General features: G+C 54.3%; 56 protein-coding genes and 2 pseudogenes (2 of these 58 running past the window's edge). 23 read left to right on the top strand and 35 right to left on the bottom strand.

Features of this window, described 5'->3' with window-relative positions; genetic code table 11:
- Positions 1-929, top strand: the 3' portion of a protein-coding gene (locus QLG07_RS13775) for an AAA family ATPase (RefSeq protein ID WP_282469453.1). Its footprint begins 2431 nt before the window's first position; the window shows 929 of its 3360 coding nt (coding positions 2432-3360); its start codon lies beyond the left edge, outside the window; its stop codon occupies positions 927-929.
- A 455-nt stretch (positions 930-1384) separates the two neighbouring features.
- Positions 1385-1986, top strand: a pseudogene (locus QLG07_RS13770) (integrase).
- 312 nt (positions 1987-2298) lie between these two features.
- Here the strand turns inward: QLG07_RS13770 and QLG07_RS13765 are convergent.
- From QLG07_RS13765 to QLG07_RS13730, 8 genes are all read right to left on the bottom strand, one after another.
- Positions 2299-2691, bottom strand: a complete 393-nt coding sequence (locus QLG07_RS13765; protein ID WP_282469452.1) for a hypothetical protein — start codon at positions 2689-2691, stop codon at positions 2299-2301.
- Positions 2688-3323, bottom strand: coding sequence for a hypothetical protein (locus QLG07_RS13760; RefSeq protein WP_282469451.1), 636 nt, complete (start codon positions 3321-3323; stop codon positions 2688-2690). The genes QLG07_RS13765 and QLG07_RS13760 overlap by 4 nt, the downstream gene beginning before the upstream one ends.
- Positions 3320-3796, bottom strand: coding sequence for a hypothetical protein (locus QLG07_RS13755; RefSeq protein ID WP_282469450.1), 477 nt, complete (start codon positions 3794-3796; stop codon positions 3320-3322). Before QLG07_RS13755 ends, QLG07_RS13760 begins: the two co-directional genes overlap by 4 nt.
- Positions 3797-4521: 725 nt before the next feature.
- Entirely contained in the window at positions 4522-4968 is a 447-nt protein-coding gene (locus tag QLG07_RS13750; RefSeq protein ID WP_282469472.1) for a GNAT family N-acetyltransferase, read from the bottom strand.
- 58 nt (positions 4969-5026) lie between these two features.
- A complete protein-coding gene (locus tag QLG07_RS13745; protein ID WP_282469449.1) occupies positions 5027-8104 on the bottom strand; it encodes an efflux RND transporter permease subunit in 3078 nt (1025 codons plus the stop codon).
- Positions 8101-9243: an efflux RND transporter periplasmic adaptor subunit gene (locus QLG07_RS13740; RefSeq protein WP_282469448.1), complete on the bottom strand. Its 1143-nt coding sequence runs from the start codon at positions 9241-9243 to the stop codon at positions 8101-8103. The genes QLG07_RS13745 and QLG07_RS13740 overlap by 4 nt, the downstream gene beginning before the upstream one ends.
- A 111-nt stretch (positions 9244-9354) precedes the next feature.
- A complete protein-coding gene (locus QLG07_RS13735) occupies positions 9355-10518 on the bottom strand; it encodes an ATP-binding protein (protein WP_187498786.1) in 1164 nt (387 codons plus the stop codon).
- Positions 10515-11210 (bottom strand): response regulator, encoded by a 696-nt coding sequence (locus QLG07_RS13730; RefSeq protein ID WP_282469447.1) that lies wholly within the window; start codon positions 11208-11210, stop codon positions 10515-10517. The genes QLG07_RS13735 and QLG07_RS13730 overlap by 4 nt, the downstream gene beginning before the upstream one ends.
- A gap of 124 nt (positions 11211-11334) precedes the next feature.
- On the opposite strand from QLG07_RS13730, the gene QLG07_RS13725 reads away from it, so the two are divergent.
- Positions 11335-12120 (top strand): MipA/OmpV family protein, encoded by a 786-nt coding sequence (locus QLG07_RS13725; RefSeq protein WP_282469446.1) that lies wholly within the window; start codon positions 11335-11337, stop codon positions 12118-12120.
- A gap of 196 nt (positions 12121-12316) precedes the next feature.
- Here QLG07_RS13725 and QLG07_RS13720 read toward each other — a convergent pair whose 3' ends face one another.
- The gene (locus QLG07_RS13720; protein WP_099754788.1) at positions 12317-12895 is read right to left on the bottom strand and encodes an XRE family transcriptional regulator; all 579 of its coding nucleotides are present in this window, start codon (positions 12893-12895) and stop codon (positions 12317-12319) included.
- Between the two features lie 63 nt (positions 12896-12958).
- Between QLG07_RS13720 and QLG07_RS13715 the strand changes: the two genes are divergently transcribed.
- Positions 12959-13468: a GNAT family N-acetyltransferase gene (locus QLG07_RS13715; RefSeq protein ID WP_048918618.1), complete on the top strand. Its 510-nt coding sequence runs from the start codon at positions 12959-12961 to the stop codon at positions 13466-13468.
- Between the two features lie 117 nt (positions 13469-13585).
- On the opposite strand, the gene QLG07_RS13710 is transcribed toward QLG07_RS13715, so the two are convergent.
- Positions 13586-13966 (bottom strand): DMT family transporter, encoded by a 381-nt coding sequence (locus tag QLG07_RS13710; protein ID WP_282469445.1) that lies wholly within the window; start codon positions 13964-13966, stop codon positions 13586-13588.
- A 523-nt stretch (positions 13967-14489) separates the two neighbouring features.
- On the opposite strand from QLG07_RS13710, the gene QLG07_RS13705 reads away from it, so the two are divergent.
- Together QLG07_RS13705 and QLG07_RS13700 are read left to right on the top strand one after the other, a co-directional pair.
- Positions 14490-16289, top strand: coding sequence for an alpha-glucosidase (locus QLG07_RS13705; protein WP_282469444.1), 1800 nt, complete (start codon positions 14490-14492; stop codon positions 16287-16289).
- Positions 16290-16383: 94 nt separating this feature from the next.
- Positions 16384-16611 carry a hypothetical protein gene (locus QLG07_RS13700; protein ID WP_282469443.1) on the top strand — a complete coding sequence of 76 codons (228 nt, stop codon included), beginning with the start codon at positions 16384-16386 and terminating at the stop codon, positions 16609-16611.
- 300 nt (positions 16612-16911) lie between these two features.
- On the opposite strand, the gene QLG07_RS13695 is transcribed toward QLG07_RS13700, so the two are convergent.
- Complete coding sequence (locus tag QLG07_RS13695; RefSeq protein ID WP_099755245.1) at positions 16912-17571, bottom strand: YetF domain-containing protein; 660 nt, start codon at positions 17569-17571, stop codon at positions 16912-16914.
- A gap of 518 nt (positions 17572-18089) precedes the next feature.
- On the opposite strand from QLG07_RS13695, the gene QLG07_RS13690 reads away from it, so the two are divergent.
- Positions 18090-18983: a GGDEF domain-containing protein gene (locus tag QLG07_RS13690; protein WP_282469442.1), complete on the top strand. Its 894-nt coding sequence runs from the start codon at positions 18090-18092 to the stop codon at positions 18981-18983.
- A 424-nt stretch (positions 18984-19407) separates the two neighbouring features.
- Positions 19408-19781, top strand: a pseudogene (locus QLG07_RS13685) (site-specific integrase); the annotation flags it as partial.
- Positions 19782-19842: 61 nt separating this feature from the next.
- On the opposite strand, the gene QLG07_RS13680 reads toward QLG07_RS13685, so the two are convergent.
- The gene (locus tag QLG07_RS13680) at positions 19843-20721 is read right to left on the bottom strand and encodes a LysR family transcriptional regulator (protein WP_282469441.1); all 879 of its coding nucleotides are present in this window, start codon (positions 20719-20721) and stop codon (positions 19843-19845) included.
- A 100-nt stretch (positions 20722-20821) separates the two neighbouring features.
- On the opposite strand from QLG07_RS13680, the gene QLG07_RS13675 reads away from it, so the two are divergent.
- The gene (locus QLG07_RS13675) at positions 20822-21796 is read left to right on the top strand and encodes a nitrilase family protein (RefSeq protein ID WP_282469440.1); all 975 of its coding nucleotides are present in this window, start codon (positions 20822-20824) and stop codon (positions 21794-21796) included.
- Positions 21797-21923: 127 nt separating this feature from the next.
- Here QLG07_RS13675 and QLG07_RS13670 read toward each other — a convergent pair whose 3' ends face one another.
- From QLG07_RS13670 to QLG07_RS13660, 3 genes are read right to left on the bottom strand one after another with little or no spacing between them, the layout of a single operon-like run.
- Positions 21924-22571, bottom strand: coding sequence for a DUF799 domain-containing protein (locus QLG07_RS13670; protein ID WP_187497333.1), 648 nt, complete (start codon positions 22569-22571; stop codon positions 21924-21926).
- Positions 22571-22921, bottom strand: a complete 351-nt coding sequence (locus QLG07_RS13665) for a DUF4810 domain-containing protein (protein WP_282469439.1) — start codon at positions 22919-22921, stop codon at positions 22571-22573. The genes QLG07_RS13670 and QLG07_RS13665 overlap by 1 nt, the downstream gene beginning before the upstream one ends.
- A gap of 16 nt (positions 22922-22937) precedes the next feature.
- The gene (locus tag QLG07_RS13660; protein ID WP_282469438.1) at positions 22938-23612 is read right to left on the bottom strand and encodes a CsgG/HfaB family protein; all 675 of its coding nucleotides are present in this window, start codon (positions 23610-23612) and stop codon (positions 22938-22940) included.
- Between the two features lie 326 nt (positions 23613-23938).
- Here QLG07_RS13660 and QLG07_RS13655 point away from each other — a divergent pair, with 326 nt between their 5' ends.
- Entirely contained in the window at positions 23939-24262 is a 324-nt protein-coding gene (locus QLG07_RS13655; RefSeq protein WP_133624319.1) for a cell envelope integrity TolA C-terminal domain-containing protein, read from the top strand.
- On the opposite strand, the gene QLG07_RS13650 is transcribed toward QLG07_RS13655, so the two are convergent.
- Positions 24259-25326, bottom strand: a complete 1068-nt coding sequence (locus QLG07_RS13650; RefSeq protein ID WP_187497330.1) for an AraC family transcriptional regulator — start codon at positions 25324-25326, stop codon at positions 24259-24261. The two genes, QLG07_RS13655 and QLG07_RS13650, sit on opposite strands and share 4 nt — an antisense overlap.
- Before the next feature lie 163 nt (positions 25327-25489).
- Complete coding sequence (locus QLG07_RS13645) at positions 25490-26494, bottom strand: phosphotransferase (RefSeq protein WP_048916990.1); 1005 nt, start codon at positions 26492-26494, stop codon at positions 25490-25492.
- A 233-nt stretch (positions 26495-26727) separates the two neighbouring features.
- On the opposite strand from QLG07_RS13645, the gene eat reads away from it, so the two are divergent.
- Entirely contained in the window at positions 26728-28092 is a 1365-nt protein-coding gene (gene eat / locus QLG07_RS13640) for an ethanolamine permease (protein ID WP_062818376.1), read from the top strand.
- Positions 28093-28175: 83 nt separating this feature from the next.
- On the opposite strand, the gene mak is transcribed toward eat, so the two are convergent.
- On the bottom strand, positions 28176-29081 hold the full coding sequence (mak, locus tag QLG07_RS13635) for a fructokinase (RefSeq protein WP_048916992.1): 906 nt from the start codon (positions 29079-29081) through the stop codon (positions 28176-28178).
- 146 nt (positions 29082-29227) lie between these two features.
- Between mak and rdgC the strand changes: the two genes are divergently transcribed.
- A complete protein-coding gene (gene rdgC, locus QLG07_RS13630; RefSeq protein WP_282469437.1) occupies positions 29228-30139 on the top strand; it encodes a recombination-associated protein RdgC in 912 nt (303 codons plus the stop codon).
- Positions 30140-30208: 69 nt separating this feature from the next.
- Here the strand turns inward: rdgC and ppnP are convergent, their stop codons facing one another.
- From ppnP to aroL, 7 genes are all read right to left on the bottom strand, one after another.
- On the bottom strand, positions 30209-30499 hold the full coding sequence (gene ppnP / locus QLG07_RS13625; RefSeq protein ID WP_048916994.1) for a pyrimidine/purine nucleoside phosphorylase: 291 nt from the start codon (positions 30497-30499) through the stop codon (positions 30209-30211).
- A 100-nt stretch (positions 30500-30599) separates the two neighbouring features.
- Positions 30600-31277, bottom strand: a complete 678-nt coding sequence (locus QLG07_RS13620) for an AroM family protein (protein ID WP_048916995.1) — start codon at positions 31275-31277, stop codon at positions 30600-30602.
- Positions 31278-31281: 4 nt separating this feature from the next.
- Positions 31282-32211, bottom strand: coding sequence for a DUF1177 domain-containing protein (locus QLG07_RS13615; protein ID WP_048916996.1), 930 nt, complete (start codon positions 32209-32211; stop codon positions 31282-31284).
- A 13-nt stretch (positions 32212-32224) separates the two neighbouring features.
- Positions 32225-33784 carry an OPT/YSL family transporter gene (locus QLG07_RS13610; RefSeq protein WP_282469436.1) on the bottom strand — a complete coding sequence of 520 codons (1560 nt, stop codon included), beginning with the start codon at positions 33782-33784 and terminating at the stop codon, positions 32225-32227.
- Positions 33785-33987: 203 nt separating this feature from the next.
- Entirely contained in the window at positions 33988-34773 is a 786-nt protein-coding gene (locus QLG07_RS13605; protein ID WP_191150344.1) for an IclR family transcriptional regulator, read from the bottom strand.
- 322 nt (positions 34774-35095) lie between these two features.
- Positions 35096-35287, bottom strand: coding sequence for a YaiA family protein (locus QLG07_RS13600; RefSeq protein ID WP_048916999.1), 192 nt, complete (start codon positions 35285-35287; stop codon positions 35096-35098).
- 134 nt (positions 35288-35421) lie between these two features.
- Positions 35422-35946 carry a shikimate kinase AroL gene (aroL, locus tag QLG07_RS13595; RefSeq protein WP_282469435.1) on the bottom strand — a complete coding sequence of 175 codons (525 nt, stop codon included), beginning with the start codon at positions 35944-35946 and terminating at the stop codon, positions 35422-35424.
- A 302-nt stretch (positions 35947-36248) separates the two neighbouring features.
- Here aroL and QLG07_RS13590 point away from each other — a divergent pair, with 302 nt between their 5' ends.
- Complete coding sequence (locus QLG07_RS13590; RefSeq protein WP_187498934.1) at positions 36249-36941, top strand: DUF2076 domain-containing protein; 693 nt, start codon at positions 36249-36251, stop codon at positions 36939-36941.
- A gap of 42 nt (positions 36942-36983) precedes the next feature.
- Here the strand turns inward: QLG07_RS13590 and QLG07_RS13585 are convergent, their stop codons facing one another.
- Positions 36984-37433 (bottom strand): YaiI/YqxD family protein, encoded by a 450-nt coding sequence (locus QLG07_RS13585; RefSeq protein WP_048917002.1) that lies wholly within the window; start codon positions 37431-37433, stop codon positions 36984-36986.
- A 140-nt stretch (positions 37434-37573) separates the two neighbouring features.
- Here QLG07_RS13585 and proC point away from each other — a divergent pair, with 140 nt between their 5' ends.
- Entirely contained in the window at positions 37574-38383 is an 810-nt protein-coding gene (gene proC, locus QLG07_RS13580) for a pyrroline-5-carboxylate reductase (RefSeq protein ID WP_282469434.1), read from the top strand.
- Positions 38384-38422: 39 nt separating this feature from the next.
- Here the strand turns inward: proC and QLG07_RS13575 are convergent, their stop codons facing one another.
- The 5 genes from QLG07_RS13575 to QLG07_RS13555 all read right to left on the bottom strand — a co-directional run bounded on the left by QLG07_RS13575 (position 38423) and on the right by QLG07_RS13555 (position 42352).
- Positions 38423-39955, bottom strand: a complete 1533-nt coding sequence (locus QLG07_RS13575; protein WP_253538516.1) for an FAD-dependent oxidoreductase — start codon at positions 39953-39955, stop codon at positions 38423-38425.
- Between the two features lie 161 nt (positions 39956-40116).
- Positions 40117-41028, bottom strand: coding sequence for a lipid A hydroxylase LpxO (gene lpxO / locus QLG07_RS13570; protein ID WP_048917005.1), 912 nt, complete (start codon positions 41026-41028; stop codon positions 40117-40119).
- A 219-nt stretch (positions 41029-41247) separates the two neighbouring features.
- Positions 41248-41553, bottom strand: a complete 306-nt coding sequence (locus QLG07_RS13565; protein ID WP_282469433.1) for a PsiF family protein — start codon at positions 41551-41553, stop codon at positions 41248-41250.
- A 170-nt stretch (positions 41554-41723) separates the two neighbouring features.
- Entirely contained in the window at positions 41724-41987 is a 264-nt protein-coding gene (gene iraP, locus QLG07_RS13560) for an anti-adapter protein IraP (RefSeq protein ID WP_099753604.1), read from the bottom strand.
- Between the two features lie 206 nt (positions 41988-42193).
- On the bottom strand, positions 42194-42352 hold the full coding sequence (locus QLG07_RS13555; RefSeq protein ID WP_282469432.1) for a hypothetical protein: 159 nt from the start codon (positions 42350-42352) through the stop codon (positions 42194-42196).
- 284 nt (positions 42353-42636) lie between these two features.
- Between QLG07_RS13555 and QLG07_RS13550 the strand changes: the two genes are divergently transcribed.
- Entirely contained in the window at positions 42637-45720 is a 3084-nt protein-coding gene (locus tag QLG07_RS13550; protein ID WP_282469431.1) for a beta-galactosidase, read from the top strand.
- On the opposite strand, the gene QLG07_RS13545 is transcribed toward QLG07_RS13550, so the two are convergent.
- Positions 45717-46934 (bottom strand): multidrug efflux MFS transporter, encoded by a 1218-nt coding sequence (locus tag QLG07_RS13545; RefSeq protein ID WP_048917008.1) that lies wholly within the window; start codon positions 46932-46934, stop codon positions 45717-45719. The two genes, QLG07_RS13550 and QLG07_RS13545, sit on opposite strands and share 4 nt — an antisense overlap.
- 210 nt (positions 46935-47144) lie before the next feature.
- A complete protein-coding gene (locus QLG07_RS13540; protein ID WP_048917009.1) occupies positions 47145-47351 on the bottom strand; it encodes a cold-shock protein in 207 nt (68 codons plus the stop codon).
- A 431-nt stretch (positions 47352-47782) separates the two neighbouring features.
- On the opposite strand from QLG07_RS13540, the gene QLG07_RS13535 reads away from it, so the two are divergent.
- From QLG07_RS13535 to QLG07_RS13525, 3 genes are all read left to right on the top strand, one after another.
- Complete coding sequence (locus tag QLG07_RS13535) at positions 47783-48454, top strand: MarC family NAAT transporter (RefSeq protein ID WP_048917010.1); 672 nt, start codon at positions 47783-47785, stop codon at positions 48452-48454.
- Between the two features lie 206 nt (positions 48455-48660).
- Complete coding sequence (locus QLG07_RS13530; RefSeq protein ID WP_048917011.1) at positions 48661-48906, top strand: biofilm development regulator YmgB/AriR family protein; 246 nt, start codon at positions 48661-48663, stop codon at positions 48904-48906.
- 92 nt (positions 48907-48998) lie between these two features.
- Entirely contained in the window at positions 48999-49532 is a 534-nt protein-coding gene (locus tag QLG07_RS13525; protein WP_099753606.1) for a protein disulfide oxidoreductase, read from the top strand.
- A gap of 56 nt (positions 49533-49588) precedes the next feature.
- Here the strand turns inward: QLG07_RS13525 and QLG07_RS13520 are convergent, their stop codons facing one another.
- Entirely contained in the window at positions 49589-49888 is a 300-nt protein-coding gene (locus QLG07_RS13520; protein ID WP_048917012.1) for an I78 family peptidase inhibitor, read from the bottom strand.
- Between the two features lie 290 nt (positions 49889-50178).
- Positions 50179-52764, bottom strand: coding sequence for an EAL domain-containing protein (locus tag QLG07_RS13515; RefSeq protein WP_282469430.1), 2586 nt, complete (start codon positions 52762-52764; stop codon positions 50179-50181).
- A 231-nt stretch (positions 52765-52995) separates the two neighbouring features.
- Between QLG07_RS13515 and QLG07_RS13510 the strand changes: the two genes are divergently transcribed.
- From QLG07_RS13510 to QLG07_RS13490, 5 genes are all read left to right on the top strand, one after another.
- Positions 52996-53652 carry a CPBP family intramembrane glutamic endopeptidase gene (locus QLG07_RS13510; RefSeq protein WP_282469429.1) on the top strand — a complete coding sequence of 219 codons (657 nt, stop codon included), beginning with the start codon at positions 52996-52998 and terminating at the stop codon, positions 53650-53652.
- A gap of 129 nt (positions 53653-53781) precedes the next feature.
- On the top strand, positions 53782-55350 hold the full coding sequence (locus tag QLG07_RS13505; protein ID WP_282469428.1) for an ABC transporter substrate-binding protein: 1569 nt from the start codon (positions 53782-53784) through the stop codon (positions 55348-55350).
- On the top strand, positions 55350-56405 hold the full coding sequence (locus QLG07_RS13500; RefSeq protein ID WP_048917016.1) for an ABC transporter permease: 1056 nt from the start codon (positions 55350-55352) through the stop codon (positions 56403-56405). The genes QLG07_RS13505 and QLG07_RS13500 overlap by 1 nt, the downstream gene beginning before the upstream one ends.
- Entirely contained in the window at positions 56402-57262 is an 861-nt protein-coding gene (locus tag QLG07_RS13495) for an ABC transporter permease (protein WP_133624331.1), read from the top strand. Before QLG07_RS13500 ends, QLG07_RS13495 begins: the two co-directional genes overlap by 4 nt.
- Positions 57252-57671: the 5' portion of an ABC transporter ATP-binding protein gene (locus tag QLG07_RS13490; protein WP_099753608.1), read on the top strand. It continues 429 nt past the right edge of the window; 420 of the gene's 849 nt are visible here — the first part of the coding sequence; it begins with the start codon at positions 57252-57254; the stop codon falls past the right edge of the window. Before QLG07_RS13495 ends, QLG07_RS13490 begins: the two co-directional genes overlap by 11 nt.

Below are 57671 nucleotides of genomic sequence, written 5' to 3'. Positions count from 1 at the left end.
CGCTAAGCGAACAGCAGCAGCTGCGCCAGGCGCTGTTCGGCGAGCGCCAGGTTGCCGCCGTGCAGCAGCAGTTACGCGCAGAGGCAGAACAGCATCTGCAGGCGGTACGTGAAGTTCAACAAAAGTGGCAACAGCAGCAGGACCGGATAAATACTCTGACCGGACAGCATAAATCACTAAGTGAGCAGTTGATTAATCTGCAGTCGCGTTTAGATGAAGCCTTAGCCAAATACGGCCATGACGACGACCTGCCCGCGCAGCGTGCGCTGCTGGAGAGCCAGCTCGGCGCGCTCAACCAGCAGCTGCGCGAGCTGGCCAGTCAGCAGGGGCAGCTGCGCCAGCAGTTAGATCACGACAGCCGCCAGCGCAGCCAGCAGCAAACGCTGCTGGCGCAGATAACCGCCGGAGAGCAGCAGCTGGAAGACTGGGGCTACCTCAATCAGCTGATTGGCTCTAAAGAGGGTGATAAATTCCGCCGCTTTGCCCAGGGGCTGACGCTCGATCACCTGGTATGGCTGGCAAACAACCAGCTCAACCGCCTGCACGGCCGCTATCTGCTGCAGCGTAAATCACAGGAGGCGCTGGAGCTGGAAGTGGTCGATACCTGGCAGGCCGATGCGCGGCGCGATACGCGCACGCTATCGGGCGGCGAAAGCTTCCTCGTCAGCCTGGCGCTGGCGCTGGCACTTTCCGACCTGGTGAGCCATAAAACGCGCATCGAATCGCTGTTCCTTGATGAAGGCTTCGGCACGCTCGACGCCGAAACCCTCGACAGCGCGCTGGACGCGCTCGATGCGCTGAATGCCAGCGGCAAAACCATCGGGGTGATCAGCCACGTTGAGGCGATGAAGGAGCGCATCCCGGTGCAGATCAAGGTGCGGAAGATTAACGGGCTGGGCTACAGCAGGCTGGATCTCCCGACGGGGTAACCTTAAGTGACAGATTTGGCGAGATTTATACCGCAAGTGGCTGCCCGAGGGCGTTAAGCCCGGGTGCAGAGGGGTTGTCCATGGGCTGGGCCACTTTTAGCTAGTTCGAACAGCTGTCTGAAACTCAATTCGCAGTTTAAGGAGGTGACTAGCCCTCCTTTAATTGAACCATCGTGATGTGGGGATTCGGTTCGCCAGTTGCTAGGACAATGGCAATCTACGGCTCTTCGCTGATAGCAGCTTTCCAGCCCAATTGGTTTGTCCGCTTTGCCCCATAAGCGGACGCTATTAATATCATGCTAAACTAAGTGAAGGGTTACAGCTCACTGAAGCTGTAAAAGCATGGTATTAGTAATTGGAAACCGAAGGGTAGTTTCGATAAATTTACGAACTTCCGCTCTTCGCTCATAAAAGCCAACCATATTCAAGTCTCCCGCATAGCAGGAGGTAAGAGTATGAATAAGTCATCTTGGAAAAAAGGCTGTATTATCGGCCAAAAAAGACCACTTCAGATATCTTATATCTAGGGGATCCGAATCCGCCTTAAACTTGAAGGTAAAACACGCAATTAGCCCTGTTCAGTATGTGGTTGGACAGTAAACTTCGGGGCTATGCTCTGGTAATAACTTAAAGTATCAGATGTTGTATATGGCAGTTCTGATTTCAGCAGAAAAACTGCGTTACAACAGAAAACCGGCAGTCCTGTCCAATTTGAAATAACCAAAAGAAGAAGAGAGACGCTGTTGCTGTATTGATCAAGCTTGGTAATTACCTCGATAGATATTTTTTTTAGCCTCGGTTCGGGACTAACCAACATGCATCAACCCGGCAATACAACGGAATTTTTCTTGGGTAGGTGGAAAATCCCATGCTCGAAAATCCGCTTCACAGCACACATGTCATGAGAAGAAAAAAAATCTACAAGATCTACATGAAAACCAAGAATCTCAAAATGAGCCAATTTCTTTGAGACCATAAGACACTGGAAAACACAGTCCTTTATTTGGATATTGAAGTCGGTGATGCGTTAGAGATCTCTGAATCGATAGAAGCCTAAGGTTTTCAGGGCTAAAACTGCAATAATGTGCAAGTAGCGGACGTTAATAACTTATAGCAGTGTCAATAAAACTTAAGTTTTTTGAGCGGAGAGCAACATAATGATTAACACTCTGACAACAGGGGTACCTAGAGTAGCATTATGTTAGATAACCCACAGCATTTACTTACGAAACCAAGCGCATTATATAATAGCTTAGGAGCTAAAATAAGCTATTGATTTTCGTAATGTACGCCATAAAGTGTCATAGGAATAAAAACACACTCACATTGTTGATTATCCCTATGCCAACTTGAAATAAATTACATTTAACTACGTTAAACTATTTTTTATAGAAATTAACGAACGATATGCATATCTTGGATTTTTAATTCTTTTAATAGCCTCAATTAAAATACCACAACATAATACATAACTGTCATGCTCAACTATCAATTTTTCTTTCGATATTGCGATAACTTGCGAATCTTCCCTTAATATCACTGGTGCCACAAGACTATAAGTTAAAAATGGGAACATTTTGTGAATAGAGTCATGAAAAACACCTACTGCATGAGTAGGTACTATTTTATAGGGAATCTCAATCCGATAAGCCCATCGTCGGTACTGTCCCATATGAAACTCTGCGATGATGGGAGAAACGTGGGAGGGGAAAACATCCAGTTTATAATCTTCGTATGCTCCTACAACATAAAACAATGTCATCGATACGCTCTCCCTTCAATCCCATATTTAGGATTGTATTTCACCACTTTACCTCTGAGTAATTCACTCAACTTTCTTATTGTAGGGTTAGAAAGATAAGTATTGGGAATAAATAGCTTCCTAATATGTTTTTCTTTAATAGCGTATCCTGCACCCAAACAAAATTCAAAAATCCAAGCATGAGGACTACCTGAGCCATACATAAAATCTATCACTGTTTCTGGAAAGTACTTAGTCAGAACTGGCTTTAATGTCGGGCAAGCAGTGTGTTCATTTATACTATTTAGCGACGCTTCTGGGAGATTAAAAAGATCTGATGTTAAAGAATAGAATCTATCATAATCGCATAACGCCATTTTAAGGAAAAGCTCGCTGTCATAGTTAGGCTTAAGAAAGCCAAATTTAATACTACCAGTATCGACTGGGCTTCCCATGTTAAAGAAATCAATATTATCAGTAAGGAAATCCACATTTAGCTCAATAACTATAGATCCCCGTAGAAGAGGAGGACTACCCACCGGATAACCAACATTGTAATAATCAGACTTTAAACTCCCACTATCTAAATTGCCAATTATATTTTCAATGATATGTAGTTTGTTAAGCGTAAGTACTTTAGAGAAAAAATTCATTTCTCTGCACCTTTCGAATTCTGAATATGATTTTGCCACTGTCCATTAGCCGTATTCAGAATATTTTGATATTGCTCTTGGTATTTCACCACATCTTTGAGTGTGATCTCACTATTAACATCATCTTCTTCCATCCTTTTAGCCATAGTAATGACATGCCGCAACTCATAAAGGGAACAAATTGTAGCAATATTCATAGCCATTCTTTCCTGGTACATGAATTTATTCAGCAACTGCCCTGCAATCCCTGCCCCCATACTCGCAAGAAGAGTTATTATTGTCAGAGATAATTCATGGATTTCCGCATTAATGGCTATAAAAAGAGTGGTAACAGCAGTTAAGACAATTTGAGAGATAGATAGAAACTTATTATACTTCTGATTACATCTCCGCTTTACCTCAAACTCTGAAATACGATTGGCAATCTGAGATTCTAGTTCTGTCAAACTTTTTAGGCTATGTAAAGTCTTCACGATACACCATACGGGGGTTGATCACAGGATGGAAATATTAAAGAATTTTATGGTTGTGTCAATAAGAAAAATCATTTCATCTCAAGATCAAAAACTTTATTTAATCCATGCAATGACTGTATCCTATTCTTTCAAGTGATATATATATCACTTGCCTTAACAAAAACAAAAGTATAAAAACCTGACCATCAAGAATTACTAGGGATTTTCCCATCTAAATACTGTAACAAAAAACCATAACTAATCAATAATAACCAATAATATCAAAGAGTTGATGAGGTTTTTTAATCATAAACTTAGCGTGCATTTTGAAAAAGAATCTTAGATCGCACATTCCGGCAAGAATTTTCCACATAAAATCATGTACAGACCAGTTAACAAACGATTTCGTTTAATAAAACAGCAGTTTCAACACCGTTTAGGAGATGCGAATCTCCTGATCTGATAAATTATAACTCAACATTTTCGTCATAACCTACGAACTAATCCGGATAGAGCACGTCGCCAGTAGAACTTCTGCCCGTCGCTCAAAGACGCCCCACAAGAATCAGCACAACCTTAACCCTGCCTTCTGCAGTCACGCCCTATTGGCTATTACCGGTCCCGCCGTGAAAGGTTTCACGCGCGATCGGTCCTGGCGGCATATCGCTACTTCCAGTCATCTGAAACGATGCTACTCACATTAATTTCGTTCAATCATTAAGCAGCCTGGCATCGAATGAATATTATATATTTTTAAGATAAAGACGGTGAGTAATGAAATCGGTGCCTGCTAACGGAATAAAACCAGCACGTTCATAGAAGGAGAATGCTGATTGAGGTGCGTTAGTGTTGATAAAATCAAACCAACGGCCAGCATCCGCCAGAACTTCTCTGAGCAGAAAGATGCCAACCTGCATCCTTCTCCATTTCACTCCCACATAGAGATGTCGGAGTCTCCCAGCATTAACTGAAGGCATGTAGGGATCCTGGTTTAATCCACATACGCCAATAAGTAATTCGTCGATATAAAAACCTAACAAATTCTCACCCGGCTTATCAAAGCGATTCTGCCCGTCCAACCAATTTTCTTCCAGTCTACGTAGCATATTTAATCCGGCAGCCATACTCTCTTCTTTTAACGCCATAAAACCTTTATCGCCCGGAGTAATGTTCGTGATAATAAAATTCATGAGTTCTCCACTTTTATTCACCCTACATAATGCAGAAATACCCCCTCTCTGACCACGCTCACCGGCCTGTTCTGCCGCCATCACGCCCCTGCTCGAACTGCATAACAAGACTCAGTGCAGCAGGTAATACCGTAAGCGTGACGAAGGTGGCCACGAGAAGTCCGCCGATAATCGCGTAGGCCATGGGCCCCCAGAATACCTGCTCAGCAATCGGGATCATCCCCAGTATGGCAGCGCAGGCCGTGAGCAAGATAGGCCGGGCCCGGTGTTTTGCCGCAGCTTTGATCGCCTCATCGCACTCAAGCCCCTGCCTGACGTTGCTGTCGACTTCCGCGATCAGGATCACCGCGTTGCGGATAATCATGCCGGCTAAGGCGATGATCCCGAGCAAGGCAACAAACCCCATCGGCGTCCCCGTCGGCAACATCGCCAGCACAATGCCAATAAGGCCAAACGGCGCCATAAACAGGGCGATAAGCATGCGCGAGAATCGCTGCAGCTGCACCATCAGCAGGATAAGCATGATAACCAGGGTGACCGGCAGCACGGCAAATACCGAACTGTTGCCTTTGTCCGACTCTGCCACCTCGCCCCCCTCCTCTATCGCATACTCCGCAGGTAAGGTGGACCTGATGCGGGCAATTAAGGGAGCAAGCCGTTGTGAAACGGCCTCAGCCCGTAATCCAGCGGCAAGATCGGTCTGCACGGTGATAAACGGCAGGCGCTGCCGGCGCCAGATAACCGGGTCATCCACTCCCCAGACGGGGGTCGCCACCTGGCTTAAGGGGATTTTTTTGCCTTCTGCTGTCGCGATATTCAGCCCGGAAAGCGTGGTTAAATCCTGACTCTCACGCCGGTTAGCGCGCAGCACCACATCAATCAGCCGGTTTTTGTCCCTGATGGTGGTCACCACGCTGCCAGACCAGACCGTGTTGAGTAAGGTTGCCAGACTTTCGGAGGAGACGCCCGCCGCGCGTGCCGCGGTCTGATTGACCTGCAAAGCGATCGCTCTTTCAGGTTCACCGGCGGTCAGGTTAACCTCCCGGGTTGCCGGACTGTTGCCGAGCACGCTGGCAAGATGCTGCGCAATCTGCCTGACTTTGCGGTAGTTGGGCCCGCTGACGCGATATTTTATTGGCCAGCCTACCGGCGGGCCCAGCTCAAGCGGTGAGACGCGCGTAGTGATATCACTGAAATCCCGGGCTAAAATAGTTTGCAGCTGCGCGCGCAGTTTATCCCTCTCCTTCAGGCCCCTGGCGACCACCACCAGCTGCGCCGTGTTCTCATCATCCAGTAATACGTCCATCGGCAGATAAAAGCGCACAGCCCCTGACCCCACATAGGTGGAAAAATGGTCGATATTCGGATTACCCTTTAAGGCCTGCTCCAGACGCCCGGCTTGCCGCGCCGTGTCGCGCTGGGATGCGTTGCCGGGAAGCGTCAGGCTGACCAGCAGTTCCGGGCGATCGGACGCGGGGAAGAACTCGCCCTGCATCAACGTGGTGGCATAAGCGGCTAAGGCTAATAACAGGCAGGCAAGGCAAAGGGTGGCAGCCCGTCTCTGAAGAACCAGATTGAGCAGGCGCTGATAGACGCGCATCAGCCTTCCCTGCTTTTCAGCGTGTGAGGCCAGCGTCTCAGGTAACAGCCAGGTTCCGACCAGCGGAGAAAAAAGAATCGCCACTACCCATGAACAGAGCAGCGCGATCAGCACCACGGCGAACAGCGAATAGCAGTACTCACCTGCGCTGGAGGCGGCAAATCCCACCGGAATAAAGCCCGCTATCATAACCAGGGTGCCGGTCAGCATCGGGAAGGCGGTGGTCTCGAAGGCATAAGTCGCGGCGCGCCATTTGGTATCACCGGCCTCAATACGCGACACCATCGCTTCAACGGTTATCATCGCATCGTCTACCAGCAGCCCCAGCGCGATGATTAATGCGCCCAGCGAGATACGCTGTAACCCAATGCCGGCAAGCATCATGCCGATAAAGGTCATTGCCAGCACGATGGGAATAGCCGCGGCCACCACCAGCCCGGCACGGGTCCCCAACGAGACGAAGGAGACCGCCAGAACAATCACCACGGCCTCAATCAGTACCCGGATAAATCCGCTCACGGCCTGCGCCACCACGGCAGACTGGTCCGCCACCCTGACCATTTCAATGCCGTGCGGAAGATGGGCACTAATCACCGCCATCCGCGCTTTCAGCGCCTGGCCGAAAGTGAGCATGTTGCCCGTGGCGGCCATGGAGATGGCAAGACCAATGGCTGGCTGGCCGTTGACCCGAAACGCGGGTGACGGGGGCTCTGCATCCTCACGGCTGATGGTCGCAATATCCGTCAGGGGGATGTAGCGCGAGGCAATATGCAGCGTCACGGCGCGTAAACTTTGCTCAGAGGTCAGTGCCCCGCTAACGCGCAGCGCAATGTTCTCACGGTCGCTGCGCAGGATCCCTGAAGGCTCCACCGCGTTCTGCGCCTTGAGCGCATCGGTTATCTGCTGTAAATCCAGCCCCATTCCGGCCAGCTGCGCCGGTGAAAAGGCGAGCACAATATTCTCCTCCTGCACGCCCAGCAGGCTGATTTTGCCCATATCCGGCAGTGACATCAGGCTACGGCTGATATCATCAACCCTGTCACGAAGCTCACGCGCCGTGAAACCCTCTGCAGTAAAGCCATAAAGGGTGCCGAAGGTGTCATCAAATTCGTCATTGACCGACGGGCCCTGCACGCCGGCAGGCAGCGATGGCGCGATATCCTGCATCTTTTTACGCACCTGATACCATATGCCCGCCACTTTTGAGGGCGGCGTGTCATCGCGAAGATTGACAAAAATCACCGATTTCCCGGCATGGGTTTCGCTCTGCACGAAGTCGAGATAGGGCGTTTCCTGCAGCTTTTTCTCCAGCGCATCGGTGACCAGATTAACCGTATCCGTCATGCTGGCACCCGGCCAGCCTGCCGATACCACGGCCGTTTTTATGGTAAACGCCGGGTCTTCATTACGGGGGAGTTGCTGATAGCTGACGATCCCCGCCGCCATTAACAGCAGCATAAAAAAGGTGACCAGCGACTGATGGTTCAGCGCCCAGGCGGAAAGGTTGAAGGACCCGGCAGCGGATGACGGTTTCATTCGCTCTCCTCCCCGGGCTGCACTTTTTCACCTTCCCGCAGTTTACTGACCCCCGCCACGACCACCTTTTCGCCAGGGCGTATACCGTCGCAGATAAATATTTCGGAGGTACTGTAGCGCCCCAGGACAACCGGCCGTAAGTGCAGCGACTGCGTCTTTTCGTCAACGACAAAAATGGCCGGCTGTTCGCCGACACGGGTCAGCGCAGAGGCTGGCAGGGCCGTCATTCGCGGGCCTGAGGCGTTGAGTGCCAGCTGAACCGTGGCACCGAGAGCCATAGCCGCAGGCGGGTTATCCAGCGTGATGCGCACGCGCCAGGTGCGGGTTTGCGGGTCGGCCTGCGGGCTGACGTCGCGGAAATGCCCCACCGCCACCGCAGAAGGGGCTGATAGTAACGAGACGCTAAACGGCCCGTCAGCGTGTTGAGCAACAGACTGGGGGTCCGCCACATTAAATACCGCATCGCGCCCGCTGCCGCTGGCCAGGGTGAAGACGCTCTGTCCCGCACTGACTACCTGTCCTGCCGACGCGCTGACTTGAGTGATCACTCCGTCAGCCGGGGCCGTGAGGTTCGCCCACGAGAGGTTTTCCTGCGCATTTCTCAGGGCATCTTCGCTGCTCTGCCGCTTGGCCCTTGCGCTCTGCCAGTCCGCCCTGGCGCTGTCCAGCTGCGCGCGGGCAATAGCCCCACCGGGCATCAGTCGCTGCATCCGTCTGAGGTTAAGAGCGGCCACCTGCTCTGCCGCGCGGGCGCTCTCCAGGTCGGCCTGCGCGCTGCTGAGCTGATTATGGCTGGTCACGCTTTCCTGCGTGGCCAGAACCTGCCCGGCAGTCACCCGGTCCCCCACCTCAGCGTGGCGCGTCAGAATACGTCCATCCAGCCGGAACCCGAGCGAAACCTCCTCATAGGCACGAATCTCTCCGGTCTGGATGCGGGGATCAGAGGCAACAGCTAGCGGTGCAGAGACAGTACGCACCGGCCTGATGACTGGGGGTTCCTTATGGTTTTTATCACCACACCCTGTCAGCACAATGACAATAACAAGCACACAGACGGCGGGGATCAACGGGAGTAGCCGGCCTGCAGCGTGTAAATGACGAACGCCGTGGCGCGCAAAGTCGGTGAAGGTAACAGCCATGACAGTTATCCTGAATTGAGATATCGCTATTCAATACAATCACTGTCCAGATTCCGGCAATAAACCATCAAGAAACCGTCAAGATAAGCACTTTTTTTCATTACCGGCCGTTCAGGTAAGGCTGAGGGTGATAATCAGCCCTCCCTGCGCTTTCTGTTCCGCCCTGATGCTTCCGCCGTGCGCTTCGCACACCGCGCGGGCAATAGACAGCCCTAAACCACTGCCGCCGGAATGGCGCGCGCGCGAGGCTTCTTCCCGGGTAAAGCGTTCAAACATCAGCGGTAAAAATTCGCTGCCCACACCTGGGCCAAAATCTTCAAAGATGACGTCGTAACCCTCGTGTCGCTTAACCAGATTAATCTCCAGGCGCTGGCCTTCTGCGGCATAGCGCAAAGCATTTTCCATCAGGATGGTGAACACCTGTCCAAGACGGAAGGGATCGCCGGTGTAGCTGCAGACACTCGACTGCCCAAGGCGGATATCAAATCCGATCGGGGTCGTCTGAGGGCTGAGCCAGGCTGCACGCTCACGCAACAGTTCGGTTAGATCGACCGGGGTTTTATCAAGATTAAGCTGCCCGGCATCCGCCAGTGAAAGCAGGTGAAGCTCATCTATCAACCGGTTTAAGTGCAACAGCTGTTTCATGACCATTTGCAGCTGTCGCGGCTCGGGCTGAAACACCTCGTCCAGCATACCCTGCAGCCTTCCCACCGCCGCGGTCAGAGGTGACCGTAATTCATGAGCCATGGCCACGTGTGACGCCCGCAGTTCCCGCTCATAGCGCGACAGCTGCAGCATCATGGCATTAAAGTCATCCGTAAACTGAACCAGTTCAGACGGGGCATACTTAACGGCTCTGGCCCGCGTGCTGAAATCCCCCCGGGCCACGGCCTTCGCCACCTGTGCCAGTTCGCTGAACTGCGAGGAGAGCGGGCGTGCCGCTTTTAAGCCGAAAAAGACAATAAAAGGAATGACCACCACCACCAGGATGCCGACCATCATCCAGTCAGCGCTGGCGATCGACGGATCGGAGTAGCGCGCTCCCCAGCCTGCATCAACAATCTGATGAAAGCGCGCCAGATTAAGTTCCGGATTATCACGCAGCACGTAAAATTCGGCCCTGAGCGCAGGAGACATATGGTGTAGCACCCAGAGGTTTTCAATGGCAAAACGCAGCCACATACAAAACGCAATAACGATAACGCTGCCAATGGCCAGCGCCAGAATACGGATACAAATCCAGCGCCAAAGTGACGGATAGTGTTTTGAATTCATGGCTGTCTGAACCGGTAACCGACGCCGCGCACATTAACCAGTACGTTAACAATACCCGCCGCTTCGAGCTTTTTACGTAAGTTATAGATATGCGTGTCCACCACCCGCTCAAGCGCCTCGCTTTCCGGCAGGCAACTTTCCAGCAGGTGCTGACGGGAAAACGGGCGGGTCGGCGTGCGCATCAGCGTGGTGAGCACGGAAAACTCCGTCGGCGTCAGTTCGAGCCAGGCAAGCCCGCCAGCGGGGGTCCTGACGCCAGCAGTGAGGGCCTCAGCATTCACTTCAAGCTCCTGCCACCGGAGGACCGGAGCGGATTTTTCAGCTGACGACATGCGGCGCATCACCGCCTGCACCCGTGCCACAACTTCGGCAGGATTATAAGGTTTAACAATATAATCATCGGCACCGAAACGTAGCGCACCGATTTTATCGGGCATGTCCCCCATTGCCGTGACCATGATAACGGGAACGGTACTTTCCCGGCGCAGGGCGACCAGCACATCCGTTCCCTTCATGCCGGGAAGCATCACATCCAGCAGAATCAGATCCGGCTTCCACACCTGGGCGGCTGCCAGCCCGGCAAGGCCGTCATCCGCAATCTTTACCTCATAGCCTTCACGTTTTAAATAAGCATCGAGCACGTCCGCCGCATCGGCGTCGTCTTCAATAATCAGGATCCGCTTTGTCTGCATTTTTTCGCCTTGACCGTTTCTTCATAAATCCCTGACAGTTTATTGACACTGCCTCTTCATAATTCGGGTTTCAGTCGCGGCTGCAATCCGCTACCAACCATACGTTTGGGTGATGAGGAATGACATGATATCCAGAAAATTACTACTGCACATTACCTGTTTCGGGCTGTCCGCAACAGTGCTTCAGGCGCTGGCTGACGCGGCCTCACCGGCCCCCACGTTGACTATCGGTATGGGCGCACAAAGCGCACCGCGCTACAGCGGTTCGGATCAGCGCCACTGGCTGACGGGCCCGATCGTTCAGGCACGCGACGGGGCACTTTTCTTTGATTCGCTCAAAGGCGTGGGTTACGACCTGCAGGCGGATAACGGCCTGTATCTGGAACATACTCTGGGCTATACCCTTGGCCGCACGGACAAAAACTCCAGCTGGCGCGATGGCTCGAATACCCTCAAAGGCATGGGAAATATCGATGCGACCATCAATACCGCTCTCGCCGTGGGCTGGTCAGCAACGCCGTGGCTGTCGTTTGAGGCCAGGGCTACTCTGCCGCTGACGGATGGACAGGGGGGGCATTATCAGACCTCCGTCACCCTGCTTCCGCTTCAAAACGACAGCGACACCGTTGCACTTCAGTCGGCAGCACTCTTTGGCGACCGGCGCTATATGAACACCTTTTATGGCGTCAGCCGCGAGCAGAGTAACCGCACTGACTTTGCACCCTATCAGTCCGCCGGGGGTTTCTATGGCATGGACAGCAGCCTCACCTGGAGCCACCAGTTCACGCAACACTGGGGCGGCGTGGTCAGTGCCGATTACACCTGGCTCGACGACAAGGCCAGTAACAGCCCAATTGTGATTAAGCACGGTGGCCTGACATACAATCTGGGCGTGCTGTATACCTTCTGATGGGCTGAATGACCCTTCGTGACAAGTCGTCTGCAAAGACGACTTGTCTTGTGCCCGGCAGCAAAACATTTTGCTTTAACAGGTTAAAAAGGCGGTTCAGATGAAAGAAGAGAGCGCAGTGCTGGTTACCATTATCTTGTTTTACTTGAGTGAGCATTCACCAAACCGGCACTATTTTCACTACCTCTCAGTCGTCTCAGGAAGATTTGAGCACAAGCACGGCATAGCGGCATATTTCATCGGTATCATTTCTGAAAACACAATCGGCGGGATCGCCAAGCTCCAGGCAATCACCAGAATGCATCTCGAATGTATGGGCTCCTTCCTCAAATGTCAGACTGCCTTTCAATACCCATATAAGCTGGCGTCGAGAGAGATATGACATGGCCGGCATCGGCACGGCGGTGTTAGCGGGAAGTTCCACGCTGACCAGGTCTACAGGGATTTGTCCCGGTGAAACATGCCGACGAATGTAACCCGTTTCAGGATCCTGCCAGACGGGCTGTTTTTCATATCTGGTAAGCGTACCCGCGCGCACTTCTGTCAGAGCGAGCAACTGCGACATCGACATATCAAATGAGCCTGACAAACGCGCCAAAATGGTCGCTGTGGGGCTACTTTCACCACGTTCGATCTTGTGTATCATCGCCCGCGAAACACCTGAATTTTCAGCGAGATCGGTTAGTGACCATCCCCGTCTTTCTCTTTCCTGACGGACTTTCTGCCCAATACGGGCATTTAGTTTATCTTCTTTACTGGACAATTCATCTAACATATTGGATAACTAGAGTAGTGTACGATTTGTCTACTTTAGTGAATGAGTGATGAGGTGTCTACCATGCATATTCGATCTGCTTCAGAAGGCGATGCTGAAAAGATTGCTGAAATTTACAACGATGCCGTCATTAATACGACGGCGATCTGGAATGAAAAAACAGTCGACGCTCTAAACCGAATTAACTGGATGAAAGACCGTCAGGACGCAGGATTTCCGGTCATCGTGGCCGTAAACGAGACTGACGACGTTCTTGGATACGCCTCTTTTGGCGACTGGCGCCCTTGGGACGGATACCGTCATACCATTGAACACTCTGTGTACGTTCACAAAGATGCGCGCGGAGCCGGAGCCGGTAACGCACTGATGCGGGAATTGATCAGTTTGGCGAAGGAACAGCATAAACATGTCATGGTGGCAGGCATAGAATCTGGAAATGCAGCGTCAATTTCTCTTCATAAAAAGTTAGGGTTTGTTGAGGCAGGCCGAGTGGCGGAGGTCGGCACTAAATATGGCCGCTGGCTTGATCTCACCTTCATGCAATTGCAGTTAGACTCGCGGGAACGCCCCTGATCCTCAAGAGAAGAACCTTCTTTGACAGAGCAACAGAAGAGTTGGCAGGTGAAAAATCCCTACACATGGAAGTGCAGGGATATGAATATGACAAAGAAATAGTGGTATGACATCAAATCAGAATTTACGCGCTGCAACCAGGAATGCACCCGCTACAAGAAGTGCGGCACCGACCAGAGAAGATAAGTTGTTGAGCACACCTTCTGTCCCGCTGCGGTGAATGTCATATCCGAGACCAACGATCAACTGGCTTGCTACCAGTATAGCGATCGTCCGTGATGCCCCTGGATTTTGATATCCAGTTATGCTGGCAAATACAGAGAACGCCCCCAGAATCCCTGGCAGCAAAGCCCATCCCCTTAATAACTGAAGCAGTTCGGTTAATCCGGATAAACCAGATTTTCCGACCAAAAGGCTGATAAGCAAAATCAAGCCTATGGCAGAGTTAAGCGCTAACGCGATAAAAATGGTTGACACTGAATGGGTGATTTTTGACAAGCTGAATGTGCTCTTCACTCCTTACTGCAACACCTGCTCAGGCTGGTAAATAAAGGGAGGCTAGTTTCTCAATAGCAGCCTCAAGTGAGCTTTGTATGATTAAATCATACAAGACATAAATCATAACAATACGTATCTATTTCAGTGAGTTGCCATGATCATCAAACTATAGAACAGACGTTATCATTCCGCACTTGATTATTCACTTATTAGGTTAGACCACTACTGTTATCATATAAATGTTTTTTACCCCCTCAAAATAATAGGTTTTTAAATCGTTCACAGCCCTTTGCTAACACGATTCAGCTAAATATTCTGGAAATGGCATTTTTTGAAAACAATATCACTTAAAAATGTAGAGTTCATTTACCCAACTTTACCAAAACTAAATTCGATAGCATAATTAAAAAAAGGCAGGATTATTATTTTTTAACATCGCATCGGAGGGTTTAAATTCAGCCACATTAAATATACAGGGTTACTAAGGTTACTTGGTTATTTAAACTGATAAGGGTCAAACGAAATGTCACATCAAGGAATGAAAACCGCATTAGCCATATTTCTAACCGCAACATTGTTCGGTTCATGTCATAAATCCTTCGGAGATTCACAGTCTGTACCTCACGAAAATACTTTTGAACACTCAGAAGTCATACCTAAATGGTGGAAGGAGTCTGTTTTTTATCAAATTTATCCGCGTTCATTTAAAGACACCAACGGAGATGGCATCGGTGATATTAACGGAATCATAGAAAAATTAGATTATTTAAAGAGTTTGGGCATAGATGCCATTTGGATTAATCCGCATTATGACTCTCCCAATAAAGATAATGGTTATGATATACGTGACTATAAAAAAATCATGACTGAATATGGCACCATGAATGATTTTGATCGTTTGGTTAATGAATTAAAGAAAAGAAATATGAAACTGATGATTGATGTCGTTATCAATCACACAAGCGACCAAAATGAATGGTTTATTAAAAGTAAAAGCAGCAAGGATAATCCTTACCGTGACTATTACTTCTGGAGAGATCCTAAAGAAGGGGCAGAGCCAAATAACTACCCCTCATTTTTTGGTGGTTCTGCCTGGCAAAAGGATGAAAGCACCAATCAATATTACCTACATTATTTTGCTAAACAGCAGCCAGATTTAAATTGGGACAACCCCAAGGTCCGTCAAGAAATATATACAATGCTACGTTTCTGGCTAGATAAAGGCGTCTCTGGGCTACGCTTTGATACGGTGGCTACTTACTCAAAAAACACAAATTTCCCAGATCTCACTCAACAAGAATTGAAGAATTTCGCTGAGGAGTATACCAAGGGTCCTAACCTTCATCGTTATATCAACGAAATGAATAAGGAGGTGTTATCACAATATGATATTGCCACAGCCGGTGAAATATTCGGTGCCCCTTTAGATAAATTGATAAAATTCATTGATAGACGTCGTAATGAGCTAAACATGGCATTCACCTTTGACTTAATAAGACTGGATAGAGACACAGACGAGAGATGGCGTCGAAAAGATTGGACACTGTCACAATTCCGGCAGGTTATCGATAGGGTTGACCATACTGCTGGTGAATATGGTTGGAATGCCTTTTTCCTGGATAACCACGATAACCCGCGCGCAGTCTCTCACTTCGGTGATGACCGACCACAATGGCGTGAAAAATCAGCTAAAGCACTTGCAACATTGACGCTAACTCAACGAGCAACTCCATTCATTTTTCAAGGTTCAGAGTTGGGGATGACCAACTACCCATTCAAAACCATTGGTGACTTTAATGATATTGAAGTAAAGGGGTTTTGGGATGACTACGTTAAAAAAGGAAAGGTGCAAGCCAACGAGTTCTTGTACAATGTTCGTTTGACTAGCAGAGATAATAGCCGAACACCATTCCAGTGGGATGATAGCAAAAATGCGGGATTCACCATAGGTAAGCCCTGGTTTAATATTAATTCCAACTACAAAGAAATTAATGCAAAAAGTCAAATTGAAGATCCCAACTCTGTACTAAATTACTATCGTAAGCTGATCGAGATACGGCATCAATTTCCAGTTCTTACTTATGGGCAATATAATGATTTAGACCAAGAGAATGAATCTGTTTATGCTTATACGCGTACCTTGGGGTCAGAGAGGTTTTTAATAGTTATTAACTTCAAGGAACAAACAATTGAATATGATTTACCAGGCATCCTTTCTATAGAGAAGGTCATTATCGAGAGCAACAGTAAAAACACTGTTCAAAAGAATGATACAAAGATAAATTTACAACCATGGCAGTCTGGGATATATAAGTTGAATTAATAACTATTTTTATCTTCTATACAGCTAACAATTTGTTCTTAAAAAGCCGTTGCTTCGCATCGGCTTTAATTTCAAATTTCACACTGATATATTTATGGGTAAGAAAACATGTACGCTGGCCCAGCGCAGCGCCACTGCAGCCCGTGAAATTCGCCACCTCATTGAAATAAACTCGGCCAGCGTTAACGCGGGCAATGCGCTGGTTAATCTATCGGTGGTTACTATGGCGGACATCGTGTCATCGGTAGGTCAACTTACAGATACAGTAAATGGCCTTATCGTACGTTTCCGTAGGTTTAGTCTTCAGACCCCTTATGAATAACCAGAGCCATGGTCGCACCGGAAACCGCCTCCTGCAAGCGTCACTGACTGAGATGGCGCTGAGTATCATCCGGGAACACTACTCCGATTTTAGACCGGCGGAACGCCAAAACGTGGTAGATGCGGCGCTTCAAAAAGTCTGACAACGCTGCAACGTAATGCGTTAACGGGTATAACGGCTGATCGCTGATTACGAGAAAAGCGGTGAGCTACCGCCAAACACATCATAAAACCAATACCGGAGGCTCTAATACGGTATTGGTTTTAGTTAACTAAGTTAGTCGATAGCTTTAAAAAAGTTCTATGAGCGCGATTTTAATACCTCCCCATCATTCAGGATAAACGTTAAACGTCCACTCCAAAACTCTGCGATAAAGATATCCTCATAATCAAGTGAGGCTTTTTTCATTTCAACTTCAAGCCACTGTACATTTTTTTCAATTTCACTGAGTGCGTGATCACGGACTTTGCCATCTTTCATAATGATAACAGACGGCATCTCTGAACCCTCGCAGACTGCCGTTATTTGCCCGTTGGGTTCAATCTGAGCGTAATAGATCTCCTGGAAGGAATGAATGCCCTTCGCATGAAGTTGAGATGACACGTTCAAAATATCAATCTTATTCTTGTTATCAGATATATTTTCGACTAAAAACCTGCCTTTCTTAATAATAGGTATCGGTTGGCCTATGGCCATACTTCGAAAAAAATTTACATGCTTGCTTATTGCATTCAGTAATGAAATCAGAAACACCCCAATAAGGAGCACGATCAGATACTGATACAAAGGTATGGAGTCGCTGTAAATGACGCCTCCGATTATTCCACCCAGTACGAAGTTCCCGATAAAATCTATCGGCGTCATCTGCGACAGTTGCGTTTTTCCTGAAAGGTTGAGGTGAGTAATGACGATCACAAACCCAATTATGAACTTGACCAACACAAATCCGTAGTATTCCATATAACGCTACTCCCACACACGGTTTCTTGAAAACGAGGCACGGCATTGTAAGTTTATTGGTAACAATTTTACGATAGCAACTTCGGAAGTGCCAGAAAGAAGCAGTTATTACATATAATATTTTTCATAAAATTATCTGATTGATAATTTCCTTCAACTCTCTGAAAGATGTCGGAAAAGTAGTTTTCACTATTTCTCTTGATATTAAGAACATCAGATTCTGATAACTACATAAGATTTAAGGGTTATAGCTGGGACCCCACTTTCTTTTAATATAAGGATGTTTTGTTTATAGCTTGCTCAGCGATGATTTACAATTATTTATTTGACATTTGATGAGTTATAACTTTCTTCGTTAAATTAAAGAAAACAAAAAAACCAGATGTTATGTAATTGCAATTAATTTGTTTCATGTTGGTTAACTAACGAAATATATTGTACTTATGTTAGTACTTCTAAAATTCTTATCTATCCCTTATGATAAACTTTATGCATTCTCATTAGGGCAAGGTATAAATATGAACTTTTCTGATAAATTAATCCACGAGATTGACAGCGTTAAAGGTCTTCTCTACAGAACCATAATTTTTTATACGGCATTTTCTACCGGATTGGTGTTCTTTCTGGGAGCAGATAAAATCATCTCATCACATATTACTATTTACCTTTTTTTAAATTTATTGACAATAATTATCCTGACATGGTTTATAAGAAAGTCATTCAAAATAGAGATACACGGGAAGAATTTAATTACATTTCGCATCGGGCTTTTTTTACTCTTAAACTCTACTATCGTCACTATGATCGGTGGCTTGAAAATTATTGATAATGATATTACTTCTCTTGTCTCTGCCGTATTGTATGTGCCTGCAATGATGTTTATCATCTACTCTTTCAATAATTTTATCAGTTATGTTAATGGCAGGTATAAATCTGTAGTAGAGCTCTCTTTAACAGATGAACTTACCGGACTTCCCAATAGAAGATATCTAAACCTCAAACTTAGAGACCTGGAGGATAAGTCAGGTGCAATATGCATTATAGATATTGATGACTTTAAGATGATTAACGATAATTATGGTCATGAAATGGGGGACAAAGTGCTTAAAAAATCGGGACTTATACTAAAGAAATTTGCATGTGAAAATATATTAGTGGCCCGTTCAGGTGGAGAGGAATTTGCCATTGTGTTAAAAGAGGGGGCGGCTGTAAACATTCTGGCAGAAAGGTTAAAGAAATCCCTATCTTTAAGCAGCGCTGATGGCATCCCGACTACAGTCAGCATTGGCGTAGCATTGAAAACAGAGAATCAGACATCTTCATCGTGCCTCGCTTCTGCAGACGCAGCACTATATAGATCCAAAAGGAATGGTAAAAACAGAATTACTTATTCCAACGATCATAATGAATAAAAGATCGGTCAGGCGCAGTGTTAATTAACAATATTCCACTTAAAATACAAAAAACCAGCCATGTACTATGCATTTTTATGCATTCGAAGAATCTAAACGTTATGAAAATAAAGTTATCGTCGCATCATAAGACAATTACTTTTTAACAAACCCTGTATTTATTTTTAATAATAGTTGTCAAATTGGAGTTTATGCTAATCTGTTTATACTTTGTTTTTAAAAACCTCAATCTAGCCGAAGAGACAGAACGTTATACAAAAAATTAGTTAAACTTTAATTTAGGATATTGTAACGGTACTCCCCTCAGGCAGAGATCAAATCCCCAGCAGCTCTAGATTAGAAGTACTCCTTCTTCAGGGTATTAATGGATAATATGACACTGAGAATAAAAATCCTCCGCAGAGAATGACAGGAAAAAATCTTAAGCGGCGTGACGTCCTGCTATCTGCTGGCGCCGGAAGTAAGCGCCCTGCTCCACTATATGCCTGACTTCAAACACCATTTTCTTTTCTGCACCCTGTGTAACACCGGTACGCGCATCGGGAAGCCTGCAGCAGGAGTCAATCGTACTAAACGGTCCCCGCCCCTTTGTTCGTATTCTTCGAAGAAGGTCAGAAGCCAACGTAGCCGCCCGTCGAAAGATGCCGTCACCTGGTCCCGCTCACCTATCGCGACTACGTGCATCAGGTTCTGACCTGGTTAGCCACCGAACGTCCGAAGCGGCGAGAGCCGCTATTGTCGGTTACCGATGAGACCCTGCGCGGCTGTCTTAAGGCGACAGTAAGCCGTGCGGCCGCTGGCTTGATCTCACCTTCATGCAATTGCAGTTAGATTCGCGGGAATGCACCCGCAAGGCTGATTACGCGCTTTCGACCGCAATACGCTTTCTAATACTGGCAATAAAATTATCGCGAATGACATTCTCCTTGTCGGCATTCCAGGCAATGCCCACTTTCCAGCTTATTGACTTGCCTGTTAACGGAATAATAACCCGTTCCGGTGGCGCGATATGCAGAACGCTGTAGGGCAAAATGGCAACACCGGTACCCGCGATCACCAACGCGACAATGGTATGTATATCATCAGCCAGCTGGGTGGAGGAGATAAAAAGACCGTTATCATGCAGAAAGCGGTCAATCTGCGCATTTAATCCCTGCCCGCGTTCAGCATGAAGACGCAACAAAGGAGATTTTTTTAGCCAGTCAGCAGCAGACAATGATAACGACGGCGTTGCGGGGGCCATCAGAACCAGCCGATCGGTAAATAATGGCAGGTAATCAAGCGCTATCGGTGGTGGAACCCTGACAAATCCTACCTGAAGCTCATCATTTTGCAGCAGCTCGTACTGGAGGAAGGAGGGAAGATCCGTCAAAGACATCTCTATTCCCGGAAAGTCTCTGCGAAATTCAGCAATACAGCGTGGTGCCAGATAAAAGCTGGAGAGACCAAATCCAACGGCGATATGCCCCTCAATACCGGCCGATACCCGCCCTGCGTGATCCATAAACACCTGGGCTTGCCTGACTACTTTTTCAGCCTCTGGCAATAAGCATCTTCCCCCGGCGGTCAGTGTTGCGCCGTGACGCCCGCGTGAAAAAAGTGGCACCTTCACCGTCGACTCAAGAAGATTGATCTGCTTGGTCAATGCGGGTTGCGAGATAAACAGTGCCCGGGCCGCGTCGGCATAATTTCCTTTTTCGGCCAGTAGCAAAAAGGCCTTTAGTAACCGGATATTCAATTTTTCATTCCAAAAGGTTATCGAAAATGGAAATCATTTGATTATACAGTTATTGCCAATCGTTATGTAATTCAGTTTCGATAACAACTGGAGAAGCATCATGCACGCGCTGACGTCCTTAAAGGCTGCAACCGTACAGTTTCAGCATCAGGCAAATAACAAAAAATATAATCTGCTGATAATGGAGAAGTTTATTGAACAGGCGGCCATCCAGCAGGTTAAGATCCTGACGTTTCCGGAAATGTGTATCACCGGCTATTGGCATGTCCCTAAGCTCACCGCAGCGGAGGTTTCCGCACTTGCAGAACCGATCGCCACCAGCCCTTCCCTGATGTTAATTCGCGCTCTGTCGATAAAATATCAAATGCTTATTGGCGCCGGTCTGATTGAACGCGCCGATGATGGCCGCCTTTATAATGCGTACGTTGCCTGTATGCCAGACGGCTCAATGCAGACGCATCGAAAACTTCATGCCTTTGAGCATCCGGCCATCAGCAGCGGTGACAGGTTTACCGTTTTTGATACTTCCTGGGGAGTAAAAGTAGGGATCTTGATTTGCTGGGACAATAATCTGGTGGAAAATGTGCGCGCTACGGCATTGCTGGGTGCCGATATCCTTCTCGCACCACATCAAACAGGCGGCACCGATTCCCGCAGCCCTTATGCGATGAAACCTATTCCGCTGTCGCTGTGGGCGGAACGGGAAACGCGCAAGGAAGAAATTACTGCTGCATTCAAAGGGGCAAGCGGCCGGGAATGGCTGATGCGATGGTTACCTGCCCGTGCGCACGACAACGGGTTATTTCTTCTCTTTAGTAACGGCGTAGGCGCAGATGATGACGAAGTCCGCACGGGCAATGCCATGATCCTCGATCCTTACGGGAGGATCATTAATGAAACCTGGGCTGCTGAAGATTTTATGGTGAGCGCTGAACTGGATTTAAGCCTGCTTGCCATGAGTACCGGACGTCGCTGGATCCACGGCCGCCGTCCTGATTTATACCAGATTCTGACACAACCGCAGGGTTATGAACGGGATGCGATCAGCGCACGATTTTCAGATGAGATACCGTAATCTGATAGGTGAGTGAAAAGAACACAGGGTCGTTATTGAAGGTAAGGCCGTGACGTTTATAAAGGCGCAGATTTGCATGCCAGACTAGCTTATCAGGGCCGCAGGGGGTTCCCCGCGGCCCTGACCGTTACAGCGCGGACACCGGCAGCGCGCGCGGGCCAGGCAAAATACTGCCGTTAACGCCATCAGCGGTCAGCATCCCGGCAGCGGCCAGAACCGCAACGTCATGGCTTTTGTCGCTCACGCTGCTGGCAATCTGCTTGATGGCCGCACTGATGAGCATGCCGAGTGGACCAGCGTTGTTATTGTCCTGAGCATCGGTGGCATAGCCAGTACCGGACCAGATCTGCTTACCGCTGCGCAGGTCAACCAGGCGTGCAGCCGCTTTGACCTCGGTCACGCTATCCACCAGCATAAATTTGGTGCCGTAGCTGCTGACATCAATGTACAGCGCCGCGTCCGCGTTAAAGATTTCACGCAGTTTGGCGGGGCTGACATTCTGCGCATCGGCGGCGCTGCTCAGGCCGTTCTGCTCAAAGGTTTTATCCACCACCGCCACCGGGAACACGTAGTAACCGGACTCGGCCAGCGGCGCAGTGACGACCGACACCACGCTATGAGCCGCATTCACATCCGGGCTGCTATTCGTCGCGGGCAGAACCACAATGGAAGCCGGCTTACTGGCGCGAAAAGCGCTGTAGTCATAAGGCTTAGGTTTGGCGCAGCCGCTTAACAGCACAGCGCCGGCGACAATCATCAGAGACCAGAGCTTCATTATTTTTGCACCTTATTACGCATCAGGAAATCCATATAGGCCGCAGATTCCGGGAACTGGGTTTTTTCGGCGTTAAACTGCTGGAAAGCCAGGTCAGGACGGCTGGTGTCAACATATAGCAGGCCAAGCTGGGCGTGCAGACCAGGGGGGACCGGTTTATTTTTCGCCTTTGCCTGCTCAACAATCGCATTCAACGATTCAATTTGCTGCTCGGGTGATTTATCGCGCTGATAATAGCTGTATAAAGAGGATTGATAATCGCCCCAGTAATAGACGCTCTGTTTCTTTTGCGCGCAGCCGACAACGATCAGCGCAGCACAGGCCACGCCGAGGGTTTTTAAAACGCTCATGATTATTCCCTTATTATTATTTCGCCGGGCGCCATGCGCCGGACTCAATTCCATTGACCAGATGATTGACCGCTTCGCGAATCGCTAAATCCATCACCTTACCATTCAGCGTGGAGTCATAGCTGGCGGTGCCGCCGAAGCCGATAATTTCACGGTTTGACAGGCTGTATTCGCCGGCGCCCTGAACGGCATAGACCACTTCCGAGGTGGTCACATCGACGACGTTAAGATTCACTTTGGCATAAGCGACCTGAGATTTGCCGCGGCCCAGAATGCCCCACAGCTGCTGGTCACCCACCTCTTTGCGGCCAAATTCGGTAATGTCACCGGTGATAATATAGTTCGCGCCTTTGATAGACTGCTTGCTGCCTTGATAGCCCGCTTCGGCCTTGAGTTCTTCAAGGTTGGTGCGGTCCATGACATTGAAGCGTCCGGTCTGCTGCAGGTGGGTAATCAGGATGGTTTTAGACTGGTTTCCCAGGCGGTCCACGCCGTCAGAGAACACCCCATTCATATAGGCGGAGCGATTATCGAATTTACCCACGGCAATCGGGCTTTTTACGCCCTGATATTGCGGTTGAGCGGCGGCAGCCACCTGAGGGGCTTCGATAGAGCGTGAGGATTCGGTGGCACAACCGGTTAACAGTACGGTGCCGAATAAGCTAACAACAGCAAGGCTGGTAGGTTTCATTTTAGTCCCTGAATGAAAAATGCAGCGGAAATCCCGCGCCAGAAAAATTTATATTATCTGGAAATAATAAACGCGAGAATTACATATAAAGGTGAGAATGCGGCGCCAGAATAACACAGGCAGCTCTTGCAAATAAACCGAAAGAGTCAATTAATTTAATTGATTAACGGTAATATATACAGCCGAACTAAACCGCCACAACCCCTTAAGGCAAATTTAAGAGAAAATTCTGTAAATCACTTTGCCAGAATGATTTTTGTTTGCTGTCTGCGCAGGTCCGGTACAATGCGACATTATTTATCGCTTTAATTCTGGGGCAAAGCGCAATGTATAAACCTTATTTGACTCTGGGCCTGCTAATCGTCGGCGTTATATTAAGCGGATGTCACGCTACTGCGCGCAAAAACGATCGCTATCTCGCCGCGATGCAGCAAGGCATACAGCGCCATTTCACCGATGCCCACCGCTATCAGGGTAAGGTTTGCCGCGTGACGCTAAAGTACGGTGCGAACCAGCGCTACCAGGTGCTGCGCACCGAAGGTGATGAGTTGCTCTGCCTGAAAACGTGGAGCCTGGTGGCCAGCGCGCCCGATCTGCCCGCGCCGCCGCCTGAACTGGCTGACGGCGTGGCGATTGATTTTCGCCCTTAGCCCGCCAGCTCGCCCTGTCGCCACTGGCGCGGGCTGATGCCGAACCAGCGGCGAAAGGCGCGCGAAAAGGCGCTGACTTCGGAGTAGCCCAGCAGCAGCGCCATCTCGGAAATCGGCAGCTGGCGCTGCTGCAGATAGTGTTTCGCCATCTCACAGCGCACGGCATCCACCAGCGCGGTAAAGCTCAGCCCCTCTTCGCGCAGGCGGCGCTGCAGTGACCAGCTCGACAGCCCCATCTTATCCGCGACCTCTTCCAGCACCGGCTCGCCCTGCAGCATCACCCGGTGCACCTGCGCACGCGCCTGGTCGACAATATTCTGCTGCGGCGTGGCGCTGTTCAGGCGGCGGATCGCATCCTGCATTACGCCAAGCAGCAGCGGATCGCTGTCGGGCATCGCGCGGGCGAGATCGCGTTTCGGGATCAGCAAGGAGTTAAACGGCTGGTCGAAATAGACCGGGGCATCAAAGGCTTTGCAGTGTTCGTGCCACTGCGCCGGGCGCGGATGTTCAAAGTGAACCTCACGCGGCGCCCAGTGTTTACCGGCCACGTGGCGGATCAGGTTCATAAACATCCCCAACGTCAGCTCGGCATCCTGACGGCGGCAGAGAATGGCGCCGTGGCGCACCTGATAATCCAGCCGCCAGCAGTCCCCCTTGTCCACCAGCCGGGTCAGCGTATCGTGCTGGTGCCAGGGAAAAGCATGCGCGACGTTTTGCAGCGCCTGCTCCAGCGTGGCGCTGCACAGACCAATGTAGCCAATCAGACCTAATGACTGTGGTTTAAACTGCCTGCCGTAGTGTAAACCGAAGTTATCACAGCCTGAACTGCGCGCCGCCTCTTCCATCACCCGGCAGTAGTTGATTAAGCCAAGGCTGAGGGTGGGCTGCGCCAGCAGCTCCGGGTCGATACCGCTGACGCCAAAGATACGATCGACATCGCCGCCGCTGTGGCTGATAAAGTCGCTCAGGCCGCTAGCGGCGGCGGCGAGCACGCCACGGTTGGCGGCATTGCCGCTGTGCAAGACGTGGCTGATTTCAGGGCGTGCCAGTTGAGTATGTAACATGTGATTGTCTCCTGCTGCCTGGGGTACTCCCCTCTCCCCGTATACAGAGCAAATTGCGTACCAACCGCAACATCAGACAATTCGCGTGCTTGCGTATGGCTATCCGTGCGAAAAGAGCACCGTGGCAGCACAAAGTGCCCGTCCACGGTGCAACGTGGCGGGTTTATGCGCCGACCGGCAGCTGCGACGTTTCCAGATAACGGCGACACAGGCGCACTGAATGATCCGCCCACTGCGGGCCGAGGCTGTGCGCCATCTCCGTTTCCGCGTGCGATCCCGCCCAGGCCAGCAGCTGAATGCGGCGCTGGATCAGCAGCGTCGGCACCCGATCCATCTCCGCATCGCTGATATGCGCCACCTGCTCATAGCCGGTGATCCAGTTGTCGACCCACTCTGCGGCGCGCGGATGGTGCTCAACAAAGCTGATTGCAGCCGCCAGGTCGTGCAGATACCAGCCGAAGCCGCAATCGTCAAAGTCGATCACCCGGGTTTCGCCCTTGTGCAGCAGCAGGTTGGTCAGGCGCAGATCGGCGTGGATCAGGCCGTAGTTGTGCGGCGCTTTGCCAAACTCCGCCAGCTCGGATCCCACTCTGGCGATCGCCTGCTCAACGATCGCCCGGTCGCCGATGCGCAGATTGGGGGCATCGCGCCAGTCGCCCCAGTGGCTTTGCGCGCTAACCATGGTGTGATGATCCCAGATAATGCGCTGGAACCCGGCCGGCTGTTGCCAGCGGCGGCTGTGCTGATGCAGGCGCGCGGTGATATTGCCGAGCTGGCGAAAGGCGCGCGGGTCGACATCGGTGCCCGGCATCTCGCCCTCAATCCAGTGGAACAGTACCGCGTGGCGCACCGTTCCCTCTTCCAGCACCAGCGTTTGCACCGTTTCCCCTGCGCTATCCGCCACCGCCTGCGGCACCTCGATGCCGGTTTCGCGCAGCGCGTCCAGCCACTGCAGCTCGCTGACGATATCGGCGTATTGGTGATAGTCGGGACGGTGCAGGCGCAGCGCATAGCGTTTACCGCCCGCTTCCAGCAGGAAAGTGGCGTTTTCCGAGCGGCACAGCAGGCTCAGCTTGCCCTGCAGAGCGGCGGGATAGCGGGCCAGCGTGCGTTCGGCCAGGCGCTGCAGCGCGTCATTGTTCAGGGTGTCATTTTGTTTGGCAGTCATTATCTGGCTCCGCAATCGAGGTTGAACGATGTCTCTGTGATAACCAGCATCCGATCGCCCGCCCTTTTCGGCTTGACCGCAGACGACCCAGTTTTGACCGTAGCGTACATCTGGCGCTTTTTTTGCAGCGTAGTTGACCGCAGCGCGCAGAAATCATCACGCCCGCGTCAAGTTTCCCCCCTCGGGGAGCTGCATTATCGACCCACTAACACAATAATGACGGGGATAACGGTATGACGAGCACACTCAAACCCACGCTGGGCACCATCCATTTGTGGGGGATTGCGGTAGGTCTGGTGATTTCCGGGGAATATTTTGGCTGGAGCTACGGCTGGGGCGTAGCGGGTACGCTGGGCTTCCTGCTGACCACGCTGATGATCGCCCTGATGTACACCTGCTTTATTTTCAGCTTTACCGAGCTAACCACCGCTATTCCCCATGCCGGCGGTCCCTTCGCCTACAGCCGCCGCGCCTTTGGCGAAACCGGTGGCCTGATTGCCGGGATGGCAACGCTGATTGAGTTTGTCTTCGCGCCCCCGGCTATCGCCATGGCGATCGGTGCCTATCTCAACGTGCAGTACCCGGAGCTGAACCCGAAATATGCGGCGGTCGGCGCCTATATCGTCTTTATGACGCTGAATATTCTTGGCGTAAAGCTGGCAGCGATGTTTGAACTGGTGGTGACCGTGCTGGCGGTGCTTGAGCTGCTGGTATTTATGGGCGTGGTGGCGCCGGGCTTCAGCATTGCCAACTTCGCCGCCAACGGCTGGGCGGGCGGCGAGCACTTCGGCATGCCTGCGCTGTCGGGGATCTTCGCGGCGATCCCGTTTGCTATCTGGTTCTTCCTCGCGATTGAGGGGGCTGCCATGGCCGCCGAAGAGGCGAAAGATCCGAAGCGCACCATCCCACGTGCCTATGTGGCCGGGATCCTGACGCTGGTGGTGCTGGCGATTGGCGTGATGCTGATGGCGGGCGGTGCGGGCGACTGGCGCACGCTGTCTAACATCAATGACCCGCTGCCGCAGGCGATGAAAATGATCGTCGGCAACCATTCCAACTGGATGCATATGCTGGTGTGGATTGGCCTGTTCGGCCTGATTGCCAGCTTCCACGGCATCATTCTTGGCTACTCGCGCCAGTTCTTTGCGCTGTCGCGCGCCGGATATCTGCCAAGCGGTCTGGCGAAGCTGTCACGCTTTCAAACTCCGCACCGCGCAATTATTGCCGGTGGAGCGATCGGCATTGTCGCCATCTTCAGCGACGGCTGGATTAACCTGCAGGGCATGTCGCTGACGGCGGCGATGATCACCATGGCGGTGTTTGGTGCCATCGTGATGTACATCATGAGCATGCTGAGCCTGTTCCGCCTGCGCCGCACGGCGCCAGAGCTGGAGCGCACCTTCCGCGCGCCGGGTTACCCGGTGGTGCCGATGATTGCGCTGGTGCTGGCGGTGGTGTGCCTGATCGCAATGCTGTGGTTTAACGCGCTAATTGGCGCTGTTTTTGTCGGCCTGATGGCGATCGGCTATCTGTGGTTCCTGATGACCAAAAGCCACCGCGATAATGCCCCGCACGACGTGATGCTGCAGGGCGAATAACGGTTTCGGCGATGTTAACCGGCCTTACGGGCGGACCGGAAAAGAGGGTCCGCCCCTACATTGCTGTAGGGGGCCCCGTCAGATCACAACGGCCACAGCCACGCCGCCCCGCGCACGCCGCTGGAATCACCGTGGACGGCGCGGCGGATCGGGGTGGCAAACTCGCCGCCGAACACCCAGTTTTTCACCAGCTGCGGCACCGTCTGATACAGGCGCTCAACGTTGCTCATCCCGCCGCCCAGCACGATCATATCCGGGTCGAGGATGTTCACCACGTGCGCCAGCGACTTCGCCAGCCGCATCTCGTAGCGGCTCATCGCCAGCTCGGCCACCGGGTCCTGCTGCTCCAGCCGCTTGATAATCTCCGCGCCTTTGAGATCGATGCCGCTCAGCCGCTGGTAATCCGTGGCAAAGCCGGTGCCGGAGATAAAGGTTTCGATGCAGCCTTGCTTACCGCAGTAGCACGGCACCTCTTCGCGGTAGCGCAGCTCGTCTTCATCCATCCACGGCAGCGGGTTGTGCCCCCACTCGCCGGCGTTGCCGTTTCCGCCGCTGTGCGCCTGGCCGTTTAGCGCCACGCCTGCCCCGCAGCCGGTGCCGATGATTACCGCAAACACCGTCTGCTTACCGGCAGCGGCACCGTCGACCGCTTCCGACACCGCCAGGCAGTTGGCATCATTGGCAATGCGCACTTCGCGCCCCAGCCGCTGCTGCAGGTCTTTATCCAGCGGCTGACCGTTCAGCCAGGTGGAGTTGGCGTTTTTTACCCGCCGCGTAAACGGCGACAGCGTGCCGGGAATGCCCAGCCCAACGCTGCCCTGCTGCCCGGTCTCCTGCTCTGCCCGCTTTACCAGCCCGATGATGTTCTCCACGGTCTTGTCATAGTCGTCACGCGGCGTGGGGACGCGGTAGCGGAACAGTTCTTCGCCGTGGTCAGATAAGGCAATCACTTCTGTTTTGGTGCCACCTAAATCAATACCAATACGCACTTGTTATTCCTCATTATTTGACGGTGAGATCACTACCTTAGAAGGCGGCAGGCGGAAAGGCAATGAAACCCCGCCGCCGATTCGCTATCATGCGCCCTGACTTTGAACTCGCGCGCCTTCTTGCGCGCACAGAGAGGGAATGCAGCATGCTGTGGTTTAAAAATTTGATGGTCTATCGTCTTAGTCGCGACATTCCGCTGGTAGCAGACGAGATGGAAAAACAGCTCGATGCTTTCTCTTTCACCCCGTGCGGCAGCCAGGATATGTCGAAAACCGGCTGGGTCTCGCCGATCGGTTCGCGCAGCGAAGATCTGACCCACGTCACTAACGGCCAGATCCTGATTTGCGCGCGCAAAGAAGAGAAAATGCTGCCTTCGCCGGTGATCAAACAGGCGCTGGAAGCGAAAATCAGCAAGCTGGAAGCCGAGCAGTCGCGCAAGCTGAAAAAAACCGAGAAAGACTCACTGAAGGATGAAGTGCTGCACAGCCTGCTGCCGCGTGCCTTCAGCCGCTTCAGCCAGACGTATGTCTGGATCGACACCGTGAACAACCTGATTATGGTTGACTGTGCCAGCGCGAAAAAAGCCGAGGATACGCTGGCGCTGCTGCGTAAGAGCCTGGGGTCACTGCCGGTGGTGCCGCTGACGCTGGAAAGCCCGATTGAGCTGACCATGACCGAGTGGGTGCGCTCTGGCGAGCTGCCTGCCGGTTTCGCGCTGATGGATGAAGCCGAGCTGAAAGCGATTCTGGAAGATGGCGGCGTGATCCGCTGTAAGAAGCAGGACCTGGTGTGCGATGAGATCGCCAACCATATCGAAGCGGGCAAGCTGGTCACCAAGCTGGCACTGGACTGGCAGGAGCGCATCCAGATGGTGCTCTCCGACGACGGTTCTATCAAACGCCTGAAGTTCGCCGATATTCTGCGCGAGCAGAATGACGACATTGACCGCGAAGACGTGACCGGGCGTTTTGATGCTGACTTTATTCTGATGACCGGCGAACTGGCCGCGCTAATCAGCAATACGGTGGAAGCGCTGGGCGGGGAAGCCGAACGTTAATTGACCTTGCTGGCGACGCATGCGTCGCCAGTACGCGCAGGGGCCGGGCATGCCCGACCCGCTACATTATCAATCTTTCAGATAACGGCACAGATAGGCAGACGGCTCAGCCACCTGCAGATGGAATTCACTGTGGCCCGGCACGTTAAATACCTCACCCGGCGCATATCTTTTCCACTCGGCTTCACCCGGCAGCAGCACTTTCAGCGAGCCGCTGACCACCGTCATCTCTTCCGCCTGAGCGGTACCAAAGGTGTATTCACCTTCCGCCATCACGCCAACGCTGGCGCGGCCGGTCGTGGCGCTCTCGAAGCCAATTGACTTCACTTTACCGTCAAAATACTCACTAACATTGAGCATATAAATTCCTTAAAATCAGAGACAAAGGTAAGCTGGCAGTGTAGTGGCATAATTGAGCGGCTGTCACGCACTATTGCGCATCAGCCGCTGCAATCGTGACTCAGACCAGTAATTCTGCCGCCAGTTTGGCGACCAGCACGTTCGAAAGTAGTACCGGAATACCCAACAGTTTTTGCAGGAAATCACGGTGACGCTGGTGATAACCGATACAGTCCAGCACTACCACATCTGCCCCCTGTTCCTGCAGCGACAGCGCAGCATCAATCAGCGTCTCATCGCTGGCCAGATACGGGCTGGCAACGGCGAAACAGGGTGGCTGCGTCAGGTTTTTCCACTTGTTGGCCTGCTCCTGAATCTGTTCGGCCACCGGCACCACAATCCCCACCTGATGACCATCGACAATCGCCTCGATCAGCGGCGGGATAATACGGTCCGGCTCCAGCAGTATCGCCTCACTGGCGTACAGTTTGCCGAACTCACCGGTGCATAACAGCAGGATAGTGCTAAACCCCTCATCTTCCAGCTGCAGGATGCGTTTTTGCAAACCGCGCTCCACTTTGCTCGCCGCCAGCGTCACCTGGCTGCCGTCGGTCAGCCTGGAGACCAGCACCTTCTCGCCGTCTGACGGCGCGTACTGCTCAGCAATTTGCCCGGGCGTGAGGCCATCCAGCAGCCCGGAGTGGGCAATCTGTTCTTCGGGCAGGTACTCCAGCAGCAGCGGCATAATATCCGTGCGCGGGGACTGCCCAATCGTCAACGTCACCAGAGAGGGATTCATAAGCTTAATTCCGCGAGCTAAGATGGCTCAGGCTGCCGTACAGCGCCAGCAGGCGCGCATACTCTTCGGCGTCGTAAAACGCGCAGCTGCCCCGTCCGAACTCTTTTGCCACTTCCACCGCGAACTTCACGGCCAGCGCGATATCGACTTCATGGCTGGCGCCGGTACCACAACCGGGAACCACCGACTCGCTACAGATTGCCACCCCCACCACCGGCACATCGGTTGCCGTGGCTGGCTGGAGGATGCTGTTGAGGTGATACACACCGTTGCCGTACGGCGTAATATCCTGCGTGGTGATCGGGAAAGTCACTGCCGGACGGCCGCTGGTCATCTCCATAATGCGCAGTAAGTCTTCCGATACGCGCAGGATATAACCCTGCTTAACCGTCGGCGACAGCGCATACCCTTTGTGGTTGAGGATGCGGTTGCCCTTGGTGGTATCTATGGAAAGAATAGCATCTGTGCCGGGCACCACTTCATTATCGTTCATGGTGACGTCGTCGATCGGCGAGTCCATAAAGTCGACCGGCTCGTGCGGGCGGGTTGGCGCATTCGGGCAGATATGGGTGGTGATGATGACGTCACCCGCCAGAAAATCGCCTTTACGCTGCATCTCGGCCAGCTTCAGCGCACTGCTGACGGCAGCGACCGCACCATCGGCGTCCGACACCATGCCGATACGCGTTGGCCGTGCGCCAATGCCGCCCAGACGGCCGATAATCCCCAGGGTGGGAGCAGTCCCCCCCCGGCTCTTCCCTGCGCTGCCGGCCAGGGTGATGCGCACGAAATCGGTCTGCCCTTTCGGGCCGCTGACGCGCTTAACGCTGGCGCAAACGCCCGGGTAGCCGCTGAACAGATCCGCGACATCCTGCCCGCTGACGCTGGCGCTATCCAGTAGCTCAAAAACCTGCAAAGTCTGCTGCAAACTCATGTTGTTACCTTAATTATCGTTTGGTGCCGCTGCTGAAAAGGGAGTTAAAAAAGCTGTAAAGCGCATCACCGGCAATAAATCCGGCGGCCATCACTTCCATCGGCGTACGCCCGCGATCGCCCCAGATACGGGTGATGATCAGGCGCAGCACGATACCCGTGACCACAGCCCAGCCGGCCATTGCGTTGAAGATCAGCAGGCCGGTCGCCAGCAGAACGCCGAGCTGACGCTTCGGCCCGCCGATCAGCTGGATCACTGCGCCAGGGATCGCCCAGATCAGTAAGTTATGCGCGATACCCGGTTCCGCTCCGGCCTGAATGGTTTTGGCATACACCCGCGCCACCGGCGGGATCAGATCCTGACTAAAAAAGCTGGCATGGGCGAACCACACCACGGGGATCGAGACGACAAAGGCGATCAGCGCGGCAAACAGCTGTATGCGCCGGCCCCACAGCTCCTGCTGCAGATCGCGACCATGCCCGCGCAGCACAAAGCCGGCTTTCAGGTCATAACCCATATCAGCAAACGCCGGTCCGGTGGCGGCGGTGAAGCCGGTAAGCACGCAGAGCGCCAGCGGCGGGAAGCCGATCAGGATACCGATGATCAGGGTGATCAGGGCCACGGCAAAAGCCGGGAACCAGCCGGAGTGCATCGCCGCAATGCCCACCAGCAGCTCGTGAACAAAGGCCGCAAAGGCGGCATAGATGATGAAGGCGAGCAGCATCGGCAGTGACATCTGCGCCCACAGCCCGGCGCTCAGCGCCAGCAGGGCAGCAATCGCCAGGTAGCCCACCGTTCCCAGTCCCAGCGCTTTGCGCACCTCTGTATCCGGGCTGGAGTAAACCGTGGTGTCGCTCTTTTTGCTGCGGATCACCTGTACCACCTGAATCAGCGCCACCAGCCCGGCGCCGACCATCACGCCGTGCGGAATATAGTTAGCGTTGATATCAATTCCGGCAATCGGCTGGGCGTAGGCGCGTAACAGTAAGCCGATGCCAAACATGCTCAGCGCCCAGATATTGCCGATAAACGCGGTACCAAAGGCCGCCATCGGGATTTTCAGCACTGAGCCGACGATGCCGCCGAGCACGCCGACCAGCAGCAGCCAGGCGTGGCTGCCGCCTTTATCGCCCGCTTTAATCGCTTCCGCCGCCGCCACGCCCGGTGGCCATGCATTGCTGGCCGGGAAAACGCGGGTATCAAACAGGCGATACAGCAGGTAAGCATCCAGCAGCATCGCCGCACTGACGCCGACAAACATCGGCAGGATAAGCTGCGGCTGCCCCATAACCCACGGCACGGCAATCGGCATCAGCAGGCTATTCGCGGCGCCGAAGGTGGCAGAAGAGATCGCCGTCTGCGCAAGGTTTTGGGTATGAATCGATCGATAGCGCTGGAAGGCTTTGAAAGGAATACGTGCCAGCAGCATCGCCAGCAGGGCGCCGATAATAGAGGTGTTAGGCGTCACGCCCAGCGTGGTTAACAGCTGCACGCCAATAATGGCGCCGAGCACTGAAAGTAGAAGCAGCACCACAATGGTGCCAGCATCCTTTAAAGGATTATCCTGCCGCATATTTTCCCCGGTAAAGACCCTGTCCGATGGTGATGGAATGATGTTTTTTGCCCGTGGCAAAATAGTCCCCCGATACTGCGGGGGGATATTTTGCTTATTATCACTGGTCTCTGAGGACCTTATTAGAATGTTGTATTATTGACGGTACTGCTAATGCCCTGGTGAGGCGTACTTGATATCCATAAGGGGATATCAGGTGATGATTACACGGTGGCGGAAATAGCCATCGTATTGGCGAGATCGCCATATTTCCCTGCCAGCTGACGCGTGACCATCTGCAGCGCATCCAGCGTGGCGGAGGAGTATGGCGGCTCCTGATTTTGTGAAGGGAACGACAGGCACAGCGCCACGGTTTCTCCCCGATGTTTGTTAGTAATCGTGGTGGCAAGCGAGCTGATGCCCTGCAGGGTCTCATTGCGTGCCAGCGCATAACCCTGTTCACGAATGCGCGCCAGTTCGGCCAGCAGCTGCTCCAGCGTTTGCGGCGAATTAGGGGAACTCACCTGCCAGGCTCCGGCATAGAGCTTGCGCACGAAGTCATCGCTGTAGCGTGCCAGAATGGCGCGGCCGACCGAGGTTTCCGCAGCCGGTAACCGGCTGCCCGGCGGGGTCACTACCTGAATAAACATCCGCCCCTGGAACATACGCATCACCATAATCTCGCGCCCTTCCAGCACCGAGATATAGCCGGTACAGCTGGACTCTGCGGCCAGCCGCGCCATCATGGATGAGGCACCATCGACCAGCGGCGTGGAGAGATAATGGCTGGCCAGCGACAGCAGCATGCGCCCGACATGGAAACAGCGGGTTTCCGCATCGCGCTCCAGCAGCCCTTCGTTTTCCATCGTCGACAACAGGCGCGAAACGGTACTTTTTGGTAACCCTAATGCCTCAACCACATCAGTAAAGGTCAACCCCGGCTGACCCTGAGTCAGGCCGCTGCGGTTAAACAGTTTGAGTACGGCGGAAGCATTTTCAAGCGTGCTCATCGGGTAGTTCCACTATTAGGAACTGTTGTTCCTGTTTCTGATAAATTTAACCTACGGCGCGTACGCCTGGCGGTCAAGGATTAATTTCATTCGGCTTTAAGGGGAGGAAAAAGGATAATCAGGTGCCGCGGGGCGATGAGAATTTATTATCCCTGATGCAGATTAAAAAATAAAAATATATGGCGGGATCCCGGGCGTGACCAGCGAAATATGCTGCGATGCATATTGAGAAAAATTAGCAGAATTGCGGGTAAAGAAATAATTAATAACGCCAGGTGATAGTGTGCCAGCCGCTGGCGTCCCTGCCAGGGCGGAGTGAGGATTACTCTTTTTCAGCATCCTCATAGCGCTCTTTAGCATCCAGCGCCTCCTGATGACTCTCATGCTCGCTGATCAGCGAGTCAGGTTTCGGATGGTCAGAACGCAGCTCATACCAGACAACGGATTTGCCGGGTGCGCCCTTTTCAACCTCTACAATATGTGCTTCGCGTGGATATGGCGGTCTTCCTGGCATACTCATCCCCTCTTGGCTGTCAGAAAAAGCACGCGAAAGAGATCCCTTTCACGGCGTGGCCAGCAAACCGGCCACTGTCAAAGTATAGACAAGCACAGCGCTTTATCGCGCAGGAGGGGGAGAAAAAGGCGAAGTTAACTGGCGCGAGCGAGGGAGAGTGCGCTGACGATCTGGCTGACAACCGCTTCTGGCGACTGCATCGCATCGATAATATGGTGCGCCGCCTGCTGATAAAGCGCATCACGCGCCGCCAGCACTTCGACCATCTCTTCGGCAATCGGGCGCCCGGTCAGCGTCGGGCGCTGTTCGGCTTCCGGGTAGGCTTCCAGCCGCGCCGCCAGCACCGCTGCATCCGCATTAAGATAGACCACCTGCCCCTGCTCGCGCATGAACTGGCGATTCTCTTCGGCCAGCACCATCCCCCCGCCGGTGGCAATCACCGTCCCCGGCTGCGTAACGGCTTTCAGAGCGAGGGTTTCACGACGGCGAAATCCTTCCCACCCTTCGGCGCTGACAATGTCCGATACGCTCTGGCCGCTGGAGAGCTGGAGGTAATGATCGGTGTCGCAGAAAGCGTACCCTAATGCCAGAGCAAGAGCCTGACCCACGGTGGTTTTACCGCAGCCACGTGCGCCGATCAGATAAATGGGTAATGACATAACAGGCACTTCCTTAACGATTCCGACGCGGGTCATCGCGCACCGAGGGGCAAACATTGAAAAACGTTGACGCATGATACCGGACATTATTCACCGGGACCAGCAGTAACGTTTTCTGTACAGCAAGCAGGGAGGAAAACCTCAATAACTCGATGTTTTTAAAATAAAATTACAGTTGTATCATTTACTTTACACTATAAACAAGCCGCGTAAGGGGGTGCAACATTTCCTTACTCCGACAGCATTTACTTTCACCGGCGGATAGTCAGAATTAACCTATCGCCCGTTTTCGGAGGAACCCCATGCAGAGCGAAGAACAACAACTGATCGAAAGCCTGTTTACCCGCTTAAAACAGGCAGAGTCACACTCCGGCCCGCGCGACGCCGCGGCGGAAAAACTGATCCAGCAGCAGGTGCAAGCGCAACCCGGCGCGCCCTACTACATGGCGCAGGCTATCCTGATCCAGGAAGCGGCAATGAAGCAGCTTAACAGCCGGGTGAGTGAGCTGGAAGCGAAGCTGGCACAGGCCCAGCAGCCCCAGCAGAACAGCGGCGGTTTCCTCTCCGGGCTGTTTGGCGGCGGCAGCCGTTCGCAGCCGCAGCCGGTCCAGCAGCCTGCGCAATCAGCGTGGGGAAATGCGCCCGCCCAGCCACAGCAGCAGCCCGCCTATGCCCAGGCGCCCGCGGCCCCTGCTGCCGGGCGTGGTTTTCTTGGCGGCGCCCTGCAAACGGCGGTCGGCGTTGCCGGCGGCGTAGTGATGGCGGATATGCTGACCAGCATGTTCCACCACTCGCAGCCGGAAGAGATTGTAAATATCATTAACGAACCGGCGATGCCGGACCCGCAGTTTGATAATAATCTCGATACCTTTAACGGCGGGGATAATCAGTCCTTCCTCAGCCAGGATAACGGCCTGCAGCAGGATTACGCCAGCGATAACGACTTCAGCAATGATGCGTTTGGCGATGATTTTGATGACGACAACTTTGTCTGACCGCTAACACCCTCTCCCGCCCGGCGGGAGAGGGTCTCGCCACTACTTACGCTGCTGTTGTAACCATTTATCCAGTTCATTGGCAAACTGCTGACGATCGCGCTGGTTGAGCGCCGGCGGCCCACCGGTCTGCACCCCGCTGGCGCGCATGGTATCCATAAAGTCACGCATGGTTAGCCGCTCGCGAATAGTGGCTTCGCTGTAGCGTTCACCGCGCGGATTCAGCGCAATAGCGCCCTTCTCCATCACTTCGGCCGCCAGCGGAATATCGGCGGTGATCACCAGATCGCCCGCTTCCGCACGGCGCACAATTTCGTTGTCGGCCACGTCAAAGCCCGCCGGAACGCGCAGCGTGCGCACAAAGCGCGATGGCGGCACGCTCAGCCCCTGATTCGCCACCAGCGTCACCATCATCTGCTCACGCTCGGCTGCACGGTACAGCACTTCTTTGATCACTTTCGGGCACGCATCGGCATCCACCCAGATTGGCATCGCCATTTCCTTATAATATTGAGTCGGGAATAGCGCGATCTTCCCATTCTTTTGCCGAATGGCAAACTTAATCTGATCCAGTTAAGGTGTGGGGATGGCATCACGCCAACTTCGTAAACAGAATTAGCAGGGAGAATCTCATGGACAAGAAAATTGGCTTCATTGGCTGCGGTAATATGTCGAAGGCGATTATAGCCGGCCTGGTCGCCGCCGGGCAGGTCAGAGCGGAGAATATCTGGGTATTTGACCACAAGCCCGAAACCAACCTGGCGATGCAGAAACAGTATGGCATCACCCCGGCAGAGAGCGCAGCCGAAGTGGCCGGGCAGGCCGATATTCTGTTCGGCGCGGTAAAACCTAATGCGATCCTGTCGGTGATGAAAGATATTGCGGGCAGCCTGAATAAAGAGACGCTGGTGGTTTCGATTGCCGCGGGCGTGACGCTGGACTCGCTGGCCTCGGTGCTTGGCCACGACCGTAAAATCGTGCGCGTTATGCCGAACACCCCCGCGCTGGTCAACGAGGGCATGACCTCGGTCACCCCCAATGTACTGGTGACCAAAGAAGAGGCCGATGTGGTAGTGGAGATTTTTAGCGGCTTCGGTAAAGCGGCGCTGGTACCGGAGTACCTGATCCACGCGGTGGTCGGCGTCAGCGGTTCTGCCCCGGCCTATGTATTTATGTTTATTGAGGCGATGGCCGATGCGGCCGTGCTGGGCGGGATGCCGCGCGCTCAGGCTTACCAGTTTGCCGCACAGGCGGTGAAAGGCGCAGCGGAAATGGTGCTGGAGACCGGCAAGCATCCGGGCGAACTGAAAGATATGGTGTGCTCACCGGGCGGCACCACCATTGAAGCAGTAAGAGTGCTGGAGCAGAAAGGCTTCCGCTCGGCGGTGATGGAAGCGATGCAGCAGTGCATGGCGAAATCCGAGCAGATGAGCAAGCAGTAAAAAAACGCAGCCAGCGGGGTTACCCGCTGGCTGCGCTGTTCAGGCTGAGAGATGCGCCCGGCTGAGCTGCTCCGCCGCGTCCAGCGTCATCGGCTGCTGCATTCGCTGCACCAGTTCGGCGGTAAAGGTATAGCACCCGCAGGAGGCCACCGCCGCCAGCTTGCCTTTCTGCCCGTAAAGCATGACGAACGTTTTATCGCTTAACGAGCCGATCAGCCGCTCTTCATCCCATTTTTCCGCATGACCAAGATATTCGTAGCGCGTGCCAAACTGGGCCGTCCAGAAGAAGGGGACGCGGTCAAATGCCTCGCCGGCACCCAGCATATTTTTGGCAGCAATCCTTCCCTGCTGCTGCGCCACGCGCCAGTGCTCAATGCGCTGTAGGCCCTCCTCCGCCGGATAGCTGGCGATATCACCTGCCGCCCAGACATTTTTAGCGGCCTGAAGCGCTTCATCGGTTGCCAGACTGCCATCGTCCTGCAGAGCGATATCGTGGATAAAACCGCAGCCCGGCGTAACGCCGGTCGCCAGCACCACCACGCTGCTGGCAATCTGCTGGCCGCTTTTCAGCCGCACGCCGCTGACGTGTCCGTTCTCGGCGGTCAGCTCAGCCACTTCGTCAGTGATAAACTCTACGCCGTTCTGCTGATGCAGATCGCGGAAAAAGCGTGCCAGCTGCTCGCCAAACTGGGCTTTAAACGGCAGCGGCTGCGGGGCGACGATCTGCACCGCGATATCCTGGGCGCGCAGTGCCGACGCCAGCTCCATGCCGATAAAGCTGTTGCCAATAATCACCAGCTTACGCTGCTGCTCCACGGCCTTCATCACCGCGGCGCACTGTTCAATGCTGCGCAGAACGTGAACCCCTGCCAGCGCGTTACCGGGAATGTCGGGGCGCTGAGGAAGACCACCGCTGGCCAGTAGCAGTTTGTCATACTGCAGCGTGCTGCCATCTGCAAAGCGCAGCAGCTGCTGGCGGCTGTCGAGCTGTTCGACATTACCCTGCAACCTTTCTGCATACTGGAAAAAGTCGTCATCGAGCATCGCAGGAACTTCGCTGATTTTCATTTTTCCAGACGGCACAAATTTGGTCAGCGCGGTGCGGTCATAGGGCGCCTCTGATTCGCGGTCCACCAGTACCAGGCGCCCATCAAACCCTTCACGGCGCAGCGTCCAGGCGGCGGCACTGCCCGCCGCGCCCGTCCCCAGAATCACAAAGACCGGCTTGCTGTCACCCGCGCTGAAAGTGGCGAGCGGCGGCATCGGTTGCGGATCCACCTGGATCATGCCGTTCTCCACCCGCACCGGATAGCGTTTCAGATCGCTGAGCGCCAGCGGTTCACACAGCGCACCGTCAAGCAGGGAGAAAGTGGCTTTGTGCCACGGGCAGGTCAGCGTTCCCTGATAGACCGCACCCTCCTCGAGCGGGGCGCCGGAGTGGGGGCACTCGCTCTGATACGCTTTGACCTCATCGCCCTGGCGAATCAGCAAAATGTCGGTGTCGCCAACCGGCGCTTTCAGCGGTTTATTCTCTGCCAGATCTTTTAATACCAGAACGTTTTGATAACTCACCCAGCTCTCCTTTTGCTATATCCACACAAAATGTATCAATATCTTAAGCCTGGCAGGCGGGGGCTCGTTGGCAACTGTTCGAACGATAAGGTATAAAAAAAAACGGCTAACTCACTGGTTAGCCGCCTTTTTTAAATGTTTAACCAAATATGTCGATGCGCCTACATCAGAACGCTCGGAATGATAATCAGCGCAAAAATCAGCACGATCAGCGTGCGCTTGATCCCATAATAGAGCGCGCGGTTGCGCTTTTTCAGGTTCTGCCCGGCATCACGCACCGCGTTAACGTACTTGAAGATGCGGTTGATACCACCCACGCGGTCGTTATCATCATTGGGAGAGGCCGCCGCCGACATCAGCGCCGTGCCAACCCAGTGGTTCACCGCCTGCGCCCAGCGCCACTTCATCGGCCGTTCAATATCGCAGAACAGGATGATACGCGTCTGCTCGCTAGCATTTTGTGCCCAGTGGACATAGGTTTCATCGAAGATCACCGCTTCACCATCGCGCCAGCTGTGTACCTGACCGTCCACATCAATAAAGCAGCGATCGTCATTCGGTGTCTGCAGCCCCAGGTGGTAACGCACCGATCCGGCATAGGGATCGCGATGTTTACCCAGATGGCTTCCGGCAGGCAGCTCGGCAAACATGGCCGCTTTGACCGACGGGATCTGGCTCAGCAGCTCACTGGTCACCGGGCACAGCTCGCGTGCCGAGGGGTGAGCATCGCCATACCATTTCAGATAAAAACGCTTCCAGCCGCGCTTAAAAAAGGTGTTAAAACCGGCATCATTATGCGACTGCGCAGCTTTAATATGGTCCTGAAGGCGCACCGCTTCTTCGCGAATAACCTGCCAGTTATCGGTAATTTTCTGTAATTCGGGGAACGCAGCGTTATCGAAATAGGGCTGTTTCGCAGGCAGTGAGGACAGGCCGGTCATAAACATATTTACCGGTGCCATAAAAGTAGAGTGGTCAAATAGTTGGCGCGACAGCTTTTGTTTAACCACTCCGCGCGAGTGGGCGTAAATCACGCTAATAATAAAGATGCCGATAATGATTAAAGCCACCATACAACGAATCCTTAGGTTGCACGCGACACGATCCAAGACAGTCTGACTGACTCATGAGGGTGTCGAAAAAAAGATCCGAATATTTTAGTGCAAAAATGGGATTTTTCTTAACTCAGCGTGCCGAAAGCAGCAATAAGCGTACTTAACCCGCTGCGGTTTAGGATTAGTTTAGTTAAAGCGCGGGGGAAAATCGGGCGACCGTTCGATCGCCCGCATGAGTTAACTTTTTTTCAGGCAGCTGCTCATAAAGGTTTTACGCTCGTCACCCTTCAACATTTTATCGCCGGCCTGGGCATTACAGGTTTTCATCTTCATCTGTTGCGGCGTCATGCCATCCATTTTGCTGTCCTTCTTCAGGCAGCCGCTCATAAAGGTTTTACGCTCATCCCCTTTCAGGGATTTTTCACCCGCCTGCTGATTACACACCGTCATTTTTTGCTGTTGTGCGGTTTTTTCGGCCGCGCTGGCGTAGCCTGCCGCCGTCAGTGACAGCAGAGCCGCCGCCAGCATTAATTGAACTTTCATGCGTATCCCATCCCATTATTGTTATATCGACACAATAAAGTGTGGCATGAGTTTTGTTTTCGGCGAGGGGTTTTTGCGTAAATTTTAAGGGAAATGAATAAGACGAAGGCTTTATTTCTCGCCCGTTGCCCGCTGCCACAGACCTGTGAGCACCGCGTGCATAAAGAAGATTACTGGCGGGGGTGGTTAAGCAGGCGCTGAATGTAATTTTCCAGCAGTGACATATCTTCAGAAAGCTCAGGTTCGACCGTGACGGACGCGGTCTGCATCGCTTCGGAGATGCTGTCATTGATCTGCTGAAGCTGGCCGCCGTCCATTTTGCGTAACAGTGCAGTGACGACAATCTCAAGCGCTTCGACCTGAGCGACCAGTTCTTTCGATTCCTGCTCTTTTTGCGCCAGTCTGACCAGCAATTCTGCAATGAGGTTTTTCATGCGACTGTCTCAGCAAGTTAAAGCAAGACGGTATCACCAGATTTGAAAAAAGAAAACCTGTATTCGCGTTATTTTTTCGCGACTTAAGCGCAGATCAAAGGGAGGAAAGTTGTTAAATAATGGCGAAACGTTTCGCTCATTGTGACGCGTTATTTTTCGGCTGCTGGCCCTAAAAAAACGGGGGCCAAAACAGGCCCCCGATAAAGTTAGCCGCGCGGGCCGCTGAAACCACCATGAGGTCCGCTGCCGCCGCCAGGTCCGCCCCAGCCGCCACCACCGCCACCGCCGCCCGGAGGCGGGAACAGACATCCACTCAGTGCCGCCACCAGCGCCACAATACTCACTGCTCTAATAATACTCACCATCATCAAACCTCAATACGACGTTAAGGACCCTTTGCGCTGATAGTAAGCGCGGCTCAGGCCCGCCACAATGCAGAATTCTCTGCTTCCACGCGCTATTAACAGGGCGTTTCTACACTTAACGTTTTGCTGTGGTTTTCCTGCCGCAACCCTGCATCAGTGGCAACATTAACGGATTTTCTACAGTGATAAATCTTGCGATCGCTCTCGCATCGCCCCGCCTTTTATCTTTACAAAATCGTCATGCGGCCTCAATGTGAGCGCATAACATTTTAGAGGTTAATCTCATGACAGAACGCGCCCCGCTCTCTCTGCAACAGCTGCTTTCGCAGCGCCATTGGGAAAACCCGGCAGTGACTCAGCTTCACCGCCTGCCCGCCCATCCGCCTTTTGCCAGCTGGCGCAGCGTGGAGTCGGCGCGTGACGAGGAAGTTAGCCCGTCGCTGCATTCGCTCAATGGCGAGTGGTGTTTTAGCTATTTTGCCTGCCCTGAGGCGGTTCCGGATGAGTGGACGCTCGGCGATCTGCCGTCGGCCGACCGCCAGCAGGTTCCTTCCAACTGGCAGCTCTCTGGCTATGACGCCCCGATCTACACCAATGTGCAGTATCCGATTGCGGTCAATCCGCCTTTTGTGCCCTGCGACAACCCGACCGGCTGCTACTCCACCACCTTTGAATGCTCTGCTGAGTGGCTTAGCGGTGGCCAGACGCGCATCATCTTTGACGGCGTCAATTCTGCTTTCTACCTGTGGTGCAACGGTGAGTTTATCGGTTATTCGCAGGACAGCCGCCTGCCCGCAGAGTTTGACCTCAGCCGGGCGCTACACGCCGGGGAAAACCGCCTTGCGGTGCTGGTACTGCGCTGGTGTGACGGAAGCTACCTTGAAGATCAGGATATGTGGCGCATGAGCGGGATTTTCCGCGACGTTAGCCTGCTGCATAAGCCCGCCGTACAGCTCAGCTGCGTGCAGATCGACACGCAGCTGTGCGCCGGCTACCGATCCGCGCAGCTGCAGGTGCTGGCGGTCGCTTCGCTGAATGACGCCAGCGCCTGTCAGGCCCAGGTGACGCTGTGGCGCGGCGAGCAGCTGATTGCGCAGCAGCAGCAGGCGTTTGGCAGCGCGGTGATTGATGAACGCGGGCGCTACCTCGATCGCACCCGGCTGTCGCTACAGGTGGAACAGCCGCTGCTGTGGAGCGCTGAAACTCCGCACCTTTACCGCGCAGTGGTGGCCCTGCTGGATGCCAGCGGTGCGCTGCTGGAAGCCGAAGCTTACGATGTGGGCTTCCGCAAGGTGGAAGTCAGCGGCGGGCTGCTGAAGCTCAACGGCAAGCCGCTGCTGATCCGCGGCACCAACCGTCACGAACATCATCCGCAGCATGGCCAGGTGATGGATGAGGCCACCATGGTCAGAGATATCCTGCTGATGAAGCAGCACAACTTCAACGCGGTGCGCTGCTCTCACTACCCCAACCATCCGCTGTGGTATCGCCTGTGCGATCGCTACGGCCTTTACGTGGTTGATGAGGCCAATATCGAAACGCACGGCATGCAGCCGATGAACCGACTGTCTGACGATCCCAGCTGGTTTAACGCCTTCAGCGAACGCGTCACGCGCATGGTACAGCGCGACCGCAATCACCCCTGCATCATCATCTGGTCGCTGGGCAATGAATCGGGCCACGGCAGCACGCACGACGCGCTCTACCGCTGGATCAAAAGTCACGACCCCAGCCGCCCGGTGCAGTATGAAGGCGGCGGGGCCGACACGGCGGCGACCGATATCCTCTGTCCGATGTACGCGCGCGTCGATCAGGATCAGCCGTTTGATGCCGTTCCCAAATGGTCGATCAAGAAGTGGATCGGCCTGCCGGAAGAGACGCGTCCGCTGATCCTGTGCGAATACGCCCACGCGATGGGCAACAGCTTGGGTGGTTTCGACCGCTACTGGCAGGCGTTTCGTCAGTATCCCCGGCTGCAAGGGGGCTTCGTCTGGGACTGGGTAGACCAGAGCCTGACGCGTACCGATGCCGACGGCCAGCAGTGGCAGGCTTACGGCGGCGATTTCGGCGATACGCCTAACGACCGCCAGTTCTGCATGAACGGGCTGGTTTTCGCCGATCGCACGCCGCATCCGGCGCTGTATGAAGCGCAGCGCGCCCAGCAGTTTTTCCAGTTCACGCTGGAGAGCACGGCCCCGCTGAGCGTGGGTATTCGCAGCGAATATCTGTTCCGTCACAGCGACAACGAGCTGCTGCGCTGGCGTATTGAGCATCAGGGCACCGCGGTGGCTGAAGGAGAAGTGGCCCTCGACCTGGCCGCAGAGGGCAGCACCACGCTGACGCTGGCAGAGCTTCCGCCGCTGGCTGGTGAACTGTGGCTGCGGGTGGAGGTTATCCAGCCGACCGCCACTGCCTGGTCTCCGGCCGGACAGCGGGTCGCGTGGGACGGCTGGCGTCTGCCCGCCGCGCTGACACTCCCACCGCTCCCGGTGACGGGTGAAGTGCCGCGCGTTGAACAGCATGCGCTGCTGACGGAAGTCACGCACGGCGAGCAGTGCTGGCAGTTCAGCCAGGAGAGCGGAGAGCTACTACAGTGGCTGCGCGGCGGCCAGCCTATGCTGCTCTTCCCGCTGCAGGATCTGTTCGCGCGTGCGCCGCTGGATAACGATATCGGCATCAGCGAAGTGACGCGCATCGATCCTCATGCATGGGTAGAGCGCTGGAAACGCGCCGGGCACTATCAGCTGGAGAGCCAGCTCCTGCAGATGCAGGTCGATGCCCTGAGCGATGGCGTGCAGATCCGCACGCTGCACGCCTGGCAGGCTGGCGGGGAACTCTGTTTCCTCAGCCGCAAGTGCTACCGCATTAACCTTCAGGGAGAGATGCAGGTGGAGGTAGAAGTGGATATCGCCGCCGGGCAGCCGCAGCCAGCGCGCATTGGCTTACGCTGCCAGCTGGCCACGGTGACGGAGAGCGTCAGCTGGCTCGGCCTCGGCCCGCATGAGAACTACCCCGACCGCAGGCTCGCCGCCGAGTTCTCACGCTGGACGCTGCCGTTAGAGCAGCTCAGTACCGCGTATGTTTTCCCGGGCGAAAACGGCCTGCGCGGCGGTACGCAGCAGCTGGACTACGGCGACTGGCATCTCAGCGGGGAGTTTCACTTCTCGATCGGCCGTCACAGCATGGAGCAGCTGCGCGACACCTCGCACCGCCACCTGCTGCGCGACGAGCCGGGCAGCTGGCTGATTGTCGATGGTTTCCATATGGGGGTCGGCGGTGATGACTCCTGGAGCCCGAGCGTCAGCCCGGACTTCCTGCTGTCTGCACGCCAGTATCGCTATCAGGTCAGTTTTAAACTCGCGGACTAAGGCGAACTGCCCGGCGTGATTTTGCGCCGGGCGGATTTGCGATAGACCCAAATCAGCTGCACGCTGTTAATCAGCACCACCAGCGCCGTCGCCGCAAATACCCAGCGAAAACCGCCAATCGCCGAGATCCCCGACCCCATCAGCGGCCCCACGACGTTGCCAAGATACATAAACGACTGGTTATAACCAAAGATGCGCCCCGTTACCTGGTCGCTGGAGTAACGCAGCAGCAGCGTCTGTACCGCTGGCATCATTGCACCATCGGCAAAGCCCAGCAGGAAGCGCAGGATCCCCAGCTCAACCGCGCTGTTCGCCCAGGACATGGCGACAAACAGCAGCACCGAGAAGATCAGGGCGGCAAACAGGATGCGTTCCGCGCCAATGCGGTCCCCCAGCTTGCCGAGCGTTGGCGCGGAGAGCAGTGCAGAAACCCCAGGAATAGCCGCAACAACCCCGCTGATAAAGGCAATGTTCTGCACGTTAGGCTCCAGCTCGCGCACGAACAGCGTCAGAATTGGGCTAACTGAACCGTTACACAGCTGGATCACCAGCGTGGTGAAAAACAGGCTAATCATCAGCCCGGGACGGCTGAGGGTATGAAATACCATGCTGCCGCTCAGCTTATTCTCTTTTTTCACCCGCGGCTGGCCGTTCTCTTTAATCAGGAACAGCGTAATCAGGAAACTCACCAGCAGCAGTGCGGAGGTGATCAGGAACACTGCGCGTAAACCCACCCAGTCCGCCAGCAGCCCGCCCATCAGCGGCCCCATTATCACCCCGCAGATTTGTGCCGTGGTCACCATGCTGAGCGCCCAGCCGCTGCGCTCACGCGGCACCTGCCCCGCCACCAGCGCCATCGCATTCGGAATGTAACCGGAGGTCAACCCCATCAGCGCTCGCAGCGCCAGCAGCTGCCAGACACTGGTGACAAACGCCTGCAGCAAAATGACGATACCCATTCCCAGCGAGGCGCGCAGCAGCATCAGCTTGCGGCCTTTACGGTCGGCAAGGCTGCCCCACATCGGTGAGACGATGGCAGAAACGAGGAAGGTAATACTGAAAATCAGGCCGGACCACAGCGTCAGCGCGCTGGGATCGGTGACGCCAAGTTGCTCAACGTAGAGCGGAAGAAAAGGGATAATCTGGCTGATCGCCAGCCCGGTAAATAAACACCCGAACCAGACAGAGATGAGGTTAATCTTCCAGGATTCCATCGTGCTGTGTGAACGACCTGTAGTGGCGAGAAGCGAAACACAAGTGTAACAACACTCACGGCAGGCGTCAGTCACTTATCCAGCGGGCAGCAGCAGAATAGTGTTAGCAAACGACTCTATTGGCGGGGTCAAAACGCAAAAAACCCGCCACGGGGGCGGGTTTTCTTTACTTCGAACTAAGTTCTGTTACCGCCGGAGCGGAAAGAGGACTTAGGCAACAGTTACGTTAGCAGCTGCTGGGCCTTTCTGGCCGTTTTCGATAGTAAAGTTAACTTTCTGGCCTTCTTCCAGGGTTTTGAAACCTGAATCCTGGATTGCAGAGAAGTGTACGAACACATCTTTGCTGCCGTCAGTTGGGGAAATGAAGCCGAAACCTTTCTCAGCGTTAAACCATTTTACTAAACCAGTCTGGGACATGGGTCTTTCCTTCAAAATTGTAGTAAGCCACAGTGGGCACAGGGTTCGTCAACAGGGATTACTATGAGGCACTCAGAAGGAAGTCAGGAAGAAGCTTGAAATAACGCTTGAACTGAAGACTGCTTTACTAAAATTGCTCGCATACGTGGGTCTGTATCAAAACCGACAGGTGCATTTACTCATAACCGCGCCCCCAGTACAAGCGTCGGCATGATAAAAAAGCCATGAAAATTCTAACTCTCTAATTTAAAACAAAAAATATTTTAACGTATTGTTAACCTGCGCTGCAGGCTCACGAATAGTCTTAACGCTAAGTGAGTCAATTCCCCATCTTAAGGTAAATCTTACGCTGGTGACCTGGTTATTCTTCGCTTCCCCATGAGGTTAAGGCATGATGGCTTCGCCTCTTTTGTGTGCAAAGGATCCCACTGATGTTTGAACTGATGAAGGCCATAGGCCTTGGGCTAGTGGTAATTTTGCCGCTGGCTAACCCGCTAACTACCGTGGCGCTGTTCCTTGGCCTGGCGGGCGATATGAACTACCAGGAGCGCAACCGCCAGTCGGCGCAGGCTTCGCTGTACGTATTTATCATTATGACCGTGGCGTACTACGCCGGTAACGTGGTGATGGATACCTTTGGTATCTCCATTCCCGGCTTACGCATCGCCGGGGGGCTGATTGTCGCCTTTATCGGTTTCCGCATGCTATTCCCCCAGCAGCAGGCCGGAACGTCGGTGGAAGCGGACCACAAGCTGGATGAGATGAGCGAACGTAAGGTGGTTAATATCGCCTTCGTGCCGCTGGCAATGCCGAGCACGGCAGGCCCCGGCACCATTGCGATGATCATCAGCACCGCCTCAACTATCCACAGCGGCACCACCTTTGCGCCATGGATTATCACAGTGGCCCCGGTGCTGACCTTCATCGCCGTTAGCCTGATCCTGTGGGGATGCCTGCGCAGTTCCGGCGCAATCATGCGCCTGGTCGGTAAAGGCGGCATCGAAGCTATCTCACGCCTGATGGGCTTCCTGCTGGTGTGCATGGGGGTGCAGTTTATGATCAACGGTATTCTCGAAGTGATTGGCACTTACCACCCTGCCTGAGTTTGTCGCAGCATGAGTAAAAATATTTCTGTTTGTTACTGGCATTCCCGCCTGCGCCATCTACAGTATTAAAAATCTCCACCTGTTTATTTTTCAGGCAAGTGGCGGGCCGCTGTTCTGGCGGCCCGGGTCAACGTCTATCGCTTAAATACCTGATCCTGTCAGTGGCCGTGCGGCCACCGATGGCGCTTTTGCGGAGGTTTACCATGAGTCATCAGCTACACGGCGCCGGGCGCGCCATCACTGACTACTTCAACAGCCCATCGTTTCATGCGCCAAAAGAGAGTGAGTTGCTGGAAGTGATCATGATGGAACTGATGCAGTCCGGAAAATCGCCCAGTAATAAAGCCATCATAGCGAATGTGATTGCGCGCCTGGAGAGGGAAGCCGACGAGTCCGTTTTGCAGGGTTACCGCAACCTGCTGGCAAAAATACTGGAAGGCCATGAGTAGTTTTTTTGCCCTATACGTATGTTTACATGCCAGACGATTGCCATTCACTCTCGCCCCGTTAAGATAAGCGCCGGATGCAGGCGGAGACGGCAATGAGTAACTGGCACAGCAAATTGATCAATAAATTTAAGAAGTTCAGCCTGTTTATACTGCTGCCGGTACTGATGTTGATCCTGCTCATCCGCCTGATTGATGTTTTACGGGCGCCCGAGCTACCAGCGGATTTTGCTCAGCAGCTGCTGCACACCGTTGACGGCCGCGACCTGACGCCTGGCGAGCTAAGCGAGAAGAAACCTCTGCTGGTGTGGTTCTGGAGCACCGGCTGCAGCGCCTGTCATGACACCGTCCCGATGATGATGTGGCTAAACGGCAAACGCACCAATGTGCTGACCGTCGCCAGCCGCTCCGGCAATGACATCAGCATCGTGCGCTATCTCAATGGGCATCATCTGACGCTGCCGGTGGTGAACGACAGCAGCGGCGTGCTGGCAACGCACTGGCAGGTCAGCAGTACGCCTACCCTGATCCTCGTGGCGAAAGGCCAGGTGGTAAGCACCACCAGTGGCTGGACCAGCTCGGCGGGCATCTGGCTGCGCTTATGGTGGGTAAGGAAGTGGCACTACTGAGTCGGGGTGCAGGCTAACAGGGCTGACGCGCGCGGCGGCCAGCCCGGAGCGAAGAATTAACCGCAGTAAACGCGGCTGATAGTCCCGTTTTTATCGCCCATAAAATTGATACGGTTCAGGTTAAAGTCCATCGTCACCGCTGAGTTATACGGAATGGCGCGCACCGCATTTTCAAAACGCAGCGACTCAATGGCCGACAGCGGTTTACCGACATACTGCTGATACTGCGATGCACCACAGCGATCCATCTCCGGGTCTACAGGCGCACCTGCGTCTGCGCTTTTATGCCCAGCGGACTGGCATCCCGACAGCGCAACCAGCGCTGCTATCACGGCAACTTTTCCATAAAATTTCACTGTTTCTGCTCCTCTTTTTGCTTAGATAACCGGCATTTCTGCTGAAAGATTAACAGATTGCGCCGCAAATGAGCAGTGCGTGGTGGCATAAAGCTGCCAGGTGATACCGTGATATTGCGCACGAATCGTTCATAATTTAGCCAGCCTTACATTATAATTTTAGGACTAATCCCACAGAGGAGAATCTTATGGAACTGGCTATCTTTGTCACTTTTGCCGTCATCATGACGCTGGTTGCGGTACGCGTCCGCTAAACCTCACCCGCCTCTGCCCTGACGCAGAGGCGCGTGTCAGCTGACGGTTTTATCCATCAATCCACGCAATGCCTCCAGCGCCATCGGCTTACCCAGTAAATATCCCTGCCCCTGCTGACAGTCAATCAGCCTGAGCTGCGCCAGCTGCTCTTCCGTTTCAATACCTTCCGCCGTCACAATCAGTGAAAATGCGCGCCCCAGGCCAATAATTCCCTCGACTATCGACTGCGCCTGGCGCGAATGCGGGTAGCCATCAAGATACGAACGGTCCATTTTCATGGCGTCAAACGGGAATTTTTTCAGATAGCCGAGCGATGCAAAGCCCGCGCCGAAATCATCCACGGCAATTTTTACCCCCAGCCCTTTCAGCTGGTGCATGATCTCCAGCGCGCTTTCCGGGTGCTCCATGGTGATATTTTCGGTAATTTCCAGCTCCAGCCGCGCTGCCGCTAAGCCGCTCTGCTCAAGCGCCGCCGCGACGCGCAGCGGCAGGCTGCCGTTGCGCAACTCTTTTGGCGAGATGTTCACAGAGACGCACAGCTCGCCGGGCCAGCTGGCGGCGTCCCGACAGGCGCGATTCAGCACCCAGTCACTGATATCCATAATCAGCCCGGTCTCTTCTGCCAGAGGTATAAAGCTGTCCGGCAGGATGAGCTGCCCGGGTTGATGCTGCCAGCGCACCAGCGCCTCGGCCCCTTCCAGCCGCCCGCTTTGCAGATGATAGCGCGGCTGATAGTGCAGGCGCAGTTCATCCCCACCAATGCCCCGGCGCAGATTGCGCTCCATTTCACTGCGCTGCGCCAGGTGCTGCGACATATCGCCGGTATAAAATACCCAGCGGTTACGCCCCTGCTGTTTCGACTGATAGAGCGCGATATCCGCCAGCCGCAGGAGTTCATCCGGCTGCATGGCATCGTCCGGCGCCATGGCGATGCCGAGGCTGGTGCCGATATACAGCTCCTGCGAATTAACGTGGAACGGCTGGTGCAGGCAGTCGAGCAGGCGCTGGCAGCAGCTCTCAATTTCGGCCCGGGTCAGCAGCCCGGTGGTCGCCAGAATAAACTCATCGCCGCCAAGCCGTGCAACCAGATCCCCCGCACTCATGCAGCTGCGCAGACGGCGGGCCACCTCCACCAGCACGCTGTCGCCCGCCGCGTGTCCCCAGGTATCATTGATCGGTTTGAAATGGTCAAGGTCCAGGCTGATCATCACCAGCGGATAGTCCAGCCCCGGCAACGCCTGCAGCTGCTCCTGCAGAAACTCCTGCATAAAAAGCCGATTCGGTAAGCCGGTTAACACATCATGCTGCGAGAGATAGTGAACCCGCGCCTGCGCTTCCACTTCCAGAGTGATATCGGACACCGTGCCGCGATAGCCCAGCAGCTTGCCGTGCAGCATGATCGGCTTCGCGACCAGACTACAGATACGTCGCCCGCGATGCTGAGAATGCAGATAGCAGCGTAACTGGCTGCGCGCGCCGCCAGCCTGCTGCTGCTTCACCCACGTACTGACCGGCAGCTCTGCATGCTGGAGGATCTCATCCAGCTGCCGCCCGATGGAGGTTAGCAGACCAAACCCGGTGACCACGGTGAAGCGCTTTGACAGATAGGTCAGACGCCCGGCGGCATCGGTTTCCCAAATCCAGTCTGAGGCCGCTTCCGCCACGTCACGGAAGCGCGCCTCGCTGGCGGCCAGTTCACGCTGGCTGTACATCAACTGCAGGAAACGCGTATCCGATAGCAGGGCATTATCCATCGCATTATTGATCACCCGGCGCGTTACCACGCCGAGGATCAGCGCAACAAAGGCGAGCAGCGGCAGCAAATACATCAGGAGCTTGCGCCCCGGCTGGCTGGGATCCCAGCGCAGAACCAGTGCCGGTCCGGTTTTAGCCTCCTGGCTGATAAATGGCGTGGTGTAGCGATCCTGCTGATCCTGCGGCACGCGGGCATTATCGACCCCAACCGCATGGCCGAATGCTGTTAGCTTATCGGGCGTAAACAGGTAAACAAACACCATGACGGAAGGCGTGGCGGAGAGCGTGGCCTCATGCGGCATTTTGCCACGGGTGATCGGTGCGGCGGCCACCAGCGCCGGCGTATCGCCAATCATGATACTTTCGCTGATGACATGCTGGTGGCGCTGCTGCAAGCGCGCCTGCTCCACCAGCGGCTGCGCCTGGGTTCCCAGCCACTGTTCCAGCGTAAATGAGGAGAGCTGGCCATCCACTACGGCATAGCGCGTGCGATCGTCCACGTCGATAACGAAGACGCCATCATACTGATGTTCGCGAAACAGGCCGGGGCCAAGGTTCTGCTGGTTCCACGCCCAGTCAGGATCAATCGTCAGGTACATATGCAGCCAGGCTTCCTGCCAGAAAGCGTAGTCGCGCAGGTGAGTTTCCAGCGACTGGCGCTGCTGCTGCCAGGCATCACGCAGCAGCGCCCCTTCCTGATCGACCGATTCCTGATTTTGCTGCCACGCCACGCCAACAACCATCAGCATGGCTAAAAACAACGCACTGCTCAGCAGCAGCGCCAGCGCCATCAGAGTGCGCCGCGTTGCCGATGCCGCTTTTTGCCCATCCGCTAATTCCCCCGTCAGTACCGGTGGATGATTCATAGTCATGCCCCTTAATAATACGGCGTACGAACGCTTCCCTGTCCGTTTGTTACTGCTGGGGCGCTGTCAGTGTGACGTCAGTGCCTGTTTCCCAAAAAGTTCCAATAACGGATATCGGCAGTAAAACTGAACAATTGAGAAAATTTTATGCAATGGTGAATAATCACGCGGCTCGACAGCCTAAAAGTCGCTTGTTAACATGGCGGGATCCGTGCCAGTAGCAGGTCCCTCATGACATCATCGACCGACAGAGTTACTCACACCCTGCTGTGTGCCGGGGTGTTTATTCTCTGGTATGCGATTACTTTGCTGGTCGCTCACTTCCCCAATCTGCAGGCGCTGAAAAGCCGCGGGCTACTGATGCCGGTGCTGTGCCTGTTGGAGTTTGCCGTACTGGTGCCGGTATATCGCTGGTATAACCGCCATTACCATGACATCCCGCGCGGCAGACTTCAGCCGCGCCAAGTGCTGCTGTTCGCCGTGCTGCTGCTGGCTCTTATTGCCAGCCAGTCGCTGTATATGCAGCAGGAGAGCTGGACCGCCAGCCAGTTAAGCCAGGGTAATCTGAGCATGCTGTGGTTCACCCTGGCGGTGGTTTTACTGGCCCCGGTGTTTGAGGAGATCCTGTTTCGCGGTTTTATTCTGCAGGGCTTCCTGCTGTGGGCTCCGCGCCAGCGCCTGGCCTGCGCCCTGCTGACGTCCATTATCTTTGCGGCGATGCATACCCAGTACGCCCATCTGCAAACGGTGATTGCCTTGATTGCGCTATCCCTGCTGCTGTGCGCCGCCCGCCTGGTCTCCTCTGGCCTGAAGCTGCCGATTTTCCTGCATATGCTGAATAACCTGCTCGGCGTCGCGCCCTGGATTTGGGCCACGCTCGGTCGTTAGGCATTGTTCAGTTTTATAACCGTTTCATCATCCTTATAACTTTCACGCATAACGATAGTGAATAATCTACTATTGTTCTTATCGGTTGTTCACTTACACTCGCGAAAAAACGTAAGGCAAGGAAACGTCATGAAATTTGCAGTTCCCTCTGTTATCGCTCTGGCCCTGGCGGCGTCCTTCGCCGCAGCGGCCGCGACACCTAAAGACACGCTGGTTATTGCGCAGTCTATTGATGATGCCAGCAGCTTCGACCCGGCTGACGGCTTCGAACTAACCTCAGTACAGGCATTTACTAACCTCTATCAGCGACTGGTGCAGTCCGACCCGCAAAATCCGACCGACCTGAAACCCACGCTGGCCACCAGCTGGACGCCGGGTAAAGATAACCGCAGCATGACCTTTACCCTGCGTGAAGGCGCTAAGTTCGCCTCCGGCAACCCACTGCGCCCGGAAGATGTGATCTTCTCGCTGTCGCGCGTGATCAAACTGAACCTCGACCCGTCATTTATTCTGTCGCAGCTCGGCTGGACCAAAGATAACGTCGACGCTCAGCTGAAGAAAATTGATGATAACCACGTCCAGCTGAGCTGGAGCGCCGACGTCAGCCCGACCTACGTGCTAAGCCTGCTGGCCGCGCCGGTCTCCTCCATCGTGGATGAAAAAACCGTGATGGCCAACGAACAAAAAGGCGATTTCGGCAACAAATGGCTGGCCACGCATTCGGCGGGCAGCGGTCCGTATCAGATCCGTAAAGTCATCCCGCATGAAGTGGTGCTGTTCAGCGCCAACCCGACCTCGCCGGCCGGTGCGCCTAAACTTAAAAACGTGCTGATCAAGAACGTGCCGGAGCCGGCTGCACGCCGCCTGCTGCTGGAACAGGGCGACGCGGATATTGCCCGTAACCTCGGCGCCGATCAGATGGCCGCGCTGAAAGACAAAGCGGGCGTGAAAACCCTTGCGGTACCGATGGCATCGCTCTATTACATTCAGTTTAATATCGATGCCAATCCGGTCCTGAAAAACCCGGCGCTGTGGGAAGCTTCGCGCTATCTGTTCGATTACAAGGGCATTGCCAACGACCTGCTGAAAGGCCAGTTCTCGGTGCATCAGTCCTTCCTGCCGGAAGGCTTCCTCGGCGCGCTGAACGACAACCCGTTTATCTATGACCCGGAGAAGGCCAAAGCCATTCTGAAGAAAGCCGGCCTGAGCAACGTCAGCTTCAAGCTGTCGACCAGCAACCAGCCGCCGTACCTGGATATCGCCCAGGCACTGCAGGCCAGCTTCGCGAAGGGCGGCATCAAAGTGGACGTGCAGCCAGGCATCAGTTCAGAAGTCGCCACGCGGGTGAAAGCGCATCAGTATGAAGCCACGCTGAACGCCTGGGGCGCCGACTACTTCGATCCAAACACCAACGCTGCCGCCTTTGCCTATAACCCGGAAGACGGCAGCAAAACCCTGGCCTGGCGCTCTAACTGGCACATTCCTGAGCTGAGCAAGCAGACGCTGGCCGCCACCGCGGAAACCGATAAGGCGAAACGCGTTGAGCTGTACCAGAACATGCAGCGTGAAGTGCAGCAGCACTCACCGTATGTCATCGGCATGCAGGCAAAGAATCTGGTGGCGCTGCGCGATAACCTGAAAGGGTACGTGCAGGGTATTAACCCGGATATGGTTTATTACAGCCAGGTCACCAAGTAATGGCGTCATCAGTCTCACAAGCCGGGCCTTCCGCCCGGCTGTTGTTGCGCCGCAGCGGCGGGGTGCTCAGCGCCCTGCTCTCGCTGGTGGTTACCCTGCTTGGGCTACTGGTGTTTACCTTTGCCCTGTCTCATCTTTCGCCGGTTGACCCGGTGCTGCAGATCGCCGGCGATCACGCCAGCGAGTCAACCTACGCCCAGGTGCGCGCCAGTCTCGGCCTGGATCAGCCGCTGCCGGTCCAGTTCTGGCACTATCTGGAACATCTGCTGCGCGGCGATCTCGGCGTTTCCAGCATCACCAATCAGCCGGTTGCCAGCGATCTGCTGCGCACCTTCCCCGCCACCATTGAGCTGGCGACCTGCGCGATGATTTTTGGTGCCGTGTTTGGCATCCTGCTGGCACTGCTGGCGGCGTGGAAACCGGGCAGCCTGCTGGACAATATTGCCCGCATGATCTCGCTGCTCGGCTATTCGGTGCCGGTGTTCTGGCTCGGCCTGCTCGGGCTGCTGCTGTTTTACGCCGTGCTGCACTGGTCAGCCGGGCCGGGGCGGCTGGACGATATCTGGATCTACACCCTCGAACCGAAAACCGGGCTGGTACTGATTGATAGCTGGCTCTCCGGCGACCCGGAAATGTTCCGCAATGCGATTGCGCATCTGTGGCTGCCGGTGGTGGTGCTTGGCCTGCTGTCGATGGCGACCATTACCCGCCTGCTGCGCGCCGCGCTGCTGGAAGAGAGCAGCAAAGAGTACGTGACGCTGGCGCGCGCTAAAGGGGCCGGACGCACGCGCATTCTGCTGCTGCATATCTTCCCTAACGTGCGCGGCACGCTGATCACCGTGCTGGCCCTCTCCTATGCCACGCTGCTGGAAGGGTCGGTGCTGACCGAAACCGTGTTTGCCTGGCCGGGCGTAGGGCGCTATATGACCACGGCGCTGTTCGCTTCGGATACCCCGGCTATCCTCGGCTCCACCCTGCTGATTGGCGGCTGTTTTATTGCCATCAATGCGCTGGCGGATGCACTCACTTACCTGACCGACCCGAGAACCCGATGACGCACTCTCTTCCCGATGCTGAAAGCGTCCAGCCGCGCGTAGTGAAAACGCGGCGCAATATTACGCTCATGGTCGGCCTGAGCCTGGTTGGCCTGCTGATCTTCGCCGCGCTGTTTGCTCCGCTGCTGGCACCGTTTGACCCGAACGCGCAGGAGATGGCGGTGCGCCTGATGCCGCCTTCCGCCAGCCACTGGCTCGGCACCGATGGCTTTGGCCGCGACCTGCTGTCGCGCGTGATCTACGGTGCGCGCCCGACCCTGCTGCTGGTCGCGCTCATCCTGGTGCTGACTATTCCGGTGGGGATGCTGATCGGCATCAGCGCTGGCTATCTTGGTGGCTGGAGCGAACGCGTGCTGATGCGCATTACCGATATCTTCCTTTCGTTGCCGAATCTGGTGATTGCGCTGGCGCTGGTGGCGATGATGGGCCCCGGCCTGATGAACGGTGCGCTGGCGCTGGCGCTGACCAGCTGGCCGCCGTTCGCCCGCCAGGCGCGTGCCGAAACCCTGGCCCTGCGCCGCAGTGATTATCTGGCCGCCGCACGGATGCAGGGCATCAACGGCCTGCGCCTGATGTTCGGCCATATCCTGCCGCTCTGCCTCCCCACTGCCGTGGTGCGCGCCGCGCTTAGCCTCGGCGGCATTATCCTTTCGGCTGCCGGACTGGGCTTCCTCGGCATGGGCATTCAGCCGCCTACCGCCGAATGGGGTTCGATGGTGGCCGAAGGCAGCAAGGTGATTTTTGACCAGTGGTGGGTCGCCGCCGTTCCCGGTGGCGCCATCCTGTTTGCCAGCCTGGCTTTTAATCTGACAGGCGACGGCCTGCGTGACCGACTGGATACCCGAAATGGCAACTGATTCTTCTGCGCAAATCGTGGCTGAAAGCCTGAAAATTAGCGCGGCCAGCGGCGCTGAGCTGGTGAAAAACATCAGCTTTACGCTGGGGCGCGAACGCGTGGCGCTGGTCGGCGAATCCGGCTCCGGCAAATCCCTCACCGCCCGCGCGCTGATGGGGCTGCTGGCCCCTTCCCTGCAATTGCAGGCGCGCACGCTCAGCATCGCCGGCGAAAATGGCCTGACGCTAAATGAGCGCCGCTGGAGCCAGCTGCGCGGCAGCAGCCTCGGCATGGTGATGCAGGACCCCAAATACGCCCTCAACCCGATGCGCACCATTGGCTGGCAGGTGGCGGAACCGCTCAGGCTGCATGGCCGTTTTTCCCGCGCTGAGATCAAAGAGAAAGTGTGTGAAATGCTGGCCGCCGTGGGG

The sequence above is a fragment of the Erwinia sp. V90_4 genome, from assembly GCF_029967685.1.
GTDB classification, from domain to species: Bacteria; Pseudomonadota; Gammaproteobacteria; order Enterobacterales; family Enterobacteriaceae; genus Erwinia; species Erwinia aphidicola.
This window is presented reverse-complemented; position numbering and strand designations above follow the sequence as displayed.

Coding starts and splice junctions, on each gene's coding strand:
- QLG07_RS13765 (WP_282469452.1), bottom strand. CDS start 2,691: ATGACATTGTTTTATGTTGTAGGAGCATACGAAGATTATAAACTGGAT.
- QLG07_RS13760 (WP_282469451.1), bottom strand. CDS start 3,323: ATGAATTTTTTCTCTAAAGTACTTACGCTTAACAAACTACATATCATT.
- QLG07_RS13750 (WP_282469472.1), bottom strand. CDS start 4,968: ATGAATTTTATTATCACGAACATTACTCCGGGCGATAAAGGTTTTATG.
- QLG07_RS13745 (WP_282469449.1), bottom strand. CDS start 8,104: ATGAAACCGTCATCCGCTGCCGGGTCCTTCAACCTTTCCGCCTGGGCG.
- QLG07_RS13740 (WP_282469448.1), bottom strand. CDS start 9,243: ATGGCTGTTACCTTCACCGACTTTGCGCGCCACGGCGTTCGTCATTTA.
- QLG07_RS13735 (WP_187498786.1), bottom strand. CDS start 10,518: ATGAATTCAAAACACTATCCGTCACTTTGGCGCTGGATTTGTATCCGT.
- QLG07_RS13730 (WP_282469447.1), bottom strand. CDS start 11,210: ATGCAGACAAAGCGGATCCTGATTATTGAAGACGACGCCGATGCGGCG.
- QLG07_RS13725 (WP_282469446.1), top strand. CDS start 11,335: ATGATATCCAGAAAATTACTACTGCACATTACCTGTTTCGGGCTGTCC.
- QLG07_RS13720 (WP_099754788.1), bottom strand. CDS start 12,895: ATGTTAGATGAATTGTCCAGTAAAGAAGATAAACTAAATGCCCGTATT.
- QLG07_RS13715 (WP_048918618.1), top strand. CDS start 12,959: ATGCATATTCGATCTGCTTCAGAAGGCGATGCTGAAAAGATTGCTGAA.
- QLG07_RS13705 (WP_282469444.1), top strand. CDS start 14,490: ATGTCACATCAAGGAATGAAAACCGCATTAGCCATATTTCTAACCGCA.
- QLG07_RS13700 (WP_282469443.1), top strand. CDS start 16,384: ATGGGTAAGAAAACATGTACGCTGGCCCAGCGCAGCGCCACTGCAGCC.
- QLG07_RS13695 (WP_099755245.1), bottom strand. CDS start 17,571: ATGGAATACTACGGATTTGTGTTGGTCAAGTTCATAATTGGGTTTGTG.
- QLG07_RS13690 (WP_282469442.1), top strand. CDS start 18,090: ATGAACTTTTCTGATAAATTAATCCACGAGATTGACAGCGTTAAAGGT.
- QLG07_RS13675 (WP_282469440.1), top strand. CDS start 20,822: ATGCACGCGCTGACGTCCTTAAAGGCTGCAACCGTACAGTTTCAGCAT.
- QLG07_RS13670 (WP_187497333.1), bottom strand. CDS start 22,571: ATGAAGCTCTGGTCTCTGATGATTGTCGCCGGCGCTGTGCTGTTAAGC.
- QLG07_RS13665 (WP_282469439.1), bottom strand. CDS start 22,921: ATGAGCGTTTTAAAAACCCTCGGCGTGGCCTGTGCTGCGCTGATCGTT.
- QLG07_RS13660 (WP_282469438.1), bottom strand. CDS start 23,612: ATGAAACCTACCAGCCTTGCTGTTGTTAGCTTATTCGGCACCGTACTG.
- QLG07_RS13655 (WP_133624319.1), top strand. CDS start 23,939: ATGTATAAACCTTATTTGACTCTGGGCCTGCTAATCGTCGGCGTTATA.
- QLG07_RS13650 (WP_187497330.1), bottom strand. CDS start 25,326: ATGTTACATACTCAACTGGCACGCCCTGAAATCAGCCACGTCTTGCAC.
- QLG07_RS13645 (WP_048916990.1), bottom strand. CDS start 26,494: ATGACTGCCAAACAAAATGACACCCTGAACAATGACGCGCTGCAGCGC.
- eat (WP_062818376.1), top strand. CDS start 26,728: ATGACGAGCACACTCAAACCCACGCTGGGCACCATCCATTTGTGGGGG.
- rdgC (WP_282469437.1), top strand. CDS start 29,228: ATGCTGTGGTTTAAAAATTTGATGGTCTATCGTCTTAGTCGCGACATT.
- ppnP (WP_048916994.1), bottom strand. CDS start 30,499: ATGCTCAATGTTAGTGAGTATTTTGACGGTAAAGTGAAGTCAATTGGC.
- QLG07_RS13620 (WP_048916995.1), bottom strand. CDS start 31,277: ATGAATCCCTCTCTGGTGACGTTGACGATTGGGCAGTCCCCGCGCACG.
- QLG07_RS13615 (WP_048916996.1), bottom strand. CDS start 32,211: ATGAGTTTGCAGCAGACTTTGCAGGTTTTTGAGCTACTGGATAGCGCC.
- QLG07_RS13610 (WP_282469436.1), bottom strand. CDS start 33,784: ATGCGGCAGGATAATCCTTTAAAGGATGCTGGCACCATTGTGGTGCTG.
- QLG07_RS13605 (WP_191150344.1), bottom strand. CDS start 34,773: ATGAGCACGCTTGAAAATGCTTCCGCCGTACTCAAACTGTTTAACCGC.
- QLG07_RS13600 (WP_048916999.1), bottom strand. CDS start 35,287: ATGCCAGGAAGACCGCCATATCCACGCGAAGCACATATTGTAGAGGTT.
- aroL (WP_282469435.1), bottom strand. CDS start 35,946: ATGTCATTACCCATTTATCTGATCGGCGCACGTGGCTGCGGTAAAACC.
- QLG07_RS13590 (WP_187498934.1), top strand. CDS start 36,249: ATGCAGAGCGAAGAACAACAACTGATCGAAAGCCTGTTTACCCGCTTA.
- QLG07_RS13585 (WP_048917002.1), bottom strand. CDS start 37,433: ATGCCAATCTGGGTGGATGCCGATGCGTGCCCGAAAGTGATCAAAGAA.
- proC (WP_282469434.1), top strand. CDS start 37,574: ATGGACAAGAAAATTGGCTTCATTGGCTGCGGTAATATGTCGAAGGCG.
- lpxO (WP_048917005.1), bottom strand. CDS start 41,028: ATGGTGGCTTTAATCATTATCGGCATCTTTATTATTAGCGTGATTTAC.
- QLG07_RS13565 (WP_282469433.1), bottom strand. CDS start 41,553: ATGAAAGTTCAATTAATGCTGGCGGCGGCTCTGCTGTCACTGACGGCG.
- iraP (WP_099753604.1), bottom strand. CDS start 41,987: ATGAAAAACCTCATTGCAGAATTGCTGGTCAGACTGGCGCAAAAAGAG.
- QLG07_RS13555 (WP_282469432.1), bottom strand. CDS start 42,352: ATGGTGAGTATTATTAGAGCAGTGAGTATTGTGGCGCTGGTGGCGGCA.
- QLG07_RS13550 (WP_282469431.1), top strand. CDS start 42,637: ATGACAGAACGCGCCCCGCTCTCTCTGCAACAGCTGCTTTCGCAGCGC.
- QLG07_RS13545 (WP_048917008.1), bottom strand. CDS start 46,934: ATGGAATCCTGGAAGATTAACCTCATCTCTGTCTGGTTCGGGTGTTTA.
- QLG07_RS13540 (WP_048917009.1), bottom strand. CDS start 47,351: ATGTCCCAGACTGGTTTAGTAAAATGGTTTAACGCTGAGAAAGGTTTC.
- QLG07_RS13535 (WP_048917010.1), top strand. CDS start 47,783: ATGTTTGAACTGATGAAGGCCATAGGCCTTGGGCTAGTGGTAATTTTG.
- QLG07_RS13530 (WP_048917011.1), top strand. CDS start 48,661: ATGAGTCATCAGCTACACGGCGCCGGGCGCGCCATCACTGACTACTTC.
- QLG07_RS13525 (WP_099753606.1), top strand. CDS start 48,999: ATGAGTAACTGGCACAGCAAATTGATCAATAAATTTAAGAAGTTCAGC.
- QLG07_RS13515 (WP_282469430.1), bottom strand. CDS start 52,764: ATGAATCATCCACCGGTACTGACGGGGGAATTAGCGGATGGGCAAAAA.
- QLG07_RS13510 (WP_282469429.1), top strand. CDS start 52,996: ATGACATCATCGACCGACAGAGTTACTCACACCCTGCTGTGTGCCGGG.
- QLG07_RS13505 (WP_282469428.1), top strand. CDS start 53,782: ATGAAATTTGCAGTTCCCTCTGTTATCGCTCTGGCCCTGGCGGCGTCC.
- QLG07_RS13500 (WP_048917016.1), top strand. CDS start 55,350: ATGGCGTCATCAGTCTCACAAGCCGGGCCTTCCGCCCGGCTGTTGTTG.
- QLG07_RS13495 (WP_133624331.1), top strand. CDS start 56,402: ATGACGCACTCTCTTCCCGATGCTGAAAGCGTCCAGCCGCGCGTAGTG.